Consider the following 57,671-nt stretch of genomic DNA (forward strand, 5'->3'; position numbering starts at 1 on the left):
CATTTCCATTCCATAAATCGCCATGCAACAAAGAAGGTTTCGGAGCATGGTTTGCTAGCCGCTGTTTTACGACGTCGATAAAGTCATCGATATCAACCAAGGTGACGCCTTTTTCTTTAAGGAGCTGTAATTGCCAACCTATGCGTTGCTCAGCAAAGAATACACACCATTTCTTGTGCCATTTGTTGGGCTGTAGAGTCGAACCAAGATAGTTGTCGGTATCAAAACCAAACTCTTTTTGCTCGCCCCACTGGTGTAGGTGAGCTAATTGCTGCCCAAATTTAAAGCTGTTGGGACCATCTTCTAATGGTTTCGTTGGAAGGTAGTTAAGAATTAGGAATGAGGCATTTTTGGTTTTACCAACCAATACCACCTCAGGTACAAATAGGGTGGATGTTTCACGCAAAAGATGCAGGCTTTCAGCTTCTACCTCAAATTTAGACAAAAACTCGCGATCGTTAATTTTCACAAAATAACGTTGCTCGCCATCATTGATCATGTAGCTTTCACTGATATCCCCACCAGACAGCCTTACTTTTTCCGTGATCTGGTAATCGAACAATAAAGTATCAGAAAGCTGTTGCGATATTGCTTGCCACATACAAAACCTCGCGAATCTATTTGACCACCAATAGTTTAGGATAAATAGCAGGGAGTTGGCGCTATGTTGAGCATACTTAGTAAAGAAACCTTCCTCTTAGTGTAGTCAATTTGTATAAATGTGAATCAAATCGCTTATAAGCCTCTGATTTGTTGGCTTAGCATATGGAGATGAACGTTTACAACAGGTATTATGATTTTTTTGACGTTAGTTCCATTGGTGGCATGAAAATACTGATATGTGATGACTCAGCTGTTGCAAGAAAGCTTATTGCGCGTTCTATCGTACAAGATACATCATTACATCTTATTGAAGCGCAAGATGGTTATGAGGCGCTTAATATTCTTGCTGAGCAAAATATCGATATTTTGTTTCTCGATTTAACGATGCCCATAATGGATGGTTTTGAGGTCCTCGAATCATTACCTGTTAGTCAGTACCCGACCAAAATCGTCATTATTTCTGGAGATGTTCAACAAGAGGCAAAACAGCGCTGTCTCGATCTTGGTGCTCAAGCTTTTATCGCTAAGCCTCTGACAGAAGAGCAGGTGCTACCACTATACGAACAATTAGGACTGCATTATGCGTTCAAACCTAGTCATTCGGTTGATTCTAAAAACCAGGGTTGCGAAGAGCTTTCCTTACTAGCCAAATTCCGTGAAATTGCGAACATTGCCCTTGGTAAAGGGGCTGCGATTATGGCCGACCATTTACATGAGTTCATCCAACTTCCTGTTCCTCATGTTGGACCTTTGTCCTACGGCGAGCTTCATATGACACTGGTTGATGTGGTTGGGCGTGACAGTTCCGTTGCGGTAGCGCAGAGGTTTGTCGGTGGTGGTATTCACGGGGAGGCACTGGTGTGCTTACGTGGTAGGGATATCAATCAGATTGGGGAAAAATTAGGTTACCTTCTTGAGTTTACGCCTCATAATGAAATCATCTTGAATATCTCTAACCTACTGGTTTCGTCATTTCTCACGTCGTTAGGCGATCAACTCGACAAGCAATTCTCACTTCGTCAGCCAGGCATTGTGGATACCTTAACACCTTATTGTGAAGAGCAAGGCGAGTTGGGCGAGCTCTTTACTATTGAATACACCTACATGGCAGAAGCGCTCGATTTCGAGTGCGAGGTACTGTTTTTAATTGATAAGCCATCCGTAGAAATAATCTATGAAATCATGGAGCTAATCTAATGTCCGATATCACGCTGGACATAGCAGACTTTCATTGGGTCACACAAATTCTCGATACGATGGATTCAGGGCTTATTGTTTTGGATCAAGAGTATAAAGTGTGTGTGTGGAACAGTTTTATGCAGTCATACAGTGGCGTTCTATCACAAGAAATTCTTGGTGAATGTTTATTTGAGCATTTTGAAGAGCTGCCAAGAACTTGGCTAGAAACCAAGATAAAAGCTGCCGCCGATCTGGAAACTCGTTCTTTTTCTAGCTGGGAAAACCGACCGTACCTTTTTAAGTTCAACAATTTTTCTCCGGTTTCAAACAGCAGTGATTTTATGTATCAAGATATCGTGATCACGCCGTTAATTGGGCTTTCAGGAGAGGTCAGCCACATAGCGATTCAAGTCAATGATGTTTCTGAAACTGCGAGAAATCGCATTCATTTGAAAGAAACAAATCAACATTTGTCGGAAATCAGTCGCAAAGATGGTTTAACAGGTTTATTTAATCGCGCTTATTGGGAGCAATCATTGAAAGATGAGTTTGCTCACTTAAAAGTTATCGACGGACCATGCTCATTAGTAATATTCGATATCGACCACTTTAAGAAGGTGAATGATACTTATGGTCACCCGACAGGGGACGAAGTCATTCGTCGAACCTCTGCCTTGTTGAGAAAAACAGCAAGAAGCAGTGACATCTGCGGTCGTTTTGGTGGTGAAGAGTTTACGGTACTACTTCCTCACACAAACCAGGAGCAAGCTTGCTATTTCGCAGAGCGTTTGCGCAAAAGAATTGAGCAAGAGATCGTGAAAGTGGAAGATTTTTTGATTAATTACACGATAAGTATTGGTGTTTGCGAGTATAAGCCTTATTTTGAAACTCACACTCAATGGTTAAAGAGTGCCGATGCTGCGCTGTATCGTGCAAAAGAAAATGGTCGTAACCAAACCTGTTTGCATGAAAATGACTGAAATATAAAAAGGTTTGAAGAAACCCTGTATCCGAATTCAGTGAAGCAAAGCTCAATTGTTTGAAAATCATCCAGTTGGTTCGTGAATGTTTGTTAATATGAAATAAGTTAATGAAATTTTCTCGGCATGTCTTACTATTGAAACTATTCTGCTTTCAGCTTCGAAGGCTTGCAATAAACGGAGAAAAACAGTGGTTTTAGAAACCGATGGATATCTCGCTCTTATCGAGCACTTGTCTCTAAATCTAGATATTTTTACGACCGAAATTGGCGACACTGGATCCGAAAGCATCGAAGATGTTGTCACCGATATGGTGGCTTCAAACATCATGGCGATTTTTGAGCAAAATCCAGAACTTCACTCGAGCGTACGCTTCAAATTGTTGAAAGAGGCTGATGCAGTTGTTGAAGATCTTGGTGAGATATTGGCTGGGGTATGGCATAAAAAAGCGACCAATGAACAGATCACGTTCCTTGATGAATACATCGCTCTGGTCAAAAATCTGTTCGATAATGCTGTTGCGACTTACGACTGATATTGTTTTAACTTACAGCAATGTCCGGTTAAAGAGTGAGAGGAGTTACATTGTAACTCTTCTTATTTGCCAAAACTTAGATGCCCAGTATGGGTTGTCGATTCTTGAAATAATCACACCTCTAGACGTCGATGCATGCATGAACTGCTTGTTACCCAAGTAAATTCCGACATGATAAGTTGTACGTCTTGTTTTAAAAAACACTAGATCCCCTTGCTTGGCATCCGTCCAACTTAACTCCACACCTTGCTTTGATTGCTGCTTCGTTGTCCTTGGTAACGAGAGCTGATAAGCCTCAATAAACGCTTTTTGTACAAATGCTGAGCAATCAATTCCAGATTTCTGTGTCCCGCCTAAGCGATAAGGCGTGCCGTGCCACTCTGTGTAAAAGTCGAACAAGTCAGGGTTGTCCGACAATAGCTGATTTGTAGGTGTTGTCACCTGTGCTTGCTCACTAGGCTCAGGCCCAGAAGAGCAGGCGCTTAGTAGCACACTGATTATCAAAGGAAAATATACTCGACGCAAATCACCACCTGTCATCTCTATGACTCACAACTGAAATATTAGTGTCATAACCAATCCATAGTATGGGCTGCAAATCACGGTTTTGTCTCACAAATGTGACGGAATCACTGCAGAACCGATTCAACCTTAAGAAAGAATAAAAATTGATTATGGCAAAGCGAAAACGCTCACGCACATCACTTTCACTGATTCAGGCTGTCAGTGCAACATTTTTAACTATCATTGCTCTTGTTATAGCCCTTTCTGTCTCAAGTTTCAAAGGAATGGAACAGGTAGGGGAACAATTTGAAGACTTGTCGCAAAAAGCATTACCAATCGCGATGGCAAACGCAAAGTTAACCAGGAATGTATTGGAGATGGTTAAGCTACTCAACCATGGTATGCAGATTACTGAGCCGAAAGAGTTGCCTCTCATAAAAGAGCAAATCGACTCTCTTGCAACTCAAAGCACAACTTTGGTTGTGAAAGCGTCTGGTGTAGCTCAGCAACTCTCGGAGGAGTTAGACACCAAACTAGCGCGTTTACATAACATCACGCAGTCCATTTTGTTGAAGCAATCTTCGGTGATACAAATTCAAATGGATATTGATGCCGCTGTTGGTGGGTTTCGCTATGGGCTTAGCTCTATCGGTCCGGAAATGAATCGAATCAGTTCGTTTCTTAGTGCTGATAATCCTGAGTCGAGCGATGCCGCTAACCGTTTCATTGCTTCTGCAAGCTCAATGGAAAGTACGTTCTTAGTCATGATGATGCACTCAGAATTAAACAAAGCCGAAAAAGAATACCGAGAAATGCGAAATCGCATAGCAGGTATTAAACTCGCCTATGAAGACTTCCAATCTTTCCATCCTGAAGTAAGTGAATATGCAAGCTTAACCGCACCATATGAGATGGTGAAACAAGGCTTTAGTGAAAAGGGCGTGCTGCGTTTGATCCTCGCCAAACTAGAACAAGGGGAATTGCAACGTTCAGAGTTTAAACAGGCTTCGATGCTTGCGGATGAAACCATGCGGTTACTTGATCAAATCTCCCAAACCGCTGGTCAGTTGATCGATGAAAAAGAGCGGGTGGTCAACGAGACCATTGAATCGGTGAGCGTTGTGCTCGTGTTTGCGGCGTGTGTGATTTCTTTTATTATTCTGGTTACTTGGTTTAGTCTCAAGTCATGGACAAACCGAGGGTTAAGGAATGTACTAACGCGTCTTTCAGCACTTACCGAACATGATTTTCGTGACAAGGCAGAAGAAGTCGGCCCCTATGAGCTGAAAGAAGTAGCACGAAAGTTGAATCAAGTAATCGATTCCACACATGACTCCATTCAAACGGTGACGCGCAATTGTGAAACGCTTTATCAGACGGCAGAAGTAAGTCACAGTGCAGCCGAACAAACAAGTGATGGGTTGGCAACACAAAATGAAGCGTTGTCGAGTATGATCACGACCATAACGCAGCTTGAAGCCTCTATTCGTGAAATAGCAATGGTGACAAATGCATCTTCACAGGACTCGCTCCTTGCAACCCAACACACTGAAAAAGGGGTTCAAGTCGTGGAACAAAACCGCGAACGTTTGGAGTCATTAGAAAGCTCTTTGGATGTAAATGAACAGTCAATGTTAGAGCTAGACCAGCGTGTTAAACAGATTCGTGAAATGGTGGATATGATCAGTGGGATCGCGGACAACACCAACTTACTTGCTCTCAACGCGGCAATAGAGGCTGCCCGTGCTGGTGAGCAAGGGCGTGGATTTGCGGTTGTCGCTGATGAAGTTCGCAAACTTGCAAGTGATACCTCTCAACAAACTACGAACATCCGAGAAATGATGAGCGAGCTTATTACTGCCGCAGAGCGCTCGCGCCAAGCAGTTAATGATTCAAGAGAAGAAATGACCCACGCGCTACAGTCCAGCAATGAAGTGAAATCGACATTCTCTGATATCAACCTCGCGGTTAAGCACATTCAAGAACGTGTTGAGCAAATCTCAGTTGCTACAGAAGAACAAGAACGAGCGACGGCAGATGTATCTCAATCCATCACACATATTTCTGATCTTGGCGAACGCACAAAGCTGCAGCTTGAGTCTATGGTTGAGAGTTCTGAGCAAGTGGCGGAAATTGCTGGGCACCAGCAAGCAATGCTGCACAAGTATGAGCTTCATCAGACCAAGTAAATGAGATGTTTCCACCGACTAAAAGCAGAACCTCGGTTCTGCTTTTTTGTTACGGCTACTCATTTAATGGCTCCTATTTGCATCGCAAAAGTGAGTTACATCTCATCTCGTTCATTTCTAAAGGGTTTAGTTATCACAACGTGATGTTAATGCTTTGTTCGAGGGACTCGTTGACTAGAATGTCGCCAGAATTCAAAGGAATGAATCATGCAGCTTCATGCGATTTTTTTATATCCAGAGAAAGCTAAAGCCATAAGAAGGAGTGGTTTTGTGGTCGATAAAGTTTGCCCCGTCGTTCTACGTAATCAAAATCAAGAGATCCTACTTTTTAAACATCCGTTGGCGGGTGTTCAGCTCGTCAAGGGCACTGTTGAAGTGTTTGATGAAAGTTACACCATAGCAGCCAAGCGGGAGCTCGCTGAGGAGTCTGGTATCACACATGTTCGTTCCGCACGATATTTATGCTCATGGGACAGTGGCTTTCAAAATCAAGTATGGCATTTTGTTTTGTGTGAGTGTGCTGACCTCGCTAATTCATGGCTGTTTCATACGCAAGACGATGGTGGACATGATTTCGCGTTCTTCTGGCACGATGTCGAGAGCGGCCTTCCCGCGAATGCACATACTGTGTTTCAGCGCGGGCTGGAAAAGGTACGAGAGTTGATAAACCAAGGCGTGATTTAAAGGAGGATTCTGTCGTTGCATTGGCGGATTTGGGACAATGACAAAGCAAACACTATGCTAAATAAAGAAGGTAGAGCAGCCGTTACTGTTCTCATCGTGTTGATAATGGCACTGTCGATCTCAAAAATGGCGATGGGATTACAAATGTTTAAGTGACTTCTATATGCTTTGCTCATTCATTCAGATAAGGAAACGGTAATGGATAAATTCGTCGTGTTTCTCTTATGCCTTTTTATGACAGTTGGCGGAGTGGTTCATCTTTATGACAACATTGTTGGTGGCTTTTTACCTTACGATTTTGCGCCACGCTGGTTGAATATGTATTGGAGCTCGTTGGGGCTGTTAGACTTATTAGCAGCGTATCTATTGGTCAAGCATCGCCGCTCTGGCCTAGTCGTTATGTTATTGATTCTTATAACCAATGTTATCTTTAGTTCCCACGCTCACTATACATTAGAAATATTAGATAACAACGTCGCCCTACAAATGAAGACACTGTTTTTAGGGTTCTCATTTGGGGTATCTATCTGGTTATGGAATGCGCGAAAACATAGTCAATCGCGCCAAATATTTCGTTAATTATTATTTTCACAACACTCGATTAAGGATTGTAAACAGGGACTAGTTATGAACGATTTTAAAGACTTGGCCAGTTTTGCTGGTTTCAGCGTACTGACAGGTTTGAGCTTTGCCACCACTTTCTTCAGCCTTGCTTTTCTATACAGCTCAATAGAGGCACAGCAAGTAATGAACACCAATGCTTTGGCATGTGCAGTGCTTGGTGTTGTTGGTTTATTTGTTGGTATTACTCAGTTAAACAAAAAGCGTCAGCTAGCAGAAAACTAATCTGTTCTTACACATCATGAGGATGAAGTAGTGTTTAACAGGGGTTTAGGCTTGGTCTATTCGTTTTGTTGACATACTTCATCCAACAATATTTTTTCAACCATTACTTCTTCTCTTTGTTGTAGCGAAAGGGCTGCGTTAACAGCTTATCTAATCTTTGCTCTTCTTCGTCTCTAATTTCCGGCACACCAATAACAACATCTTCATGACCCAACTTAGGCTGAGCTCGGTATGTCCCAAAAAAGCGGTCCCAAACTGAAAGGAAAAAACCAAAGTTTGAGTGGGTCTCTTTTACTATCACTGAATGGTGCACGCGATGCATGTCTGGTGTAACGATGACGTTTCGCAGTTTTTGGTCCATAGATAAAGCCAGTTTTGCATTACTGTGATTAAACATCGCGCTCGCATTAAGCACAATTTCAAATACCACAATTCCGATAGGTGAAACACCTAAGATAAACACGGCTGCAATTTTTACTCCCATTGAAATGATTATTTCGAAGGGATGAAAGCGTGCGCCTGTAGTGACGTCTATGTCGAGATCGGCGTGATGCATTCGGTGAATCTTCCACAGCGGCTTTACATGATGAAAGACAACATGCTGAGCGTAAATGACGAAATCAAGCAAAATGACGGTTAGAAAAATATTTAACCAAGCGGGGAGGGACAGAATATTGAGCAGCCCCCATTGTTGCTCCTGAGCTATGACCGCAGCTTGAAAGGCGGCGATAGGCATGATTAAAGCAATAACTAGGCTGTTAAAAGCGACCAATGACAAGTTATTGACCCAGCGAAACCTGCGCGAAGCGGTCAGTGTTTTTCTAGGCAATTTGTTTTCCCAAATGGCACAAAGCAATAATACGCCAAGGAAAAAGCCTAATCTGAGCCATGAGGGTTCTTGAAATGTCGTTTCTGTCACTGTCATTCCCTTATTTATTTCTTTATCTATGACCGAGATAAGAGTGAAATTATTTCAACACACTGCTGATGGGCTTATCTTGAGGCGAAGCCATAATATCAGTAGAATCGCGCTCTACTTTTTACTTGGCATTACTTACCATGAGAATTCACGCTTTCCACCGTTTATATCAGTACCGACAATCTATCTCAACCAAGCCTTTCAACGCGCGTGGGTGTAAAGTGGTTCGTTGCCAATATTGCCAGGTTTCTGAGCAACACTGTTTGTGCGACCTTCAGCCAAACATCAAGGCCAATATTGCATGTATGTTGATTGTTTCTGAAAACGAAGTGTTTAAGCCAAGTAATACCGGTCGTCTAATCGCTGATACGATTCAAGAGACTTACGTGTATCAATGGAACCGAACAGAACCGTCTGAAGAGATGCTAGCGCTACTACAGGATGACAGTTACCAACCGGTGATTGTATTTCCTGCAGACTATGTGGATGATCCCTCTCGTTTAATTGAAGATCTAGAGCCAGGGCGATTGGTAAAAGAAGATGTCGAGAACAAAAAATGGTTGCTGATCTTTATTGATGGTAGCTGGCGTGAGGCACGAAAGATATTCCGTCGTTCTGATTTTCTTAAATCTTTGCCTGTGCTTTCCATTGAGCCGGAATCTCTGTCTGAATACATCATGCGCCGCTCCGAGAATGAGCAGCATCTTTCAACCGCCGAAGTCGCGACATTAGTTTTAAAACAAGCTGGTGAGCCGAAAGCTGCGGAATGCCTTCAACTGTGGTTTGAAGCCTTCAGAGAAACTTACATGCTGAGCAAGACTCGAGTCAAAAACGACCCTAACCAGCCACACTTGAAACGTTTCAAAGAGTGGATGAAAACCGAGAGCTGACTCTAAGGAATGAGCTTTTGTTGATGGTATGTTGTTCAACTGGCTTCGGTGAGGGGATAAATCTGCATTCGGTCACGGTTTGCAGGCGTACAGATATGGATAATGCCATCAGTTTATACTTTTGACTCTAGCCATTTTGAGAGTCGTTTGAAGCATTTTTTAGGAGAGAAATACATGTATTACGGCTTTGATGTCGGTGGCACTAAAATTGAATTTGGTGCATTTAACGAGAAGCTTGAGCGTGTAGCGACGGAACGTGTACCTACACCAACAGACAACTACGAGCTGCTGGTTGATACCATTGCGGAATTGGTGAATAAATACGATACAGAGTTTGGCTGCGAAGGTACGATTGGTCTTGGCCTACCAGGTATGGAAGACGCCGATGATGCAACGGTACTAACAGTTAACGTTCCTGCGGCAAAAGGCAAACCACTTCGTGCTGATCTAGAAGCTAAAATCGGTCGCAGCGTAAAAATTGAAAACGATGCAAACTGTTTCGCGCTTTCTGAAGCCTGGGACGAAGATCTTCAAGATGAACCATCTGTACTAGGTTTGATCCTTGGAACTGGTTTTGGTGGTGGCTTTATCTACGAAGGCAAAGTATTCTCTGGCCGCAACCACGTAGCGGGTGAGGTGGGTCACACACGTCTTCCTATCGACGCATGGTTCCACCTAGGCGAAAACGCACCATTACTGGGTTGTGGCTGTGGCAACAAAGGCTGTTTAGATAGTTACCTATCTGGTCGTGGTTTCGAGCTTCTTTACGCGCATTACTACGGCGAAGAGAAGAAAGCGATCGACATTATTAAAGCGCACGCAGAGGGTGAAGAGAAAGCAGTAGAGCACGTCGAGCGCTTTATGGAGCTGCTAGCGATCTGCTTTGCAAACCTGTTTACTGCAACAGACCCACACACCGTTGTACTTGGTGGCGGCTTATCTAACTTCGAATTGATTTACGAAGAGATGCCAAAACGCATCCCTAAACACTTATTGTCTGTGGCTAAGTGTCCTAAGATCATCAAAGCAAAACACGGTGATTCAGGTGGTGTACGCGGCGCTGCGTTCTTAAACATCAAGTAGCGACTGAAACCTTACTCGATATAAAGTAAGAAGAAATTTAAAGCCCCGTTTAGACTTTCAAGGTTAAACGGGGCTTTTACTTATATACCGAAGTAACTTGTATACCCAAGTAACTCATATACCTAAGTAATTTCGGTATGCTCGGGTATGGATCATGAACAAAAGTAGCATGCATAAAAAACTCACGACGAATCGTGAGTTTTCTGTTTGCAGCTAAGCTTATTTGTTCTTTTTGCCTACGCCCAGGTTTTCTTTTTGAGCTAGGGTGATTTTGCTAAAGCCTAATTTTCTGAAGTAGTTGTCGCGGTAGTTTCGCACCGCTTTAGTGTCAGACACTGCTTCGATTTGTTGCTCCATCTTTAGGAACTCAGTGATATCGATACCTTCGGCTTCTGCAACTGCTTCTTGAATGTTGCGGTGTTGCTGGTATGAGAACGTCAGTTCTTTGTCTTGGTCTTTGTAAGTGTAAAGAATGGTGCGAGCCATAGCTGTCTCTCTGAAAAGGTTTCTGTATATTAAACAAAAAGGCCAGACTCGCTGACCTTTGAATTTCTAGTTTGAGCTAGATTCTGCCTTGAAGTGGGATAATTGTCACGCTTTCTCCCGCTTTTACTGTATCAATAGCTGGGGAGATTTCGATCAAACAGTTTGCCTCACTCATTGAGCGTAAAATACCAGAGCCTTGCTTGCCTGTTGTACGAACGGTTAAACGGCCAGTTGCATCCAGTTCATAGACGCCACGGCTAAACTCGGTACGACCTTGGCGAGAGCGAAGGTTTTCAGTCGCGATGGCATTCACTTTCAGAGGCTTCCAGCCTTGTTCGCCTTGCATCTTACGCAGTGCAGGCTCAACAAAGTTGATGAATGAAACCATCACGGCAACAGGGTTGCCCGGCAGACCAAAGAACGGCTTGTTGTTGATTTGACCAAACGCTAATGGACGTCCCGGACGCATGTTGATTCGCCAAAAATCGATTTGACCAAGTTTATCCAAGGCAAGTTTGATGTAATCCGCATCACCAACGGATACGCCACCAGAAGTCATAACCACGTCCGCTTGCGCCGATGCGTTTTCCAATGCTTCAATCATTAACTGTTCGTTGTCTTCCAGAATACCGAAGTCTAAGATCTCGCAGCCGAGCTTTTCAAGCATGCCCATGATGGTAAAACGGTTGGAATCGTAGATAGAATTCGCTTTTTGCTCCGTTCCCGGCGCTTGTACTTCGTCACCGGTGGAGAACACGGCAACTTTCAATTTTCGGAGTACATTCGCTTCACCAAAGCCAAGCGAAGCGATCATGCCCATTTCTGGAGAGGCGAGGCGAGTGCCTGCGGTAAAGACGTCACTGCCGATAGCGAGATCTTCACCTGCTTGACGAACGTTTTGGCCTGCTTTGATATTCGCACCGTTAAAAGTGACCTTGTCACCTTCTTGAATGGCTTGCTCACGCATGACCACTGTATCGCCGTTACGTGGTGTTGGTGCGCCAGTCATGATCTTAACTGCTTGACCAACTTCCAGAGGCTGATCGTAAGCATGGCCCGCCATCACTTCAGCAACCACTTGGTAGCTATCACGGTCAACATCATCACTGCGGATGGCATAACCGTCCATCGCGGAGTTGGTGTATTGCGGCACATTTACTGGTGAAACGATATGTTCCGCAAGAACGCGGCCATAGGCGTTTTCAATCTTGCATGCTTCTATTTCCGAAACCGTGTTCACCAAAGAAAGGATTTTCTCTTGGCCTTGAACCACAGAAAGGAAAGCAGGAGAAAGTGCGTCGCAACATGCGGCTTCTTTCTCTTTGTTTTTTGGCGCTTTCGCTTCTTGAACGTATTGAAGAACAAATTGAGCGATGGCATCCAAATCATTGATGTTCATTTGAGGGAGCTCAGAATCTAACTCCGCACTGTCGGAAGCGATAGCAATGATGTTTTCATCGTTTGGATAAAGCCAAGGTTTACCCACTTCTTCACGATGCAATTCAATTTTAGGAAACGCGATGTTTTTGCAGCCTTCGACCAAAACAACATCAAGCATGTCTTCATCAAAACGTGTTAATAGGTATTCAAACTCCGCTTCGGCTTCTGGCGTTTCTGTCATTAACGCAAAACGGTTGCGAGAAGCAATCAGCATTTGAGATGCGCCAGCTTTGCGTAAACGGTAGCTGTCTTTACCCGGCTTATCGACATCGAAGTTGTGGTGCGCATGTTTTAGCATGCCAATGCGTAAACCTGCTTCGGTCAGCTTTGGCAATAGGGCTTCAAGTAGCGTGGTTTTGCCTGTGCCTGAATAAGCTGCAAAACCAAGAATAGGAATGTTTAGCGTGTGTTTCATGATTCTAATTGTCCAAATTGCGCCAGTTCTTCCGGAGTGTTCAAGTTGACGAAACAGTTTGGTGAGTCGCTAAAGTCAACGTAACTGGTGTTGCACTCTTTGTAGAGCAGAATGATTTTGCGGTCGCCACGTTCTAAAAACGCGGTGAGTTTTGGCAGTACGCGCTTGTGGTAGAGCGTAAAAACAGGTTGCTGATGGTCACCATCATGCGCGACCAAAATATCGCTGTCTTCTTTGACGGCCTGGCAGAAACGCTCGACAAGGTCGGTGTTAATTTGTGGACTATCGCAAGGTACAAATCCGACCCAGTCGGTTTCAGAATGCATCAAACCCGCGTGAATACCGCCCATAGGCCCAGGGAAATCTTTGAATTGATCACTAAATACGAAACCAAATTTGCTGTACGCATCTTGGTTTCGGTTGGCATTAATTAAAATGCGTGGAGTTTGTGGAGATAAACGTTCAATAACGTGCTCGATGAGTGGCTTCTGATTTAACTCAATCAGACCTTTATCTTTTCCACCCATACGGCTGGCTTGGCCACCAGCCAAAATGACCCAACTAGTTTGTGTTGGTTGAAGCATATGCATTCTCTTGGGATGTTTCTTTTGGTATGACATACAACAGAGGAGACTCTATCAAAGTCTTGTCTTTAATCCACCACTGTTTTTTACATAAGTCGGTCAGTGCGTTGGCCTGATGGCTTGTCACCACGATACTGGAACCACGATCCAAAAGATCTTTCGCCATCACCACCAATCGTTCAATGGATTCTTGGTCTAAAGACGCACTTGGCTCATCCATCAACAAAATCGACGGTTTTAAGATCCAAGCCCTTGCCATGGCAACGCGCTGTTTTTCACCGCCGGACAACACGGAAATATGTTCGTCCGCTAAGGTTTCTAAACCTACCATGCGCAGCGCGTGAATAACTTGAGCTCGCTTATCTTTTTGCGTGTCTTGTTGATATTTCACTCCATAGACTACGTTTTCATATACAGTGCCGTCAAAAAGGTAAGGGGATTGGTGGAGATAAATCACATCGACACGACCATTGCGACGCGTCAGTCTTTTTAGCCACGTATCTTTTGGCGCAACAACATCACCAGTAGAGGGTTTGAGCAAGCCAGCAAGGATTTTGAGTAGGGTAGTTTTGCCCACACCATTGTCACCCTTGAGATAAATGGCATCATTTGGGCCGATGGCTAACTCAGGGATGTGGAAAAGCACACGCTCTTTAAAGCGCATGGATAACTGTTCGGCGGTGATTTTTATAGTCATAATTCGCCTCGACATGGGGTTAATGGTGAGTCGTTTGTTTGCTTCATGTTCTATGTTCTGAGGTAGCCTTTGCCTCTCATGCTTGATAAGAAGAAGTTTAGAGCCAACGCTAAAGATAGTAATACAATTCCTAATGCAACTCCTTGCGCAAAAGCACCTTTACTGCTTTCCATTGCGATAGCCGTGGGAATATTTCGCGTCACGCCCATAATGTTCCCACCAACCATCATTGAGCAGCCCACCTCGGTCACGATACGTGAAAACCCTGCAATGATAGCCGCAAGTAGAGGAAAGCGGGTTTCCCAAATCATCGTAGCTGCCAAGCGCGGAATGGAGACGCCCAGCGTGATGGCAGTTTCCACTGCACGACGGTCGCTAGATTGTAATGCACCATGCATCATCGATACCAAAACAGGGAAGCAGATCACCATTTGGCCGAAGATCATTGCCTTCTGAGTGAACAGCATTTGCCAGTCTCCCCAAGGGCCAGCACGCGACAGCAACATGTACAGCAACAGGCCAATCACCACGGTAGGGACCGCTTGCAGCGTATTTACGATCGACAACAAAAACCATTTACCGCGAAAGTCGGTATACGCCAGTACAAAGGACATCAAAATAGCCGGCAATACCACTAGGGATATTGCCGTAATAGAAACACTAAAGGAGACCGCAACGATCTCCCATAGGTCTGCATCAAAATTCACCAGTAAGCGAAGCGCTTCCAGTGTTGTATCAGCAAGATTCATATTGCGTTATTTGCTCTCAGCATTCGCAACAAACAGTTGTTTACCGTTTAGGCGGAAACCATTGATAAGTTCCTGTCCGCGAGGGTTTACCAACCAATCACTGAATGCCTTCGCACCTTGGTAGTTAATCGTTGGGTAACGCTCAGGGTTAACAAGAATAACTTGGTACGGGTTAAACAGTTTTTCATCGCCTTGGAACAGAATTTCTAGATCCAATTTGTTTTGGTAAGCCAGCCATGTGCCGCGATCCGTCATGGTGTAGCCTTGCATTTCAGACGCCATGTTTAGAGTTGGGCCCATACCTTGACCTACGCTACGGTAGCCACCAAAGTTCGGTTCGATTTTAGTTTGAGCCCAAAAGCCCATTTCTTTTTTGTGCGTACCAGAATCATCGCCGCGAGAGATGAACGTTGCGTTTTTGTTTGCGATCTCTTTGAATACATCTAACACGCCTTCGTCATTTTTGATTGTTGCTGGGTCAGCTTTCGGGCCTACAATCACAAAGTCGTTGTACATCAGCTTGCGAGGCAAGACGCCGTAGCCTTTCTCAACAAATGCGCCTTCAGCTTTTGGTGCATGTGTCATCACCAAATCTACGTCACCGTTTTCGCCCATTTTTAAGGCTTTACCAGTACCTGCAGCAATAACATCGACTTTGTAGCCCGTGTCTTTTTCAAATTGTGGAAGTAGGTAATCAAGTAAACCTGAATGGTAAGTACTGGTTGTGGTTGCAAGGCGAACGTGTTCTCCGTCTTGAGCAGAAAACGCAGAGTAACTTACAAGCGTGATTGACGTTGCAGCCAGAGTTAGCGCAATTTTTTTCATTTTTATGTGTTCCTTTCCAATGATTCTTTGGAATCTCTCCAGGTTTTAGGGAGAAGCCTTTTTGGACGAGAGCGATTAGCGTAATACGCAAGTTGTCTCAGGGTGTTGGAATAAGCAAACATCAACATCCTTAGATCACTTAAATGCGCTCCGTATCCACCTTATAGCAAACAAGATGCCAACCTTTTACAAGCTTAAAGTGCTTGGTTTATGCACTAAATCATGGGGTTATTTGCATAAAAGTTTGCGTTGGTACAAAATGTCGCACTTTTTGTAGGGTATCTCTGTTTAAACTTGGTACACTCTGTCCCATCGAAATCCATCTGGGGTAAATATGTCTACTCAATCCCATCTTAGTACAAACCAACAATATAGCGCCTTTTCCGTACTGGTCGTCGATGATGAATTAGGCATGCAAGCCATCTTGAAAAAGGCATTGGGTAAGCTTTTTTCACATGTCGATACAGCTGGTAGCATCGAAGAAGCAGAACAACTGCGTAATTCTCGACATTATGATCTGATCTTACTGGATATTAATCTGCCAGGGCGTTCTGGAATTGAGTGGGAAGAAGCGTTTGAAGATGATGACAAACGTGCCGATGTGATTTTTATGACGGGTTATGCGGATTTAGAAATTGCCATTCGAGCGCTACAGCTCGGTGCTTCCGACTTTATCCTCAAACCATTCAACCTTGAGCAGATGTTAAAAGCGGTCAGTCGCTGTATGGATCGCCGTTTGAACGAACGCATGCAGTACGCCATGACACGCGATTACCAACGTCACAATACCTCAGAGATCATCGGCGGCTCAGAAAAAACGCGTCTGCTTAAGCAACTTATTAACCAATTTGCACCATCACGTGCTTCTGTTTTGGTGGAAGGTGAGTCGGGTACGGGTAAAGAGCTAGTTGCACGAGGTATCCACCAGGCGAGTGGGCGAACGGGCCCGTTTGTGCCAATCAACTGCGGTGCGATTGCACCAGAGCTTTTAGAAAGTGAGTTATTTGGTCATACATCGGGCGCGTTTACCGGTGCAAAAAAATCGCGTGAAGGTTTGTTCCGTGTTGCGAACGGTGGCACCTTATTTCTTGACGAAATCGGGGAGATGCCACTTGCAATGCAGGCATCATTATTACGCGTGTTAGAGCAGCGTACGATTCGCCCTGTCGGTTCAGAAAGAGAGATCAGTATTGATGTCCGTATCGTAGCGGCAACCAACCGAAACCTGCAAGAAGAGGTCAATCAAGGTAATTTCCGCAGTGACCTCTATTACCGTTTAAACGTTCTGAAAATTGAAGTGTGTCCGCTGCGAGAGCGCAAAACCGACTTATTTGAGTTGGTGCCATTTTTCAGCAATATGCTGACGCGCGAGCTCGGTATGCCTGCGCCCAAATGGGCTCACGAGGATATGGAAGCCATGAGTGAGTACGATTGGCCGGGAAACATTCGTGAGCTGAAAAACTTGATTGAGCGTTGTATCTTGCTTGGCAAACCACCTGCACACTATTGGCGAGAGCTGAATGGCGGGCATTCACTGCCTAATGTATCGATTACTGTTTCTCACTCTGCTGAGTTACCAACCTTTAGAGAAGGCAAAGAATTTACTGGCGAAGGCTATCCAAACAGCTGGACGTTAAAAGAAGTCGAGAAAGCACATATTAAACAAGTCGTTAACTTGCATGAAGGCAATAAGTCTGCTGCTGCTCGTGACTTGGGCGTAGCTCGCAAGACCTTAGAACGTAAGTACAAAGAATGGGATTCTGAGGGTGAGGAATATGCCGACTAACGGCCCACAGCACAAAGGATTGTCAAAATGGACGCACCGTTTTAAAACCATGGTGCGTTATCGCTTGTTATTCTTAACCTCTGCGCCGATTTTCCTCACATTGTTAGCTCTGATCGGCATTACCATTTATTGGTCTATTCATTACACGTGGCAAAATGCGCTGCTTGATGTCTCGGAACGTCTTGGTGTTGCAAATAACAGTGTAACGTTGTTACAGCAAAAGCAAGCCAATTACGTGCGGGCGTTTGCCGATTCGTACGATTTCCGTATTCGCATTAATCAAGGAACGCCACAAGGTGACCTGCAAAAGTGGGTCACAGAGCAGAAGAAAAGATATGCTTTAGATTTTCTCTCTTTCCAACGCGTTAATTCCATGGAAAACAAATTCCGCTTTATGGATCTCACCAAGCGCGAATCGTTTTTTGATGTACTTAATAAAGAAGAACTCGAACGCCTCGATCCTGAACTCGCCAAACGAGCAGAAGTGCCTATTCTTGCTGATGGTGACAGGGAGGCGCGTGGGTTAGTCAGTCGAACCGTGATTCCGGTATACAGCCAAGCGAACGATTTGATCGGCTTTCTTGATGGTGGTTTGCTCCTTAACAACAGCACAGTGCTGGTGGATCAAATCCGCGATCTCATTTACTTAAGTGATAATGACCGCCTTCGCCCTGTGGGTACGTTGACGGTATTTCTCGATGATTTGCGTGTGAGCACCAACGTTCCTTTAGACAGCGATCATAGACTAGGGCGCGCCATAGGCACTCGCGTGAGCGCCGAAGTGTATAACCAAGTACTTTCTAAGGGTGAACAGTGGGTTGATCGCGCTTATGTGTATGACGCTTGGTATATTACGGCGTATCAACCAATCAAAGACCAATACGACAATGTTATTGGTATGCTTTATACCGGTTACCTCATGTGGCCATTCGTTAAAGCCTACATGACGAACATTGCCGAAATCAGCTTGATTACGGTTATGTTATTGCTGGTTTCCGGCGTGATGGTATATCGCGGTTCTTATGATCTGTTTCGACCGATCGAACGCATTCACAAAGTGGTGAAGCAGGTCCAACAAGGTAAAGAAAAACGGATTGGTCCGTTAGGATTAGATGCCGATCATGAACTTGCGCAGTTAGCCAGACAGTTTGATGATATGTTAGACGCGCTGGAAGAGCGCAAAATTGAACTGAAAAACTCCGCAGCTCAACTTGAATGCAAAGTTCAAGAGCGTACGGCAAGCCTGAGAGAAAAAACCCAAGATCTTGAACTGCATATTCAATTGCTCAACCAAACCCGCGACAAACTCGTTGTTCATGAAAAACTGGCAGCACTGGGAGAACTCACCGCGGGGATTGCTCACGAAATTAATAACCCAACCGCCGTGATTCTTGGCAACGTAGAATTGATCCATTTTGAATTGGGTGACGATGCAAGTCGAGTACAAGAAGAAATTGATGCGATTCACGCGCAAATTGATCGTATCCGCAATATCACACGCAGTTTATTGCAATACAGTCGCCAAGGCGGTGTTCAAGATGAAATCACTTGGCAACATGTCAATCCTATCATTGATGAAAGCATCACCTTGGTTAAAACTGGCACCAAGAAACGCGACGTTGAGTTTGTGACTGACCTACAAGCGCATACGTCCGTTGAGATAAACCGTCACCACTTGCTACAAATCTTAGTTAATTTGCAAATGAACGCCATTCACGCAATGAGCGGTAAAGGAACATTAACAGTAGTCAGTGAAGACTGGATTGAAGAGGGCGAAGTGAAAGGAGCCGCGATTCATGTTATCGATGAGGGCTGCGGTATTAAACCAGAAAACTTGAGTCGAATCTTCTCGCCATTTTACACAACTAAACGAGAAGGCACAGGGTTAGGGCTATCGGTCTCCCAAAGTATTCTCAGCCAAACGGGTGGTGAGTTAAAAGCAGAGTCTGAATGGGGAAAAGGCAGTAAATTCAGTATTTATTTACCTAAAAAAGCCGAACTGATCCTAGAGGTGACGAACATCGCTTAGTCACTTTTTTGAAGTATTAATGGAAAAAGAGCCACTGACGATAGTGGCTCTTTTTTGTATTTAATGACGCATTTATGTTTGCGCTTTTGCTTCTTAGAAACCTTACAATGATTTTACTTGGAGTGAATTAATAAAAACAACACTTGCAGTATGTAGCATGAACAAGTACCGTTGCCCGGTTTTTCTAAATACACCCCAATTGCTAAGGTAAAGGTTTTGATCTCCACAGCGAATATTACTCAACAATTCGGCGCTAAGCCGCTATTCGAAAACATTTCAGTTAAGTTCGGCGAAGGCAATCGCTATGGCTTAATTGGAGCTAACGGTTGTGGTAAATCAACCTTTATGAAGATCCTCAGCGGCGAGCTTGAGCAAACCAGTGGTAACGTAAGCTACGATCCAAACGAGCGCGTTGCAAAACTGAACCAGGACCAGTTCGCTTACGAAGAATTTACGGTAATCGATACCGTTATCATGGGTCATAAAGAGCTATGGGAAGTGAAGAAAGAGCGTGACCGTATCTACTCACTTGCTGAAATGAGTGAAGAAGACGGCATGAAAGTGGCTGACCTAGAAGTTCAGTTTGCGGAAATGGACGGCTACATGGCAGAAGCCAAAGCGGGCGAACTTCTTCTTGCGGTGGGTATTCCAATGGAGCAGCACTTCGGTCTAATGAGTGAAGTAGCACCAGGCTGGAAACTTCGTGTGCTTCTAGCGCAGGTTCTATTCGCAGACCCAGATGTGATGCTTCTTGACGAACCAACCAACAACTTGGATATGGACACTATCCGTTGGTTGGAAGACACGCTAAACGCACGTAACTGCACAATGATCATCATCTCGCACGACCGTCACTTCCTAAACTCAGTATGTACGCACATGGCTGATTTGGATTACGGTGAGCTACGTGTTTACCCAGGTAACTACGATGAGTACATGACTGCGGCTTCTCAAGCTCGCGAACGTCTACTAAACGACAACGCGAAGAAGAAAGCACAAATCGCTGAGCTACAAACGTTCGTTGCTCGTTTCTCTGCAAACGCATCGAAAGCAAAACAAGCGACATCTCGTGCTAAGCAAATCGACAAGATCAAACTGGATGAAGTTAAAGCGTCTAGCCGTCAAAACCCATTCATTCGTTTCGAACAGTCGAAAGAGCTGTTCCGTAACGCTCTGATTGTTGAAAACCTAAGCCAAGGATTCGAAGAGGACTTGTTCTCAGACTTCAATGCAATTTTTGAAGTGGGTGAGCGCGTTGCGATCATCGGTGAGAACGGTGTGGGTAAAACAACACTTCTAAACACGCTTGCTGGTGTGCTTGAACCGCGTGCGGGTGAGTACAAATGGTCTGAAAACTCAAACATCGGTTACTACGCGCAAGACCACGCGCATGACTTTGCAGAAGACATGAACCTAACGGATTGGATGGGTCAATGGCGTCAAGAAGGTGATGACGAGCAAGTCGTTCGTGGTTTCCTAGGTCGTATGCTGTTTGGCCAAGACGACATTAAGAAGTCAGTAAAAGTACTGTCTGGTGGTGAACAAGGTCGTATGCTGCTTGGCAAGCTGATGATGCAAAAGCCAAACATGTTGCTAATGGACGAACCAACCAACCACATGGATATGGAATCGATCGAATCTTTGAACACTGCGCTTGAGCAATACAAAGGCACGTTGTTCTTCGTATCTCACGACCGTGTATTCGTAGACTCACTAGCAACGCGTATTATCGAAATCCGCGATGGTAAAATCACAGACTTTAAAGGCACTTACTCTGAGTTCCTAAAATCTCGTGGTGTTGACGCGTAATTACTCGCAAAGCGTTTAAAAAGCAAAAGCCTCGCTATTTAGCGAGGCTTTTTTGATATTTGGCCTTAATCCTTAAACTGACCGGTTATATACGCATAGAGCCCGACCACGCCAAAGGTAATAATCATAGAAAGCATGATACCGCTGGGCGTAAGCAGAAAATTCCACAATTGGTCATTATTCATAGTCCACATCCTCTGTGAATCCGCATTATTGGTTTTAGTTTACACTGAAAAGGTGTTATTGGTTGCCTTTTACATCAAATTCAACCTTGTCGGCTCCTGTAAACACTTGGAAGCGCAAACCTTTCGCACGCGCAATGGTTGTAATACCAAATTGCTTCGCTAGATCTAACCCCATTTGAGTAACGCCAGAGCGAGAAAGCAGAACAGGAATGCCCATTTGAGCCACTTTAATCACCATCTCTGATGTAAGGCGACCAGTTGTGTAGAAAATTTTATCTTCACCTGTTTCTTCTTTGAGCCACATCTCACCTGCAAGTGTATCCACTGCGTTGTGACGGCCGACATCTTCCACAAATGACAACACTTCATTACCTTTGCAAACCGCACAGCCGTGTACTGCGCCCGCTTTTTTGTAGGTGTCGTTGTAATGAGTTAACGCTTCCAGCGCAGAATAAATTTCTGACTGCTTAAGAGGAACTTGAGGCACTTGATAATTTTCAAGCTGCTTCATCACGTTGCCATACATAGTGCCTTGGCCACAACCTGAGGTGACGGTTTTCTTTTTCAGGGCGCCTTCTAAGTGTTCAGTGTTTTCTTTAGTAATCACCGCTGCGGAATGCGTTTCCCAGTCAATAATAACGGATTCAATCGCGGCTGGGTCGGACAGGAAGCTTTGGTTTTTTAAATAACCCAGTACTAGTGCTTCTGGACGCGAACCTAGCGTCATGAGCGTGACCACTTCTTTCCAGTTCAGCATGACCGTAAGAGGACGCTCGCACGCGATTTGCTTTGTCAGTTTTTCGCCGTACTCGTCGTACACATCGACTTCAATGGTTTGCAGGGGATTTTCACTGGTTTTAATAATGTTTGGTTTCAGCACAGTCGTGTCCTAGTGATTAAGAGCGTTAGGTTGCTACGCATTTTAGCTTGTTAAGTGGCTAGCAAATCTCATTCCAAAATAGCGGTTCCCACAGAAATTGCGAGGTTTATGTCAACAATGCATTAAAACTGCGAGTTCGCAGTAATGACACATCAATACATTTGAGTTTCGTCTAGTTTGGTACTTATAGCCTGAGGGAGTATATAGACTAAGTTATATCAGCTTGGCGCGTTTATTGCTTCGAAGACAATAAAAATGGTCGAAAACGGGGGCAAAATGTCCTGTGTGTTTTCAGACCAAAAATAGAAAGACTGGGTGAGTTATGTCGGATAAGAAAGATTTCGAAAAAAATTACGAAAAGACTGAGGATACATGGCCAATCGGCGTAGAGCTTGTTGAGCATGAGATCAGTACAGGGATTTGGGTGACAACCCAATGGCAGTTGACAGGATTTGCGCTGAATCCGACGGAAGAGACTCCAGATGTTTGTCCGTTGCAATTACATAAAGATGAACGTACAGACTACCGCTTTAACTTAAGCTCTCTGCAACCTAAACTCTTTTTAGTGATGGATAACGTCGAGTCTGGTGAAAAACCAGCGATACAGTTACTGACGGCTTCACAATCTGTTGCGGCGCAATATATGGATGGTGATAACCTTGTACTATCTAACGATATGCCGTTAGCCGTTCAGGCTTGGATGGAAGCCTTTATCGGTCGCCACGGTGAGTTGTTAGAAGTAAGACGTAAGAAACGCAAAGGAGCGGGCAGAGCAAATGGCAACTAGTTTTTTAAGCCGTTGGTCGAAATGTAAGTTAGAAGAATCTTCCCAACATGATGAAGAGATCACGCCGATAGCAGAGACGGCGCAATCCGAAGATAATGTCACAGCGCTTTCAAACGCTGACGAAAGCTCAGATGCTTTGAACATCGATGAGGATAGTCAGGCTCCAGACATTACCGCGAGTGTAGAGACTGAAAAAACCGAAGAAATGTCTGTGGCGCAACTGCTGGTTTCTGAAGCTTCAGAAAGCGTTAAGAAAGCCGCGCTGCGCAAAATGTTCTTGTCCGAAGAATTTAACGTGCGTGACGGCCTAGATGATTACGATGATGATTACAGTAACTTAAAGTCACTTTCTCAAGACGTCGCTGAGACGCTGCGTGATTGGGTTAAAGACAAAGTGGAAGACGAACCAGACGCTGAAACTGCGCAAGGGTCTGAGCTTAATGTTAACGATATCGCATCTGAGGTAGTTGAAGACGCAGAGTCAAACACCGACAAAAATGCCCAAATTACTCAAGATGAAAATGAACTGTATATAAATACAGTGCTTGGCGAAAGTGATACTTTTGCTGAAGAATCACCGCCTAACGAGGTGAGACAAAATATACCACACAAAGAATAGGTACATTTTGACTAAACACTCAATGAGCCGGCTGAGACAAAATGTCTCAACCGGTTTTTTTATCCCTACTATTTGTCAGTAAAATTGATAACCTATTGATTTTTAGTTGATATTTTATTGGCATGACACTTGCTATCTGTTGCTCAATACCAATCTGGTTGAAGTTAGTACGGACGCACTGCGTAGTATTCATCGCCTATAGATGGCGGAATAAGAATGCTCATTGATAAGTTAATCAGCAGAATCTCCGGCGCTAACTACACTAAGAGATGGAAAAGACTATCCATGTTCATAAATGGAATTGAGCAATGCTGAAACAATTATTAGAACAAGCAACTTCCAATAACGGTAAAGCGAGGCTGTACGCTTTCGAAAATACCGTAGAGTTGACCAATCTTATTCCACCAACCGTAAGCTATGAAAGCGGCGGTAATACTTTGATTGTGGGCCCAACAGCAATCATCGAAAGTGCGGCAGCGCAATTGTCGCAAATGAACAGCCTAACGCTGCTTTCTACCGATGGCGAAAAGGGCACAAATTCCGAGCTTTATTACGCCAATTCGGTTCAGGTTTCAGGGTTCTTAGGTACGTTTGAAGTTCTGATTGAAAATCATGGTTCGACCAACAATCTTGCCAAGGTCGCGATCAATAGCGATTGTTTCGATATCGTACTCGATCTTTGCCTTAACAGCTGCATGTCGGAAGAAGTCCCAGTACCGGGCTACTACCCAGTAGGTCGTGGCTATCCGAAACTGGCTGAAGCGTTGGAAGAGATTCCAACCTTAATGGGGACGTTCGATAAACCGAAATTCTTCCGTTTAGATACCGATTTATGTGCACACAGCTCTCGTGGCGTAAAAGGTTGCGAACGGTGTGTGGATGCTTGTCCGGCAGGGGCACTATCGAGTGAAGGCAGCGACAAAACGGGCCATCGCATCGAGATCAACCCATACCTATGTCAAGGCGTGGGTACTTGTGCTACAGCGTGTCCGACAGAAGCGATTCATTACGCACTGCCAAACCCTGAAGATACGCAAAAGTTTATTGAACGTACGCTCGCCAACTATGAGCAAGCGGGTGGTTTAGATCCTATCGTATTGATTTGCAGTTCTCGCCACGAGAGCTACAACGTGATGGCACTAAAAGCACTGCCAGATAATGTGATTCCAATTGTGGTGGAAGAACTGCCTTCGGTTGGTATTGATACTTGGTTCGCCGCGCTTGTGAATGGTGCTACTCAGGTGCTGTTTGCGGCTTCACGTTTTATGCCTCAAACCATTATTCGTGTGCTTAATAGCGAAGTAGGTATTGCTCAAGAGCTGCTCGGTCAGCTTGGTATCGCCAAAGAAACCATCGACATTCTGTATCTAGAGTCACTACGTGAAGGTGCTCCGACACTTTGTACCGAGTCTTTTGATTTGGCATTAGGAGACTTGCAAGGCAACAAACGTCAGCGTCTATTTACGGCGTTGGATGCGTTGTCCGCATCACGTATTCCAGTTGAGAACATTGTTGAACTTCCAGCGAACGCACCTTACGGCACAGTCTCTTGTGAAAGTAAAGATTGTACGTTGTGTATGAGCTGTGTGGCGGTGTGTCCAACACGTGCATTGCATACGGACGGTCGATCTCCGTCACTTAAATTCGTCGAGCAAGACTGCATTCAATGTGGGCTGTGCGAGAAAGCGTGTCCAGAGAAAGTGCTGACGCTTACTCCTCGTATGAACTGGGTGAAAGAAGAGCGCCAAAAAGCGGTTGTGATTCACGAAGAGAAAGCAGCGGAATGTATTCGCTGTCATAAGCCATTCGCACCTCAGTCTATGATCGACATGCTACAAAACAAGTTACGCGGTCACTCTCATTTCTCTGATGAAGCGGCGATCAATCGTATCGCGATGTGTGAAGACTGCCGTGTGATCGACATGTTTGAGTCGATGGCAGAAGACCCAATGAAACAACTGAAATACTAGGAGCTCGCAGTGGACACACAACAAGAACAAACACTGAGAACAGACATTTATCTCGTACTATCTGCACTTTTTCGTAGTGCGCCTAGTGATGAAATGCTGGCGTTCCTGAAATCGCTAGAAATTGAACCGTCTGAGAGCGCGATGCAAAAAGCTTGGCTCGCACTGCAACAAGCCGCGAACGAAACGCAGCGAGAAGCGTTAGAAGAAGAATATCAAGATCTGTTTATTGGCATTGGACGTGGTGAAGTTGTGCCATTCGGATCTTGGCATCGCACTGGCTCGATGATGGAAAAACCGTTAGCGGAAATTCGTCGCGATTTGGATCTTTTAGGCATCGAACGAGAAGAGAACGTGAAAGAGCCTGAAGACCATATTTCTGCACTGTGCGAAGTGATGGCAATGCTGACAGGTGAAGAGGAAGAACTTCAGCAAGCGGTGTTTAACAAACACATCGCCCCTTGGTTCCAATCTTTTACGCGCCAACTAGAGAGCGCAGAAAGCGTGAACTTCTACAAGCCAGCTGCACAGCTTTGCGATGCGTTTTTAACGTTAGAGCAAGTGCGCTTTAGCGTGAACACCAAAAGCAGTAAGAACAAATTAAAAATTGATGTGAAAAACGTCACTGATTACGAGTAATCGAGCAGTACTTGGTCATATCGATAGAGAGGCATGAGTCTCCAAAGATCTACCGTAAGGTAAGGAAGCAATGATGAAAGATAATAAAGAAATAAACACAAGCCGTAGGGATCTCCTAAAAGGCTTCACAACCGCTGCCGTTGCCGGTGCTGTTGTTGCGGGAACCACGAAAGTGGCCGTTGCTTCAGAAACGGTTGAGCCTTCTGAAAACGACGTGAAGAAGAAAGGGTATCGTGAAACTCAACACATTCGCGATTACTACGACACACTTTAGGAGATAACGGATGAAACTTGTCAAACGCTCCGACAGTGTGAGCAAAGAAACGAATCAGCTTGGCGTATCTCGTCGTGCATTCATGAAAAACACTTCGCTTGCCGCTGGTGGCGCAGTGGTTGGTGCTAGTCTATTCGCACCGGGAATGATGAAAAAAGCGCAAGCAAAATCAGTCGATCCAGAAGCGAAAACAGAAATAAAACGTACTATCTGTTCTCACTGTTCAGTGGGTTGTGGTATTTACGCAGAAGTTCAAAATGGTGTTTGGACGGGTCAAGAGCCTGCATTCGACCACCCATTTAACGCCGGTGGACACTGTGCAAAAGGCGCCGCACTGCGTGAACATGGCCACGGTGAGCGCCGTCTTAAATACCCAATGAAGCTTGAAAACGGTAAGTGGAAAAAGCTTTCTTGGGATCAAGCGATCGAAGAAATCGGTAACAAGGTGATGGACATCCGCAAAGAGTCCGGTCCTGATTCGGTTTACTTCTTGGGGAGCGCAAAGCACAGCAACGAACAAGCGTACTTGTTCCGAAAAATGGCATCACTTTGGGGTACGAACAACGTTGACCACCAAGCGCGTATTTGTCACTCAACAACCGTGGCGGGTGTAGCAAACACTTGGGGTTACGGTGCGATGACCAACTCTTTCAATGACATGCACAACTGTAAGTCGATGCTGTTCATTGGTTCAAACCCAGCTGAAGCACACCCAGTGGCGATGCAGCACATTCTGATCGCGAAAGAGAAGAACAACTGTAAGATCGTCGTAGCGGATCCTCGTCGTACACGTACGGCAGCAAAATCGGATCACTATGTATCACTTCGTCCTGGTTCTGACGTAGCATTCATTTGGGGTGTGTTGTGGCACATCTTCGAAAACCAATGGGAAGATAAAGAGTTCATCCGTCAACGTGTATTCGGTATGGATGAAATCCGTGCTGAAGTAGCGAAATGGACGCCAGCAGAAGTTGAGCGCGTAACAGGCGTAAGCGAAGAAGACGTTTACCAAACAGCAAAACTGCTTTCTGAAAATCGCCCGGGCTGTATTGTTTGGTGTATGGGTGGTACTCAGCATACTACTGGTAACAACAACACACGCGCTTACTGTGTGCTTGAGCTAGCGCTTGGTAACATTGGTAAATCAGGCGGCGGTGCAAACATCTTCCGTGGTCACGATAACGTACAAGGCGCAACCGACCTTGGCGTACTTTCTGACACGCTGCCTGGCTACTACGGCCTTTCTGAAGGCGCTTGGCGTCATTGGTCAAAAGTGTGGGAAATCGATTACGAATGGATCAAAGGTCGTTTCGATGACAACGCTTACAGCGGTCAGAAACCAATGCACAGTGCAGGTATTCCTGTATCTCGTTGGGTTGATGGTGTACTGGAGAACAAAGACAACATTCGTCAGCGCGAAAACATCCGTGCAATGTTCTACTGGGGACACGCAGTGAACTCTCAAACACGTGGTGTTGAGATGAAAAAAGCGATGCAGAAGTTGGACATGATGGTGATTGTGGACCCTTACCCAACGGTTGCTGCGGTAATGAACGACCGTACCGACGGCGTTTACCTGCTTCCTGCAACAACACAGTTTGAAACACACGGCAGCGTTACCGCATCTAACCGTTCTCTACAATGGCGTGAGCAGGTGATTGAACCTTTGTTTGAATCAAAACCAGACCACGAAATCATGTACCTGCTTTCGAAGAAACTGGGCTATTCCGATCTTCTGTTCAAAAACATCCGTGTTGAAAACAACCAGCCGGTGATTGAAGACCTAACGCGTGAATTCAACAAAGGCATGTGGACGATTGGTTACACAGGCCAAAGCCCAGAGCGTTTGAAAGCGCACCAACAAAACTGGCATACGTTCCACAAAACCACATTGGAAGCGGAAGGTGGCCCTGTCAACGGTGAAACCTACGGTCTACCTTGGCCATGTTGGGGTACACCAGAAATGAAACACCCAGGCACGCACATTCTGTACGATACGTCTAAGACGGTTGCAGAAGGTGGCGGTAACTTCCGTACGCGCTTTGGTGTGGAATTTGAAGGCAAGAGCCTACTTGCTGAAGACAGCTATTCGAAGGGCTGTGAAATCAAAGACGGTTACCCAGAGTTCACTGACAAGTTGTTGAAACAACTTGGTTGGTGGGACGATCTAACTGCTGAAGAGAAAGTGGCAGCAGAGGGTAAAAACTGGAAGACTGACCTTTCTGGCGGTATTCAGCGTGTCGCGATCAAGCACGGTTGTATTCCATTTGGTAACGCGAAAGCGCGTGCGATTGTTTGGACGTTCCCAGACCGTGTGCCACTGCATCGTGAACCACTTTACACACCACGTCGTGACCTTGTAACGGATTACCCAACTTGGGAAGACAAAGATGCAATCTTCCGTGTTCCTACGTTGTATAAATCCATTCAAGAGCAAGACAAATCGGGCGAGTACCCAATCGTCCTGACTTCTGGCCGTCTGGTTGAATACGAAGGTGGTGGTGAAGAGACGCGTTCAAACCCTTGGCTTGCCGAGCTTCAACAAGAAATGTTTGTTGAAGTGAACCCGAAAGACGCAAACGATCTTGGCTTTAGAGATGGTGATGATGTTTGGGTTGAAGGTGCAGAGAAAGGACGAATCAAGGTGAAAGCGATGGTAACACGTCGTGTGAAACCTGGTTTGGCGTTCATTCCGTTCCACTTTGGCGGTAAGTTCGAAGGTGAAGACCTACGCCCTAAATACCCAGAAGGTACACAACCTTACGTTGTTGGCGAATCGGCTAACACGGCAACCACTTACGGTTACGACCCGGTTACCTTGATGCAGGAAACCAAAGTAACCCTATGTAACATTCGTAAAGCGTAAGGAGTCTGACAATGGCACGAATGAAATTTCTATGTGACACCAAACGCTGTATCGAGTGTAACGGCTGTGTTACTGCATGTAAGAACGAAAACGACGATGCGCTTGAATGGGGCATTCAACGTCGCCGCGTGGTAACACTAAACGACGGTGAAGCTGGTGAAAACTCTATCTCTGTTGCTTGTATGCACTGTACCGATGCGCCTTGTATGGCAGTTTGTCCAGCTGATTGTTTCGAACATACCGAAGACGGCATCGTTCTTCACAATAAAGATCTGTGTATCGGTTGTGGTTACTGTTTGTTTGCTTGTCCGTTTGGCGCACCTCAATTTCCTAAACAAGAAGCGTTTGGTGAACGTGGCAAAATGGATAAATGTACTTTCTGCGCGGGCGGCCCAGAAACAGAGCCTGGCTCTGAGGAAGAACGTCAAAAATACGGTGCGAACCGTATCGCAGAAGGCAAGTTACCGATGTGTGCATCGCTTTGTTCAACTAAAGCGCTGCTTGCGGGTGACGCAGAGAAAGTCTCTGACATTTTCCGTCAACGTGTGGTAGAACGCGGCGCGAAAAACGCAGGTTGGACAGACGGAAACGATCTTTCTTACGATGCGACGAAAAGCTAAGTAAGGAGAGGCACATGTTAAACACGCTTAAACGTGCATCTTTAGCAATGCTGTCAATGATGACAGCATTGCTGCTGACTTTCGCAATGCCTGCTTCAGCAGAGGAACAATCTTCTAAAGTTATTCAACAGGAGATCACGCAACTCGCCGGGGCAGACTATTGGCGCGAAGTCAGAGAGGGGCAAGAAGGCTACACCACGTCTCAATCGCCAGAACATGGCGTATTGATCAGTAAACCTGGTGAGACTTGGTACATTCTAAAAGAGAAATGGATGTCTCCAGCGGGTGCTGTCGCGATTTTCGGCAGTATTGCAATGGTAATCATGGCTTACGTATTCGTTGGTCCTTTGATGCTTAGCAAGCCGCGTACTGGTAAAAAAATGAAGCGTTGGTCTCGTTTAGACCGCGCGCTTCACTGGAGTATGGCGTTTACATTCTTAACGCTGGCATTCAGTGGTTTGATGCTGGTTTACGGTAAGCACTTCTTAAAACCGTACGTTCCTACTGAGTTCTGGGGCTTTATCGTCATGTTGGCGAAGCATTACCACAATTACATGGGACCATTGTTCTTCATTTTACTGATGCTCGTGCTCTTTAAATGGTGGCGCAAGTCGATTCCAAACATGACAGATGTTCGTTGGTTTATGAAAATGGGCGGCATGGTTGGTAAACACAAAGGCACACATCCGTCAGCTGGTTTCTCAAACGGTGGTGAGAAGGCAATCTATTGGTTGTTAATCTTCTTTGGTGCTATCGCGGCAGTGAGTGGCTTAGTTCTGGACTTTCCTATCTTTGGCCAAACTCGCCGTGACATGGAGCTTTCTAACTTAGTTCATGCGATTTCGGCGCTGATTCTAATCTGTGGTTTTATCTTCCACATCTATATTGGTCTATTCGGTATGGAAGGTGCGCTAGAAGGCATGGTGACAGGTGAAGTTGATGAAACATGGGCGAAAGAGCATCACGATCTTTGGTATGAGGAAGTGAAGTCCAAAGAAGCGATGGGTGAAACAGATACGGCACAAACGGAAGTAAAAGGAGCGAAAGCGAATGAACAAACCTCATAACGGGATTTGGGTTGCGTACATCCTGAGCTGTCTGACCCCGTTTACGTTTCTGATCTCAGGCGTTATCGCAATTATCTATGCGGGTTACCGATTAGATAAGGGAGAAGACAGCGACGTAGTGATTTCTCATTACTACGGTTTAATTCGCACCTTCTTTCTCTACCTGACGTTTTTTGTTGTGTTGATCGTCACCGTCGCGACTTCTAACGGTGTACTCGTTGGCGTGAGTGATTATTGGTTGCATAGTACTTTGCTTGAAACCATCGCTTACTTTATTCCTTGGGTAGGGATGGTGTTTGCTGCATTAGCCATCTTGGTGTGGTTTATGCGAATGTTTCAAGGGATGCAGCAACTGCTCAATAACCAACCACACAGACCATCGACAGGTCCAAACCTTTAATCAGTATTCTTTAAGCAAAACCGCCGTAATAGGCGGTTTTTTTGTTGCTGTTTTGTCTCAAATATGAAGCACTTAGTCGCAGTGGTGATACTTGATGCAACTTATTGAGTGAATTTACGTAACTGGGCAGAAAATCATAGTTAAGTAAGAAACATGTAAAAAAATCGCGTCACGATGAGACATTAGTCTCACTCACGCTATTGTTCATTTACTCAGGATTCATCGTCCCGTTAAAGTACGCTGCGCTCAGAAATTCAAAGAGTTGCATACGTGAAAATTGCCATCAATACATTCAGTCTACGCATACAGAGGAATCTCTATCGGAGGATGTTTGATTAAGGCATCTTGCTCTCACAAATAAAAAGAGCGAAACGAGCATTAAATGATGCGGCAAGGTAAGAAAAGGACAAACACGTTACGGCTATGATCCCTCAATTCGTCATTCCTATCACGAATCGCTTTGGCGAAAGTTATCACTTCTCTGGTCAGTTACTTACTAGCGGCGAACCTAAAACATTCGTGACCAAACAAGAGGCAATAGAGTTTCTTGAGAGCTTTGGTGAGCTTGACCTTCGCTCTGTCGAGGACTTGTTCTATGCGATTGGTCAATTCAAGCCAAACATACCTGACGGTGAGCTTACTTCCCAACACTATAATTCAACGTTTGCCAATGCTTTGGTGAACGGTGATTTGCATGTCGCTCGAATTGTACCTACCGGCGAAAACTACGCACTCTCGTCAGCGGTTACGCCTCCACCGACTCAAAATACCGTCAATGCAAAACCATCGAAGGGAAAGGGGAAGTCGAATAAAAAGAGTGGCAGAAGTGCCGCATCCGCCAAGCCTCAGCAACAAAGCAGCGAAAAACATGAGAAAGCCGGTGATCCTGTATCACTTGTGACGGGTGAAGAAATTCTCGAACTCTATGATATCGAGCTACAACAAGGTACTACTTGGCAGCGTACTTACCGCTCTTCGCAGTCGGATGTAAATCATGGAATGGGCTTTGGTTGGCGACATGCATTTCAGTTTGAATTACGCGAGAAGACGGACGAGAAAGACAACGTTATCGCTTGGGAGTTTGTTGACGATAAGGCAGATATCACAGAATTTGAGCCAGTAGATATTGGAGCAACAAGTTACCAGATATACGCTGGTGCGAGCTGTTATTTCCTGAGCTCAACAACTCGGATTGTAACGCTCGCTAGTGGGCATCAATATCGGTTTGAGCAAAAAGATGATCGTTGGCTAGCTAAACAAGTTAGAAATGGCACGTTTTCAACGTTTCAATTGCAGTATTCTCGAAACCATCGATTGATCGAGATCGCATATAACAAGCGTCCGGTTCTTGAATGTCAATATGATAAGCAAGGACGCCTTGTAGAACTGCTTAATGCAAAGTCCCAAAAAGTTCTGGCAACTTATACCTATGATGAGCACGATGATTTGGTCAGTGCAACTAATCATTTGGGCCTAAAGGAACAGTATCAATACCTCGGCCATTTAATTATTAAGCGTGTACGACCAACTGGCTTTACTCATTATTTTGAATGGGATGGCGAAGGTGCAAAAGCGAAGTGCATCAGAAACGTTGGGGACGCAGGAATTTATGACTATCGCTTCCATTATCAGGGAAATCATTCTTCTTATTCTGACTCGTTAGATCATCAATGGTCTTTCTTGCATGACGAGCAGGGTAACTTACTCGAGAAAATAAGCCCCACAGGTAGAACTTGGCGATGGCAATATGATGAATTGGGACGAAAAGCACAAGCTATCTATCCTGATCAGTCAACGGTCAATTATCAATATAATCAGCATGGTCAATTAGTTTCTAAGTTTCATTCCTCTGGCAAAGAAATTCAATATGGCTATGACGGCTTAGGTAAGTTAGTTAAAACGGTTTCACCTGACGGGGATATCGAGAAGGCTTACTACAATAGTCTCGGTCAAAGAGTTTGGGATACCGATCAGTTCGGCTGTGTCACGGAGTATGATTACGATAAACACGGTCAAGTCGTCAAAAAAGAGTCTGAAGATGGTAAGAAAAGTCAGTGGTGGTGGGATGAACAACAAAGACTTATCGCGAATGAAATAGACGGTACATTACTTCGTTACAGCTACAACGAAGAAGATCTAGTGAATGGCGTCGCTTATCCCGATGGGTGTATTGCTCAACTCGCTTATGATCAATTCGGCAGGCGTACATCAGTTCGTTATTTTAACGACGAAGACAAAGTCGGTTATAGCGAAGAATATTCTTACGATGAGCACAGTCGTGTTGCTCAGATTCGGACGCCAGCAGGCATTACCTCGTATCAATGGGGAGCACTCGCGCAACAAGAAGCAGTCATCTTTCCCGATGGCAGCCATATTTCTTACGAATACGATCAACAACGTAACCTGACTAAATTAGTTCGGAGTGACGGCTTAGAGTTCGAATTCCTGTATGACGATGAAGGCCAGCTATCAGGAACTATTGGGTTTGATAATCTACAAAGCCAATTTGATTATGATCATATGGGGCGGCTCCATCGTAAGCAAGTCGCCGATAGAACGGTGCTGTATCGCTATGACGCTGCGGGTTATCTCATGCACGTCAAAGCAGGAAATGGTAGCAGTATTGTAGAGAACCACTTCAATTATACGCTTGGTGGGCGACTTACTTTAGCATCCAATCGCCATCAAACATTGCAATACCAATACTCTTCATTTGGGCATTTAACAAAGCGCATTCAAGGCCAGTTTGAGATAGCGCAGGAGTTTAACAGAGTTGGCCAACGCGTATCTCAGGTACTGCCAGATAATACGGAACTGAACTTCTCTTACGATCGATATGGGCGTTTTTCAGCGATTCGGTTTGGAAACCTAGATTTACCTCAAATCAAATTTCATTACGATGAAATGGGACGAGTTTCCCAAATTGAAACGGCATATTTTAATGAGCGCATCATTTATGATGGTGTTGGTCGTTTGGTTGAACAGCATTGGCCAGATAGAGAGAAAAAGTACGTTTACAACGCACAAAACCGTATTTCATCAATCATTGATAATACGGCAGGAGCAACGCACTATCAGTACGATACCTTAGGGCAACTTAAACGAGTCAATGCTTCCGGAGATGTGACTAAATTTGAATACGATAGTTTTGGCAATCCTACTTTGCCAACTTCAGAGGTATTCGCTGATCGTATTGAAGTACACGATGATGTACGGTTCAAATATGACGCGCAAGGAAACCAGACAAAACGTGAGGGGCAAGGACACCTTCAGACTCGCGTATTTGATGCGTTAAATCAGCTCATTGAAGTTCACACCGACGATGGTATCAGTCAATATGAATATGATGCATTAGGGCGCAGAACGAAAAAAATTACACAAAAAGGCGTTAAGGAGTTCCTGTGGGAAGGTGAACGTTTAATTGGTGAACGCTCTTCAGGTGCTTTCCGTTGGTACCTATATCAACCCGAAACTTACACGCCAGTGGCACTGCTAGAAAATGACGTTATTTATTGGTACCAGTGCGATCAAGTTGGTAAACCAGAGCGACTAATCGATTGCGAAGGGAATGTTGTATGGAGTGCCAGCTACGATGCTAACGGCTTTGCTCATGTACATATTGAAAATGTAGCAAATCCACTGCGTTTTCAAGGACAGTACTTCGATCAAGAAACCAACTTACATTACAACCTCGCTCGGTATTACGATCCTAAGCTAGGACGCTTTATCCAACAAGATCCGATATCTATTGCTGGTGGTATTAATCATTACCAATATGCAGTCAACCCAATTCAATGGATTGACCCAACAGGTTTCCTATGTGAAGAAGGGCTAAAACGCTTGGGTCAAATGTTGGCAGAGTATCAGGCGCAAAGCGATGTCCCCCAAGAGGTTTGCGATCAGATTTTAGAGGCAGCAAAAGAGTCATCCGTCGGAGAAGATGGCGTTCGCTCGCAAGTCAAAATCCGAAAACCCAAAGGTAAAAATCATATTCGATATGAATACGATTTAGACCATATTGATTGCGAAAGAAACGAGATTACTTTTTATCGTCATATCAATCATTCAGATGGCAGCCGACACGAAGTGCAGTATGTTGTTGGGATTGAGGAGTTTGTCAATGCGCATGTTTTTGACTCAGAGAAAGTTGGCGGGGAAGAAGGTTGCACGATCTTTACTGAAGATCTTGTGCTAAATAAAGCAGAGTATAAAGAAAACTCTGAACTCAATACGAGTGATTATGAGCTAACAGAAAGAAACAAAGCAAAAATTGATGAATGCTTGAAAGAGCGTCAAGAGGCAATGGACGCTCGATCTGGCGAAGAGGGATATAACGCTCAAATTGGTAATATTAACCAACAGTCTGCAAAAATAGGTGAGTTGGCCGCGGATGACTTTGTCCGGAGTAAACGTCCTAATGCTAAGCTGCTTCATCCCAAAGATATTGGAGCCTCAATTTCGAAGCCGGGCGACTTTGATATGGTTTACGAGGTGGAAGAGCCACCACCAGGTGAAATTATCATTGTTGAGGCCAAAGGGGGGAGCAGTCCTTTGGGTAGTAGAAAAATTGGAAACGAAGCGTATCAGCAAGGGACTAGTAAATATGCTGAAGAAATCACTAAGCTAATGTCTGAAAACGAAGATGAAACGACAGAAAAAATAGCTGCGAAAAAAATCAGAGATGCATCTTCATTCGGTATTCCGATACGGTATATTCACACCAAGGCGAGTATTCCGGAAACAGGTGATGCATCAGATATAAAAGTAGGAATAGCTGAGTTTAAAATTGATTAAGAAGGGTTAGTTCAACAATGCAAGGTAAAAAGCCAATCAAAATTATAGAGCGTACAGCAAGGCCCAAGTTAGATGATAATAGCATTGCTTCTGAGAAAGATTATATCAATCGAATCTTAGATAAAAGAAAAGAAGGGCTCAAAATTAGGCGAGAGAACTTGATTAGCTTTGGAGATTATGCATTCGAGCAAGTGCGCTGGTTTACGTGGTATCAAGCTTCATCTGAAGACGAAAAAATTTGTACATTACGCCTTTACGAAACTTCGTTGATGAATGCTTGTTATCATAGCCTTGCAATACATCCCAGTGATGAATTAACCATAAAGATCCTCGGCTATCCTGAAGTAACATGGAAAGGCGAAGGTATTTTAAAAACAGGCTTCATTTGTCCTTCAATGTGGTTAGATGCCTATTTTACCTCTGTCATCGTCCGTGACAAAGCTAGCATGGATGTGTTGGCAAACTTTCCTATTTCTTTGATGAGACAGAGCTCTACCAAAGCGGGTGAGCTGTCTTATATGCTAGTAGACGTCATTCAGTCGTTCCACAATCGCACATCAGATTATCCTGATAAGCTGGTTTCAGCAATGGACGCGGCGGTAGCTCAAGGAGATAACTGGGCGTTGGAAATTGCGATGGGGATCCTAGAAACCTTCGCAGCGCTCACTACTAATATTGGTTATGATTTTGAGGAAGCGCTCGTTAAAAACCTACAGTTCCAAGAGAAATATCATCTTAGAGAATTAGGACCAGATAGGATAGGCATCAGAACTTTTATCAACTTCCCTCTGCTTGGCATGGCTTGCATGTGGTACGACAAAGGCAACCGTCTATCTGTTGAAACTGGTTGGCTTCCTCCCTATCTTGTCGAAGGACGTTGGTTAGAAGATGTAAAAGCAGGGAAGATCACTCGATAAACCCCTTTAGTTAGCAATTCCGTATATGAGCCACCTCTCATGGGGTGGCTTTTACGTTTATGGTAGAGAGTTTGCTGTTTGTTGAACCATATAGTGCGCATTGTGTTGGTGCACTAAAACCATATTGGTGCATTTATTAGCATGTTAAACACCATTTCAAGAATACGTAATTTTATTAAAGTTCATACAAAACAATAAATTAAAGCGTAAGTGTTAGAAATGTAAATTATGGAATGAGAATTGCTCTGTTAGACGCTCTATAAATTAAGTTCACCAAATTGGTGATGAGCCTAACTTTGATGCACAGGATAAGTGCGCTACAGATCAACGGAGACAATCATAATGAGTGTAACTGCCAATCAGGTACACGGCGCTGTACAAACTCTCACGCAAAGTTCCGACACACTTTTCTTACTACTTGGCGCAATCATGGTTTTTTTGATGCATGCTGGTTTTGCTTTTCTTGAAGTAGGAACCGTGCGCCAAAAGAACCAAGTTAATGCTTTAGTTAAAATCTTGGCCGATTTCGGTATATCCGCCATCGCGTATTTTTTCATTGGATACTGGGTCGCTTATGGCGGCACCTTCTTCGCTGATGCTGAGACATTATCTCAAGGCAATGGTTACGAGTTAGTGAAGTTCTTTTTCTTGCTGACCTTCGCTGCAGCGATTCCCGCTATTGTTTCAGGTGGTATCGCAGAGCGAGCTCGTTTTTATCCGATTCTAATCGCAACATTTTTCACTGTCGGTATTGTATACCCACTATTTGAAGGAATGATCTGGAACGGAAACTTTGGCGTTCAATCTTGGTTTGAAAATACCTTTGGTTATGGCTTCCACGATTTTGCAGGTTCAGTCGTTGTACATGGTGTTGGCGGCTGGATAGCGCTGGTTGCCGTTGTGTTTTTGGGCATGAGAAAAGGCAGAGTTCGAGCAGGAAAGCATACCAACTTTGCACCTTCGAATATTCCGTTTTTGGCTTTGGGAGCTTGGATCTTATGTGTGGGGTGGTTTGGCTTCAACGTCATGTCAGCTCAAACTGTGTCAGGCATAAGTGGCTTGGTGGCTATGAACTCATTGATGGCAATGGTCGGAGGCATTGTCGCGTCACTGTTGGCTGGTAAAAATGACCCTGGCTTTATTCATAACGGGCCACTAGCTGGCTTGGTTGCTGTATGTGCGGGCTCAGACTTAATGCATCCTATCGGTGCTTTAGTGACAGGTGCGATTGCTGGCGTGCTATTTGTTTATCTTTTTACCCACCTACAAAACAAAACCAGGATTGATGATGTGCTAGGTGTCTGGCCTTTACACGGTGTATGTGGCGCTTGGGGTGGTATTGCTGCGGGGATCTTTGGCCAAATCTCGTTGGGTGGGCTAGGGGGCGTGAGCATTATCGTTCAGCTTCTAGGAACGCTTTTGGGCATTTCCATCGCTGTGCTTGGGGCACTTGCAGTCTACGGCGCGATTAATACCAGTATGGGACTAAGGCTTTCAGAAGAAGACGAATTCAATGGCGCTGACCTAGCCATTCATAAAATATCTTCGACCAACGAGGATTGAGGCCAATATGGGAGCGGCATAAAGCCGCTCTTTTAGCAATTGTCTTTCTTGGCTTGGCCCGGAGGACAGAAATTACCATTACCTCGATGGTCATCATCATTGGTGCTGACTCTTACCTTTACATCATCGACTTCGCCTTCAACATTGGTAAGTTGACAGCCTGCCAAAGTCAGAAGCAATGTAAACGTTAGAGATACTTGTCTCATTGCTGTTCCTCTTAAATTGTAATTCTAATAGTGACCATTACGACTATGGTCTAATCCATATTACTACTGTTGCTATTCTTTCAGTGTTAAGCTAATGAAAAAACAGCAAGGATGAGTTATGAATTTCCCTTATAGAAATATTGTAGTACTTACTGGTGCAGGTATCTCGGCCGAATCTGGTATTCAAACATTTCGTGCGCAAGATGGCCTATGGGAGAATCACCGTATCGAAGATGTAGCAACGCCTGAAGGGTTTGCTCGCGATCCGGACCTTGTTCAAGACTTTTACAACCAACGCCGCAAGAAACTTCAAGATAATGCGATAAAGCCTAATGCAGCGCATGAAGCATTAGGTCGGCTAGAGGCTGAGTTAGAAGGTAAAGTGACGGTCATCACTCAAAATATAGACAACCTTCACGAAAGAGGTGGCAGTCAGAATGTGATTCACATGCATGGTGAGTTGCTCAAGGCGCGCTGTAGTGAATCTAACCAAGTAGTAGAGCACAATGAGGACATTAAGACAGGCGAACTTTGTCACTGTTGTCAGATCCCTTCACAAATGCGACCACATATTGTTTGGTTTGGTGAAATGCCACTGCGAATGGGTGATATCTACGCGTCATTAGAAGAAGCAGATTTGTTTATTTCTATTGGGACTTCTGGCGTTGTGTATCCCGCAGCAGGTTTTGTTCATGATGCAAAAATGCACGGCGCACATACCATTGAAATTAACCTAGAACCTAGTGCGGTAGAAAGTGAATTTGAGGAAAAACGCTACGGAAAAGCAAGCGTTGAGGTTCCAAAATTAGTTGACGAGATACTGGCTCTAGAAGGAAAAGAAAGAGCGTAATAACTTCAACAGGAAGATTTTTTGTCTTGTCATTAAGAACAAAAAAGCGGCTCATCAGCCGCTTTTTCATATCTTTAAAACTAACGAATTAGTTGTTCACTTTTAGCTTTTGGAAGTACTCATCGTACATTACGCTCGCTTCGCCAACTTCATCTTGCCAAGTACCGCTGTCCATCACTTCTTGTGGTGGGAAGATGCTTGGATCATTAGCAAATTCTTTCGGTAGCAGATCGTGTGCCGTTTTAACTGGCGTAGGATAACCAATCTCAAGTGCAATCTTAGCTGCGTTCTCAGGGCGCAGTAAGAAGTCAATCATCTTATGAGCCGCATCAACGTTCTTCGCACCAGCTGGAATTGCTAGGCTGTCCATCCAGAAGATAGTGCCTTTTTCTGGCCAGATGATGTCGATGTTCGCGCCTTCTTGACGAGCCATGTATGCAGAACCGTTCCAAAGCATGCCTAGTGAAACTTCACCCGCAAGGTAAGGGTTTGCAGGAAAATCTGAGTTAAATACTAATACGTTTGGCATTAGCTTTTTCAGTTCTTCGTAAGCGGCTTTGATTTCTTCTGGGTTAGTCGTGTTTGGTGAGTAACCAAGCTTAGTCAATGCAATGTGGAATACTTCGCGAGAATCATCCATCAGCATTAGTTGACCTTCCCACTTGCTATCCCAGAAATCATCCCATTTAGAAACCGATGACTTGTCTAGCATGTCAGCATTGATACCAATACCGGTCGCACCCCAAATGTATGGGATAGAGTAGTTGTTGTTCGGATCGAACGGTTTGTTTAGGAAGTTAGTATCAAGATCGGCAAAATGAGATAATTTCTCTTTGTCGATCTGTTGTAGCATGCCTTCTTTACGCATTTTAGAGACGAAATAGGTAGACGGTACTACCAAGTCGTAACCAGAACCTTGAGTTTTTAGTTTTGCGTACATACTCTCGTTAGATTCGTATGTAGAGTAAATAACTTTGATTCCGGTTTCTTTTGTAAAGTCTTCAAGAACTTCGTTTGGAATGTATTCCGACCAGTTGTAGAAATACAGTTCTTGATCAGCAGCCATTGCAGGGGTAGCGATGAGCGTCGCTGCACATAGAGCGCTTGCGTAGAATTTACTTTTCATTTGTTTTCCGTTTTGTTTCGCGATTGGACAAGTCAATACTAGCTGGAGTTATCGAGTTGAGCCAAATCGCAGTAAGCACAAATATGTTCATTTAGCTTGAATATCGTTGTCTCCTTGTTATGAGACGATAAATCTATGATACCAAGACAAATAAACCTAGCAACGCGCGATTATATCAGCCTAAGACAAAAATAGGCAGCGTATTGCTGCCTATTTTCCTATGGTTGATGACTTGTTACACAAGCTAGATTATTGTCCCGCTTTCAGCTTGAGGAAATAATCTTCGTACTTAACGGTTAGATCACCAACCGCATCTTGCCATTCAACACGGTCAAGGTCTTCTTGAGAAGGGAACAGTGGGGCAACGTCTTTAAACTTAGCATTCGATTCTTCCACCGCCGTTAGGTAGCCAGTATCACGAGAGATTTGCTCTGCGATTTCTGGGCGCAGTAGGAAGTCAATCATCTTGTGAGCGGCTTCTACGTTCTTCGCACCGGAAGAGATAGCGAAGTTATCAACCCAGCCGATACCGCCTTCTTTAGGAAAAACGAGTTTAAGGTTCAGGCCTTCACTTTGTGCCGCTGCGGCGCTACCGTTCCAAAGCATACCAACGCCCACTTCACCAGACATGTAAGGTGCGCCAGGGTTGTCAGAGTTGAAAACTAAAACGTTAGGCATCAACTTTTGTAGCTCAGCGTACGCTTCATCGATTTGCTTAGGGTCTTTTGAGTTACCTGAGTAGCCAAGTTTACGCAGAGCGATATGGAACACTTCACGAGTGTCGTCCATCAACATTACTTGACCTTCAAGCTCAGGCTTCCATAGGTCAGCCCAGCTTTGGAAGTCGTTTGGATCGTACATATCTGCGTTAACCGCTAGGCCTGTAATCGCAACAACGTGTGGGATAGAGTAGTCGTTACTTGGATCGTAAGGCTTGTCTAGGTAGTTTTTATCTAGGTTGCCGAAGTTTTTCAGCTTAGTCTTATCGATCTTTTGTAGCATGCCTTCGTCACGCATCTTCGCCACGAAGTACGTTGAAGGTACTACTAGGTCATAACCTTGGTTATGAGTTTTTAGCTTTGCATACAAAGTTTCGTTCGACTCGTAAGTCGAGTAGATCACTTTGATGCCAGTTTCTTTAGTAAATTGCTCTAGGATATTACTGTTGATGTAAGGACCCCAGTTCATAAATACTAGTTCTTTATCATCCGCTGTCGCTGTACCAGAGAACAGAGAAAGCGCACATGCACTACCAGCTAATAGAGTAGCCCATTTTTTCATTGACGTTAGCTCCAAACCAAACGTTGTCCAATTTTGGACGATAGATAGAAAAACAGAATGGCATGTAACCATTCTGTTTCGTGATGTTAACAGGTGCGGATTCTACTTCACTTTTTCTCTTGCTAGCAACTGAGAAATTACTACCAAGACCAAAGAAACAATCAACATCACCGTTGCTAGGGCGTTAACTTCCGGTGAAATGCCCACCTTAACCATTGAGTAAATCTTCAATGGCAAGATTTCGTATGTTGGACCCGTTACAAACGAGCTGATGATCACATCGTCCAAAGACAAGGTAAAGCTCAATAGCCAACCTGCGGCAACCGCTGGTTTAGCGAGAGGAAGGATGATCTGTTTCAAGATAACCCACTCGCTTGCACCAAGGTCTTTTGCTGCTTCCAACATTTTCACATCAAAGCCATTTAAGCGGCTGTATACAGTTACCACAACGAATGGTAGACAAAAGGTGATGTGAGCAATCAATAGTGTAAAGAAGCCAAGCTGTGCGCCTAATACTAGGAACAGAGCAAGTAATGAAATCGCCATTACAATATCGGGAGACATCATCACGACAAACAGCATGCCGTTTACCGCACCTTTACCTTTGAACGAGTAACGGAATAGGGCAACGGCCGTTAAGCTACCAATGATGGTTGCTGCTGTCGCTGAGAATACCGCTACGTTCAATGAATGCCATGCAGCTTGCATTAGGCTGTCGTTATTTACTAAGGTTTCGTACCATTTCGTGGTGAAACCACCCCATTTCATACCAAATTTGTTGGCATTAAATGAGTTAACAATTAAGACGATGATTGGCAGATACAAAAATGCATACACCAGCGCCATAAAGCTAAATCTAACTGTGCGTCCCATTAGTCTAGCTCCACTTTCTTATTCAATAGTTTGCCTGCTCTGTAGTAAGCGTAAAGCATCACAGCCATTGCGAAGGTGAGGGCGATACTGGTCGCAGCACCAAATGGCCAGTCACGAGCGTTCAATACTTGGCTCTTAATAACGTTACCAATCAGTAGGTTCTTCGCACCACCAAGAAGGTCAGAGATGTAGAACATACCTAGTGCTGGTAGCAGAACCAACAAACAACCACCGATAATGCCAGGCATTGTAAGAGGTAGAATCACTTTCGTAATGGTTTGGAACTTGTTCGCACCAAGATCTTTCGCCGCCTCGATATAAGTGTTGTCCAACTTCTCGATTGCCGAGTAAAGCGGCAGAATCATAAATGGAAGCAGGATGTACACAAGACCAATCATTACTGCTGTTTCGGTGTACATAATACGTAATGGCTTATCGATGATTTCCATCGCCATTAATGATTTGTTCAAAATACCTTGTGTACCCAGAACAATCTTCAGGCCGTAAGTACGGATAAGAGAGTTTGTCCAAAAAGGTACGATAACTAAGAACAACATGAATGGGCGCCATTTCTCTGGCATTTTCGCTATGATGTAAGCAAATGGGTAACCAATTACTAAACACAACAACGTCGCCACAATCGCCATGTAGAACGAGTGCATCAGCACTTTCGCATACAAGGTGTCGAGTAGACGTAAGTAGTTGTCGAAAGTAAATGTCATTTCGATTAAGTTTGCTTCATCACGCGTTAAGAAACTCGTACCGATAATCATCACATTTGGTACCAACACGAAAAGTGTTAGCCAACCGACGATTAAGGTAATGATCGCGTTTTGAAGATTAATCTTCTTGCTTATCATTGAGGACTACCTCCCAGCTCTCAACCCAAGTGATAGCGACTTTCTGGCCAAGTGAGTGGTCCACATCAGGATCATCTTCGTTAAAGAATTCGCTAACCATTACACGCATGCCCGAATCCAATTGGATAACTGAATCAAGCGTCATACCTTTATAGGTACGCTCTGTTACGTGACCTACGATGCCTTTTTCTTCAGACTCTTTGATCTCTTCGATACGTAAGTCTTCTGGGCGAAGTAGTACTTGCAGTTTTTCACCTGCTTGCGCTTCCTGATCGTAGTAAACAACAGACTCGACACCTTCGATTTCTGCACGGATACGTTTCTCGTCGATACGCTCTAGCATGGTTGCGTTGAATACGTTGATCTCACCGATAAAGCGAGCAACAAATAGGTTCTTCGGCTCTTCGTAAATCTCACGTGGAGAACCATCCTGCTCGATAACACCATCGCGCATTACAATAATGCGGTCAGACATCGATAGGGCTTCTTCCTGATCGTGCGTAACGAAGATAAAGGTAATACCAAGTTGACGCTGAAGCTGTTTAAGCTCGATTTGCATTTGCTTACGCAGTTTGTAATCAAGTGCCGATAGAGATTCATCTAGCAGCAGTACTTTTGGTTTGTTAACAACCGCACGCGCAATGGCGATACGTTGTTGCTGACCACCAGAAAGCTGATGAGGCTTACGCTGTGCCATTTTTTCTAGGCGCACCATGCGTAGCGCTTCCATTACTCGTGGTTCAATGTCCGCAGTAGGCGTTTTCTGCATACGAAGGCCAAAAGCGACATTCTCATATACGGTCATGTGTGGAAACAATGCGTAACTTTGAAATACCGTGTTGACGTGCCTTTGCTCTGCAGGAACCTGTGTTACATCCTGGTCATCCAAAATAATTTGACCGTTATCTGCCGTTTCAAAACCTGCAATCATGCGTAAAACTGTTGTCTTACCACAACCAGAAGGCCCGAGAATCGTCAGAAATTCACCATGATTAACATCCAGATTTAAATTACCGATGATTTCCTTACCATCGAAACTTTTACTAATACCAGATAAACGAATAACTGGCTTTCCTGCTTGCGGTTTTGCGTTCAACGTCTGTATTTCCCCCACGTTCAAGCCGGGATTATCCCAGCTGATGTGACACTAACCATTCACTTTTGAGGCGCGCATCATAATCACCAAAAGTGTGAAATTAAAGCATTTTCTTATCTTGAAACAGAAATAATTTTGCAGGAAAAAGCCATCATTCCTTACCATACTGTTTTTATGAGATTAATTGGCATCTAGACACAGTTTGATAGCACTAAACTTTGTTCAACAATTGTTTCAATTTCATGACCTTGAAAGTGGTTAATTATCAACCATACAGTTGAGATTGCAAGGATTGTAGGTGAGTTGTGATGTTAGATGTGGAAAGATTTCTTTATAATGACGATTACATTAATTGACTGGAATTCCAGCCAAAATTTTACAAGTTAGTCTTGGATAAACTATGAACGACGATTTTGAGAAAGATTTCAATCTTGGGGGGAGTGTAGAGCGAGCTTTGTCTGGCAACTACGAGCTTAAAGCTGGCGCGGTTTTTAACGAAGCTTGGCGAGCAACCATCCAGCACTTTTTATCATTTTCTCCTGCCATTATTGTATTGCTTTTTGTCCAGTTAGGTATTTTCTATATTGCATTAAAACTGCAGTTGGGCGATTTGAGCGTTATTCTTGATGCATTTGAGAACCCAGAGTCGTTCACAAACGATATTGTGTCTTCTATTTATGTCGCGAATTTCAGTTATGAGGTGATTAGCGCACCAATTTATGCGGGGATCAGCTTGATGGCTATGAGCCATATCGCTGGCCTAAAGACTAAGTTGCGCCATGTTGGAAAGGGGTTGCAGTTCACCATTCCTGTTATTCTAGCAACGCTCATGAGCTTAATGCTACAAGGTGTGGTTGGTATGATTTTTCCTTTACTGTCGCTGTATCTTTCCTTGGCATTTAGTCACTCTATTTTGTTGATTTGTGAGAAAAGGGTGCCACCAATGCAAGCGTTGCTGTTATCACTTCGCGCAATCAACAAGAAGATTTTTGTGGTCGCGGGGCTTTACTTAGGCGTGATGTTAATGTTTATTATTGCAGCAATGTTCTACGGTATTGGCTTGATTTTTGTGCTGCCATTCTTCTTCCATTTGAAAGGCATACTCTACCGCGAAATGTTTGGAATTAAGCTTAAGATCGTTACAACACAGAAAAACGATAATGATCACGATGGTAACTCACAGGTGTTTGATGCCTAATTCTTTGAAATCAATAAGTTTACGAGTGGCGGCAACCTGTATAGCCGCCACTTTTATTTCTACAGGCCCATATTTACACTACGAGAAACAGTTTAAATATGTGGAAAATCCTGACGTACTCTCTGGCAAGATTAAGCATGTCGATTTATCACACTTGCCATACATCGGTGATATCCCAGACTTCAATTCAATAAAAGATACGAAAGAGAAAAAAGCTGCTTTTTTTGATTTTTTAAGGCCTAAAATTGCTCTTGAGAATCAACGAATTCGTCATGAGCGGGCCTTTCTTACCTCTTTAAAGGTGGGACAAGTGACGCAAGAACAACAAGAGTATGCTCAGCGGTTATCATCTCTGTATTCGTTGCCCTTGAGTAACGATAAGATTGATCAAGCATGGCTAGACGAGATGCTTGTGCGAGTGAACGTCTTACCTGAAGCCTTGGTTCTAACTCAAGCGGCAAATGAATCTGCGTGGGGCACTTCTCGTTTTGCTACTCAAGCAAACAACTTGTTCGGCCAATGGTGTTATAAAAAGGGCTGTGGAATTGTTCCAGCGCAACGTGGCGCTAACAAAGTTCATGAAGTTGAAAAATTCGATTCTGTACAACAGTCTGTTCATGGCTACTTTATGAATGTTAATCGAAACCCAGCGTATGCAGACCTGCGTGAAATCAGAACATCTCTGGCTGAAAAGAACAAGGGCTTGTTAACGGTTGCAACCGCGTCAGAGTTAACGCATGGGTTGCTAGCCTATTCTGAACGTGGCATCGCCTATGTACACGATCTTCGCGCTATGATTCGTCATAACAACGCCTACTGGACGCAATAAAATAACGGATAAAATGAAAAAGTTAAGCCTAAGTCTATTGGGAAGTGCGGCGCTAATTCTTGTATCGCCGATAACCCAAGCTCAAGAGTACATGTTCACGTACTCAAAGTTATACACTCAACTAAAAAACAACAATAAAGAAGGGCATGACGATGTGAAAGTTGGTGTCTTTTTTGTGGACGCAAAAACTAAGCAAATTTGTACGATAGAAAAAGCTTGGATGGAAAAAGAAGAGCACTATGAAGAGTTTGTTATCCCTGCTTCACAAGAGTTGCCTTTACCAGTTGATAAAAACTTAAAGTCAGCAAATCCGTTGGTTTTTGTCGATACCCCAAAAGATACACGTTGCGATTACTCACTTGTCGTGATGACCAAAGAACCATTACAGGGTAACGTTTCTTACGACCAACTTAAGCCTCTTCTACCTCAAATGCAGACGATGCTGGAAGATTTAGGCGGTATGTTTGCGGGTTGGTTTACACCGGAGGTTCAAGGTGTGACGATGGAGTTTGCAAATCAACTGAATGATAAAGTGATTTTCTCAAACGGAACCGAAAAGCCAATTGTCAATGGCAAGATACAAGTCGCACTAAGTGAAATAGGGCAAGGTGGCACAATGTCACTACCAGAACCGACGATGCGAGTGTTACCTTATCTACCTAACGCAAAGAAATGAACACTGAACGTTTAGAAAGGGCTGCAATCGCAGCTCTTTTTTAATTTTGACCGTAACTAAAGTATCTTTCACACTCTTTTCTTAAAGACTCAATAAGACAAACATTTAATCCTGCGTAAAAAGCTCGTATAATCCACGCCCCAAAGAAACCCATGTTAGGAAGTCCTAGTCGATTTATCGGCGATGTGAGAGCCCGCAATGAACCAAATAGATACAAGAAAAGAAACCCTAGAATTCAACAAGCTTCAGAAACGCCTAAGAAGACATGTTGGAAATGCCATTACTGATTACAACATGATCGAAGAAGGCGATGTTGTAATGGCATGTATTAGCGGTGGTAAAGATTCATTCGCGATGCTTGATATCCTGCTGAATCTTCAAAAAGCCGCACCGATCAAATTTGAAGTGGTTGCGGTAAACCTAGACCAAAAACAACCGGGCTTCCCTGAGCACATTCTGCCAGAGTATTTCGAAACACTGAATATCCCTTACTATATCGTCGATAAGGACACGTATTCCGTCGTAAAAGAGAAGGTACCAGAAGGCAAAACCACTTGTGGTCTGTGTTCACGCCTGCGACGTGGTACGCTGTATTCATTTGCAGAGAAAATTGGTGCAACTAAGCTTGCGCTAGGTCATCACATGGATGACATCGTCGAAACAATGTTCTTGAACATGTTCCACGGCTCTCGCCTTAAAGCGATGCCACCAAAGCTACGCTCTGATGATGGCCGTAACGTGGTCATTCGTCCATTGACTTACTGTCGTGAAAAAGATTTGATCAAATACGCTGAGCACAAGGATTTCCCAATAATTCCGTGTAACCTTTGTGGCTCTCAAGAGAACCTTCAGCGTCAATCTATAAAAGCAATGTTGATTGAATGGGATAAGAAGACGCCAGGGCGTGTGGAAGCAATTTTTAAATCAATTCAAAACGTAAGCCCAAGCCAACTAGCAGACCGCGAATTGTTCGACTTTGTTAACTTACCGCTAGAACGTGAAGGTAACCGCGAAGAGTATGAATTTAATGAGGCTGTCGTTTCTTCGACGAATATTGATGAATCGATGTTCATCGATGTTACGAACATCTAACTCGTAAAAAAGGAGGTCAATTAGACCTCCTTTTTTGTACCCAACGCTTTAACTGTTCCCAAACAAAAATCCCCCTGTATTCGGGGGATTTATTAGCGCGCTCAATACATAGCAATACTAAGGAGAGATTAGGTTGCTGTATTTGGATCGAGAGGACTAATGTAACCTTTTGGTTTTAGAGCCAACACATCGCAATTTATTTTATCAATTACGTGCTCCGCTGTATTACCAATAAAGACAGCAGAAAGCCCAGTTCGCCCTGTAGTACCTAAAATAACCATTGCAGCATTTAAGCGCTCTGCAGCTGCCGGAATGACATCTTCAGGTAAACCTTGCTCAACTATCGTTTGTTCTTCATCAAGACCATGTTTTTGGCGTAGTGCTTTCATAGCCGTTAAATGATGACCTCGCACCGCATCGGTATAAGTCGTTGGGTCAAATTCAGGAAGTTCAATCGTAATGTTCGCCGGTGTAACGGGGTAGGCGTTAACAAGATATGGCTTGGCCTCAAGCCGAGTGGTGATTTCTTTTAATCGCTCGACCATCGTATCGTTGAGATCAATATGAGTCGGGTTTTCTGAGCCCACATGTACTGAGGCAAGGATACTTGCTTGTTCCGGCCAAGCAGCATTCTTAATAAGAAGCACTGGAATAGGGCATTTTCGCAACAAGTGCCAATCTGTCGGTGTGAAAATGACAGACTCTAAAACATCATGCTTACGTGTGCCTTTGATGACTAGGTCATGATTGCCTGCGTAGACTTCAGCAATAATCGCCTCATAAGGGCGGTTGTGCCAGACAACACAAACATCAAAGTCGAAGCCATCGTTTAGGTATGGTTGAGCAATTTTACGCATCCACTGCTCACGCTGATGAATGACACCTCGACGCATAGCATCTCTTTCATCCACTGACAGCATTGACGTCATGTCATACGAGAAATCGTAAATGGATAAAAAGAAAGTGATTCGGCTTCTAGATACACTTTTCTGAGCTAATTGAACAGCTCTTGCAAGTGCGGGCTGCTCATCATTATTGATGTCAGCTACAACAAGGATCTTACTGTATATACTCATAACTAAGCCCACTTCTATTGCAAAACCAGATACTGAATGTAAATTAAATCAGTATTTTGGAGTACTCACCGTACATTTTTACTGTAGCTTAGTTTGGAGAACTTTTTGAGGACTTTCGAAAGGAATTTATGAGAAATATGATGTAGCTCATTTTCGAGCTACATCAATAATTAGGGTGTATTATTCTTTAGTTACACCAGCAAGTTCCATCAATGCATCGTGGTCTAAGATAGTGATATATTTACCTTTTACGCTTAGGATCTCTGATTTCTGGAAACGACCTAACAAACGACTGATCGTTTCGACTGTAAGACCAAGGTAGTTGCCAATATCACCACGAGTCATAGTTAAACGAAACTCTCTAGGGCTGAAGCCACGCTGAGAAAAACGCGTTGATAGGTTGTAAAGGAAAGCAGCTAGTCGCTCTTCTGCATTCTTTTTAGAAAGAAGCAAAATCATTTCCTGATCACCTTTAATTTCGTTACTCATCAAACGCATGATTTGCTGGCGAAGCTTAGGCATCTTACCCGATAGATCGTCTAAAATTTCGTATGGGATTTCACATACCATCGACGTTTCGAGTGCTTGAGCAAAGCTAGGGTGGGAGTCACCAGTGATAGCATCGAAACCGACTAAGTCTCCAGCTAAGTGAAACGCTGTGATTTGCTCATCACCTTGCTCTGTGATCGTATAGCTCTTGATGGTACCAGAGCGGATAGCGTATAGCGATTTTAGCTCATCACCGGCCTTAAAAAGCTCTTGTCCTTTTTGAATAGGCTTCTTACGTTCGATGATTTGGTCAAGCTGATCAAGTTCTGCCTCATTTAGAGTGAACGGGATACACAGTTGACTAATGCTACAATCTTGGCAATGAATGGCGCAACCGCCTGATTGGATACGCTTTGTTGCAGGTTTTTCAGAAATCATAACAACCTTTCACTATTTGATATACATCAATATTTTAGCATCGCTTAATCCTAAAGGGTAGCAAAAATGTCACCTCAATAGAGTTTAACGTTATATGAAACCGAGTAACGCTAAGGCTCCTACAGCGGTATACGTACCATAGCCAATAAGGATTAATGCTGAAATATTTCTAAATATTAATGATTTTTGTAATTTCTGAAAATGATTGGCACCGTATCCAATAATAAGCATTGCAGGTAGCGTTCCGAGCCCAAACGCAAGCATAATTAGGCCGCCGTTCATCGCACTACCAGAAACCGCCGACCAAGTAAGCGCTGAATAAACTAAGCCACATGGTAACCAACCCCAAATAAAGCCAAATGGCAACGCGTGAAGAGGATGCTTTAGTGGCAACAGATTCTTCCCTGCCGGCGAGATAAAGCGCCAGATATACTGCCCTAGCTTTTCTATTAAAAGTAAGCCTTGCCACCATTTAGCAATATACAGCGCGACCAGGATCATGAATAACGCAGCAATCAGCCTTAACCAAGCAAGAGAGTGCGTTAACCCACTAAGCTCAGATAAACCTGATATAGCACCACCCACTAATGCACCTATTAAGGTATAACTGATCAATCGTCCGAGGTTGTAGAAGAGAGGGATAAGAGGGGTAGTTTTATTTTTAGCAGAAGAGCCCATGGTAAGTAGAGACGCGATACCACCACACATACCCATACAATGACCGGCTCCTACTAAGCCGATCATCAACGCACCGATAAAATCAGGAGTCATAAAAGTCGCTACTTTTTATCACTATTAGATTGGTCTTCTTCGTCGAGAAGAATGTTGTGCCCTTGCCGTTCAAGATCTTCAAACTGATCGCTTCTTACCGCCCAAAGAAAAACGGCGACAGCAACACAAACGAGAACGATAGCGATGGGAATCAATATATAAAGACTTTCCATGTTTGCTTTCTCTACTTATTTCTCTTTGAGCAGGCGCAAAGAGTTAGATACAACGATAATTGAGCTTGCAGACATGCCAACTACTGCAATGTAGGGAGCCACTAAACCTGCGACCGCCAAAGGCAAAATTAACAGGTTGTAACCCAAAGACCAAGCCAAGTTTTCTCGAATAATCTTTCTTGTACGCAGTGCAAGCAAACGTGCTTCTAGTAGCTTTTCGAGATTATCCCCAAGTAACGTCATATCTGCAGAAGCTTTAGCGACATCTGTACCACCGCCCATTGCGACAGAAAGGTGAGCTCCGGCGAGAGTCGGCGCGTCATTGATTCCATCACCAACCATCATAGTGATACTGTTTTCGTCCAAGCTCTTAAGGTATGCAAGCTTATCTTCTGGCTTTGCTGACGCGACGATGTGATCGATACCAATTTCATTCGCCACTGGTTGGGCGTTTGAGAGAGAATCACCAGTTAGCAGGGTTGTCTTAATTCCAGCGTCAGCAAAACGTTGAATAAAGGCTTTGCTTTCTTTTCGGATAGGGTCGCGGTAGTAAAAGCTAGCGACATGCTTGCCATCAACCGACAGATAGACCGCCTGGCTTTCACCACTTTCTTTGCCTTGAACAAAAGCAGCACTACCTATCTTAACGATTTTGCCATTCCACATACCCTCAATCCCTGAACCAATCACGTTTTGCACGTCAGACACGATAAAGTCATCATTGGTGTAAGTTGCAAAAGAACGAGCGATAGGGTGGTTTGCATGAGCCTCTAAAGCTGCAGCTAGTGATAGACAATCTTTCTGTGGGAGATCACTAAGTATCTTTGTTTCACAGATCTCAATATCACCTTTCGTTAGAGTGCCTGTTTTATCTACAACTAAGTGGTTGATCTTACATAGTGTCTCAAACACATGGCCTTTACGAAGTAAAATGCCAAAATTACCCATTCTAGAGGTAGCACAAGTGAGTGCGGTCGGTGTGGCCAGAGATAGCGCACATGGACACGTAGCGACTAGCACAGACAGCATGATCCAAAACGCATCATCTGGTTTTGTTTGATGCCAGTAAAACCAAGTACCAGCAGAGATAATAAGAATCACACCAACAAAGTAACGGGCGACAATGTCTGCAATTTCCGCAATTTTAGGTTTGGAGTGTTGAGCTTCATCTTGTAAACGCACGATGTTAGAAATCATTGAATCGGCCTTTGAGCTTACTACCTCAAGTTCAAATGATTCGTCTCCGTTTAGCGTTCCCGCATAAACAATATCGCCTTCTCGTTTCACAACATGCACTGACTCACCCGTTAGCATGGATTCATCAATATGAATACGGCCTGAAATAACTTTACCGTCAGCGGGGATATGTTCACCAGGTAGAACGCGAATACGAACGCCAACTTTTAGCGTCTTCACGGGTATCTGATCACCGTCCAGCGTTGTAGCAATTGCCGGAATCAACTTAAGAAGGTTACCACTCGCTGCAGCAGCTTTGCGACGAGCGCGCATCTCTAAGAATCGACCTACTAACAAAAAGAAGGTAAACATCGAGATAGATTCAAAGAAGACTTCGCCTTGTTCAGTTACTGTTGCAACTAAACTTGCAACATAGGCAAAGATCAACGCAATAGAAACCGGGACATCCATACCAAGGGTTCGGCCTTTGATACTGCGCCATGCGTTTAAGTAAAATGGAAGAGCGGAATAAAGCAAAACAGGAGTAGCAAAAATCAAACTTACCCAACGAAAGTAACTTTTAAACTCTGGCTCTAAATCACCAAAGACTTCGAGATACAGTGCAACGGCGAGCATCATGACCTGCATGGTTGCTAAACCTGCAATACCTAGCCGATATAGATATTGCTTCATCATTCGATGGTAAGAGGCTTCTTGCTTATCTGCTTCAAAAGGTGCAGCTTTGTAACCAAGTTTATGAATAACGGAAAGGAGCTCGCTTAACCGTACCTGAGTTTTATCCCAGGCTAGTAACGCTCGATTGGTGGTTGTATTAACACGGATAGATACCAACCCGGCCGTATTAGAAACTTGCTTTTCGATTAACCACGCACAAGCGGCACATGAAACGCCTTCCAAAGAAAGGGTTACTTCAGAAACATTTTCGCGATTTCGTACGAATTCAGATTGTACATCCGCATTGTCATAATGAATTAAAGCTTGGAGTTGCTCTGGTACTAGATCTGCCTTTTCTGCAGGCGCAGTGCGGTATTGGTAATATGAGACAAGACCACTATCGACAATAGTCTGCGCCACAGTTTCGCAGCCCGGACAACACATGTCGCGAATTTCACCCAATATTTCTACTTTGAAATCCGTGTTGGCTGATACATCTTCACCGCAGTGATAACAGGATTTACACATATGCTTACTTCATTAACGGTGTTGAAGAGGCAGGAAACTCAACTTTACCTTGGATCATCCATTGCTTGTCGTGTGGTTGTAGTTCAACAAACCATGGCCCTTGAATAGATTCCTCAGCTTTTAGTCGGTAATTACCAGATGCATCCGCTGTTACAAGCTTTGTGAAGTCACGATCAGGAAGAGTACGATGAGTGAAAGTGGCCGTTAGAGCAGGGTAATGAGGTAGCTTCCCTTTAGCGAAAACAATCACAACATTGTTATTTTCAGAGGAAATCTCAGCGTTAAGACCTAGGTCACGAGCGACATTCATTTTACTAATATCGATATTAATGCCTTTGCCTTTTTTATAGTAATCCTCGGCGACTAAAGAAACAGAGTTGTTCGAGAAAACGACCACAGTAATCACAGTCCAAACTACGACAGTAAGAGGAAGGATGATTAGGAACCACGGCCAAAATTGTTTATACCAAGGCTTTACCATAAAAAAGTTCTCAACAGCTAAATGAAAAAATGTAAGGCGTTAAATTTAAAGGAAAGACAGCCCCTATGAAAGGGGCTGTTATTGCTATGTTACGTAATATCTCAGTTACTTACTCTCTGAGTTACTTAAACTCCAGACATATGAGGCAACGAGCTGAACTTTATCTTCACCCAAAATGTCTTTCCACGCAGGCATTACGCCTGAGCGTCCGTTCATTACGGTTTCTGTTACAGCTGCACGAGAGTCACCAAATAACCAGTCTTGGTCTGTAAGGTCAGGCGCACCGACTGCAGGGTTACCCTTACCATCGGTACCATGACAAGCAGCACACACTACGAAGCGTGCTTTACCTGCCGCGGCTTCACGAGCATTTACTTTACGACCAGATAGACTAAGTGTGTAACTTACAACTTCTTGAACACCTTGCTCACCAAGGGCATCTTTCCATGCTGGCATTTGACCAATACGGCCGTGCATGATGGTTGTAACGATCGCTGCTGGCTCGCCACCATATAGCCATGCATCATCAGTCAGGTTAGGGAAGCCTTTCTGACCACGTGCATCAGAGCCATGGCATTGAGAACAGTTTTGCAAAAACAAACGCTGACCAACTTTTAATGCTTCAGGATCTTGCGCAATTTCAGGAATTGGGCGTAGACCACTGTCATTGTGCGCAAGTTTACGGAATGCTTCGCCGAAGTAAGCGTCGGCATCATCCAGTTCTTTTGCATATTGGTTTAGTTGCTTGTTCTCTTGTGCTGCAGCGATGGCTTCTTTTGACTCTTCTAGTGAGCGAACGGTTTGAGCCGAACTCTGCCAGTTTAAAAAGCCCTTGAAGCTACCTAGACCTGGGAATAGGGCAAGGTAAACTGCTGCGAACACAAATGTGCTTACAAACAGGTAAGTCCACCACTTTGGTAGAGGGTTGTTTAGCTCGCGAATACCATCGTACTCGTGGCCCATGTCTTCCCCTTCCTCGACGCCCATTTTATCTTTAGCGCACCAAGTCAGGAGAATCGCACAGCCTACTAGCGTACCGACAGTAATCACGATAATCCAGAGACTCCAGAATGTAGTCATTACTTCTTCACTCCTTGGTTATTAGGGGTCTTTTGTTCTTCGTCAGCAAACACCAAGTTGGCATCTTCTTCAAAGCGTGCTTTACGCTTTTTACTAAATGCCCACCATACGATGCCAATAAAACTAGCGAAGAGTACAACGGTATAAATACTATGAATTGTACCGAAATCCATATGATCCCCTTACTTCATTGCATGACCAAGAGACTGAAGGTAAGCGATGATTGCATCCATCTCTGTTTTACCTTCTACTTCTTTAGCCGAATTCGCGATCTCTTCATCAGTGTATGGAACGCCGAACTGATCACGAAATAGCTCAAGTTTCTTCTGAGTTAGCTTACCGTCTAAAACGTTTTCAGCTAGCCACGGGAAACCTGGCATGTTTGACTCAGGTACAAGCTCACGAGGATCTAACAGGTGAACACGGTGCCATTCGTCAGAATAACGACCACCAACACGAGCTAAATCCGGGCCTGTACGCTTAGAGCCCCAAAGGAATGGGTGTTCCCAAACACTCTCACCAGCAACAGAGTAGTGACCGTAACGTTCAGTCTCTGAGCGGAAAGGACGAACCATCTGGCTGTGACAAACGTTACAACCTTCACGGATGTAGATATCACGGCCTTCCATCTCCAAAGGAGTGTAAGCACGCAGATTTTCTACAGGTTCAGTCGTTTGCTTTTGGAAAATCAGAGGAGTGATCTCTACAAGAGCGCCCCAACTGATAGCAAACACGATAAAAATAGCCAACAAACCGACATTACGTTCTAAGATTTCATGGCGATTATTAGAATTATTACTCATTCTTAAATCTCCTTATGCCGGATGTGGGATAGCTTTTAGGCTTTCTTTTGGTGCACTTACCGTTTTGTACGTGTTATATGCCATTAGGAACATACCAGATAGGAAGATAAATCCGCCTAGGAAACGTACAAAGTAGAACGGATAAGACGCTTCTACAGACTCAACAAAGCTGTAAGTTAGCGTACCGTCAGAGTTAACCGCGCGCCACATAAGACCTTGCATTACACCAGAGATCCACATCGCAACGATGTAAAGAACGGTACCGATTGTTGCTAGCCAGAAATGCACATTAACTAGACCAACAGAGTACATACGCTCCTGGCCAAATAGGCGAGGTACCAAGTGATATACAGAGCCGATAGAAACCATCGCAACCCAACCTAACGCACCAGAGTGAACGTGACCAATGGTCCAGTCTGTGTAGTGAGAAAGTGCGTTAACCGTCTTAATCGACATCATCGGGCCTTCAAAGGTAGACATACCGTAGAACGACAGTGAAACGATTAGGAAACGTAGGATAGGGTCATAACGAAGCTTATGCCATGCACCAGATAACGTCATAATACCGTTGATCATACCACCCCAAGAAGGAGCAAATAGAACCAGCGACATAACCATACCTAGAGACTGAGTCCAGTCTGGTAGCGCTGTATAATGAAGGTGGTGAGGGCCAGCCCAAATATATAGAGAAATAAGTGCCCAGAAGTGAACGATAGATAGACGGTAAGAATAAACAGGACGTTCAGCTTGTTTAGGAACGAAGTAGTACATCATACCTAGGAAACCAGCGGTCAGTAGGAAACCTACCGCATTGTGTCCATACCACCACTGAACCATCGCATCCACTGCGCCCGAGTAAATCGAGTAAGATTTACCGAGTGACACAGGAATAGCCATGCTGTTCACGATGTGAAGTACTGCTACTGTGATAATAAAGGCACCGAAGAACCAGTTTGCCACATATATGTGTGACGTGTTTCGTTTCACCAGTGTGCCGAAGAACACCACCGCATATGATACCCATACTAGCGCAATTGCGATATCAATAGGCCATTCTAGCTCAGCATACTCTTTACCCGATGTT

Annotated in this window: 55 protein-coding genes (2 of these 55 cut by a window edge); 29 read left to right on the forward strand and 26 right to left on the reverse strand. The window is 44.2% G+C overall.

The window, feature by feature from the left end; genetic code table 11:
* On the reverse strand, window positions 1-601 hold the 5' portion of the coding sequence (locus R8O10_RS09025; RefSeq protein ID WP_042522943.1) for a fructosamine kinase family protein. Its footprint begins 266 nt before the window's first position; the window shows 601 of its 867 coding nt (coding positions 1-601); its start codon is at window positions 599-601; its stop codon lies beyond the left edge, outside the window.
* Window positions 602-825: 224 nt separating this feature from the next.
* Here R8O10_RS09025 and R8O10_RS09030 point away from each other — a divergent pair, with 224 nt between their 5' ends.
* The 3 genes from R8O10_RS09030 (at window position 826) to R8O10_RS09040 (ending at window position 3,297) form a co-directional block, all read left to right on the forward strand.
* A complete protein-coding gene (locus R8O10_RS09030; protein WP_021033872.1) occupies window positions 826-1,800 on the forward strand; it encodes a response regulator in 975 nt (324 codons plus the stop codon).
* Window positions 1,800-2,762, forward strand: a complete 963-nt coding sequence (locus tag R8O10_RS09035; protein ID WP_025766666.1) for a GGDEF domain-containing protein — start codon at window positions 1,800-1,802, stop codon at window positions 2,760-2,762. Before R8O10_RS09030 ends, R8O10_RS09035 begins: the two co-directional genes overlap by 1 nt.
* Before the next feature lie 190 nt (window positions 2,763-2,952).
* On the forward strand, window positions 2,953-3,297 hold the full coding sequence (locus R8O10_RS09040; RefSeq protein ID WP_005377620.1) for a DUF3802 family protein: 345 nt from the start codon (window positions 2,953-2,955) through the stop codon (window positions 3,295-3,297).
* A gap of 45 nt (window positions 3,298-3,342) precedes the next feature.
* Here the strand turns inward: R8O10_RS09040 and R8O10_RS09045 are convergent, their stop codons facing one another.
* Window positions 3,343-3,837 (reverse strand): NlpC/P60 family protein, encoded by a 495-nt coding sequence (locus R8O10_RS09045; protein ID WP_025998640.1) that lies wholly within the window; start codon window positions 3,835-3,837, stop codon window positions 3,343-3,345.
* Between the two features lie 134 nt (window positions 3,838-3,971).
* Between R8O10_RS09045 and R8O10_RS09050 the strand changes: the two genes are divergently transcribed.
* From R8O10_RS09050 to R8O10_RS09065, 4 genes are all read left to right on the forward strand, one after another.
* Window positions 3,972-5,990 carry a methyl-accepting chemotaxis protein gene (locus R8O10_RS09050; RefSeq protein WP_005377618.1) on the forward strand — a complete coding sequence of 673 codons (2,019 nt, stop codon included), beginning with the start codon at window positions 3,972-3,974 and terminating at the stop codon, window positions 5,988-5,990.
* Window positions 5,991-6,260: 270 nt separating this feature from the next.
* Window positions 6,261-6,674, forward strand: coding sequence for an NUDIX hydrolase (locus R8O10_RS09055; RefSeq protein ID WP_318191334.1), 414 nt, complete (start codon window positions 6,261-6,263; stop codon window positions 6,672-6,674).
* A gap of 198 nt (window positions 6,675-6,872) precedes the next feature.
* Window positions 6,873-7,253, forward strand: a complete 381-nt coding sequence (locus R8O10_RS09060) for a hypothetical protein (RefSeq protein ID WP_053307088.1) — start codon at window positions 6,873-6,875, stop codon at window positions 7,251-7,253.
* A 48-nt stretch (window positions 7,254-7,301) separates the two neighbouring features.
* Window positions 7,302-7,520, forward strand: coding sequence for a hypothetical protein (locus R8O10_RS09065; RefSeq protein WP_005389537.1), 219 nt, complete (start codon window positions 7,302-7,304; stop codon window positions 7,518-7,520).
* Window positions 7,521-7,623: 103 nt separating this feature from the next.
* Here R8O10_RS09065 and R8O10_RS09070 read toward each other — a convergent pair whose 3' ends face one another.
* Window positions 7,624-8,439, reverse strand: a complete 816-nt coding sequence (locus R8O10_RS09070; RefSeq protein WP_031777247.1) for a sterol desaturase family protein — start codon at window positions 8,437-8,439, stop codon at window positions 7,624-7,626.
* A 140-nt stretch (window positions 8,440-8,579) separates the two neighbouring features.
* On the opposite strand from R8O10_RS09070, the gene R8O10_RS09075 reads away from it, so the two are divergent.
* The gene (locus tag R8O10_RS09075; RefSeq protein ID WP_021033873.1) at window positions 8,580-9,329 is read left to right on the forward strand and encodes a tRNA-uridine aminocarboxypropyltransferase; all 750 of its coding nucleotides are present in this window, start codon (window positions 8,580-8,582) and stop codon (window positions 9,327-9,329) included.
* A gap of 174 nt (window positions 9,330-9,503) precedes the next feature.
* On the forward strand, window positions 9,504-10,412 hold the full coding sequence (nagK, locus tag R8O10_RS09080; RefSeq protein WP_005377586.1) for an N-acetylglucosamine kinase: 909 nt from the start codon (window positions 9,504-9,506) through the stop codon (window positions 10,410-10,412).
* A 219-nt stretch (window positions 10,413-10,631) separates the two neighbouring features.
* Here nagK and R8O10_RS09085 read toward each other — a convergent pair whose 3' ends face one another.
* The 6 genes from R8O10_RS09085 to R8O10_RS09110 form a co-directional block, all read right to left on the reverse strand.
* Window positions 10,632-10,898: a DUF2960 domain-containing protein gene (locus tag R8O10_RS09085; RefSeq protein ID WP_005377584.1), complete on the reverse strand. Its 267-nt coding sequence runs from the start codon at window positions 10,896-10,898 to the stop codon at window positions 10,632-10,634.
* 76 nt (window positions 10,899-10,974) lie between these two features.
* Window positions 10,975-12,753, reverse strand: coding sequence for a bifunctional molybdopterin-guanine dinucleotide biosynthesis adaptor protein MobB/molybdopterin molybdotransferase MoeA (locus R8O10_RS09090; RefSeq protein ID WP_318191317.1), 1,779 nt, complete (start codon window positions 12,751-12,753; stop codon window positions 10,975-10,977).
* Complete coding sequence (mobA, locus tag R8O10_RS09095) at window positions 12,750-13,337, reverse strand: molybdenum cofactor guanylyltransferase MobA (RefSeq protein ID WP_005389527.1); 588 nt, start codon at window positions 13,335-13,337, stop codon at window positions 12,750-12,752. The genes R8O10_RS09090 and mobA overlap by 4 nt, the downstream gene beginning before the upstream one ends.
* On the reverse strand, window positions 13,315-14,034 hold the full coding sequence (locus R8O10_RS09100) for an energy-coupling factor ABC transporter ATP-binding protein (RefSeq protein ID WP_025766658.1): 720 nt from the start codon (window positions 14,032-14,034) through the stop codon (window positions 13,315-13,317). Before R8O10_RS09100 ends, mobA begins: the two co-directional genes overlap by 23 nt.
* Before the next feature lie 50 nt (window positions 14,035-14,084).
* Entirely contained in the window at window positions 14,085-14,783 is a 699-nt protein-coding gene (locus R8O10_RS09105; RefSeq protein ID WP_005389524.1) for an ABC transporter permease, read from the reverse strand.
* A 6-nt stretch (window positions 14,784-14,789) separates the two neighbouring features.
* A complete protein-coding gene (locus R8O10_RS09110; protein ID WP_005389522.1) occupies window positions 14,790-15,608 on the reverse strand; it encodes a substrate-binding domain-containing protein in 819 nt (272 codons plus the stop codon).
* Window positions 15,609-15,942: 334 nt separating this feature from the next.
* Between R8O10_RS09110 and R8O10_RS09115 the strand changes: the two genes are divergently transcribed.
* The 3 genes from R8O10_RS09115 to R8O10_RS09125 all read left to right on the forward strand — a co-directional run bounded on the left by R8O10_RS09115 (window position 15,943) and on the right by R8O10_RS09125 (window position 21,232).
* Window positions 15,943-17,394 (forward strand): sigma-54-dependent transcriptional regulator, encoded by a 1,452-nt coding sequence (locus R8O10_RS09115; RefSeq protein ID WP_064353911.1) that lies wholly within the window; start codon window positions 15,943-15,945, stop codon window positions 17,392-17,394.
* Complete coding sequence (locus tag R8O10_RS09120; protein ID WP_005377562.1) at window positions 17,384-19,423, forward strand: cache domain-containing protein; 2,040 nt, start codon at window positions 17,384-17,386, stop codon at window positions 19,421-19,423. The genes R8O10_RS09115 and R8O10_RS09120 overlap by 11 nt, the downstream gene beginning before the upstream one ends.
* A gap of 216 nt (window positions 19,424-19,639) precedes the next feature.
* The gene (locus tag R8O10_RS09125; protein ID WP_318191318.1) at window positions 19,640-21,232 is read left to right on the forward strand and encodes an ABC-F family ATPase; all 1,593 of its coding nucleotides are present in this window, start codon (window positions 19,640-19,642) and stop codon (window positions 21,230-21,232) included.
* A 240-nt stretch (window positions 21,233-21,472) separates the two neighbouring features.
* Here the strand turns inward: R8O10_RS09125 and R8O10_RS09130 are convergent, their stop codons facing one another.
* Entirely contained in the window at window positions 21,473-22,297 is an 825-nt protein-coding gene (locus R8O10_RS09130) for a formate dehydrogenase accessory sulfurtransferase FdhD (protein ID WP_017820681.1), read from the reverse strand.
* A gap of 322 nt (window positions 22,298-22,619) precedes the next feature.
* On the opposite strand from R8O10_RS09130, the gene R8O10_RS09135 reads away from it, so the two are divergent.
* The 12 genes from R8O10_RS09135 (at window position 22,620) to R8O10_RS09190 (ending at window position 38,810) form a co-directional block, all read left to right on the forward strand.
* Window positions 22,620-23,084 (forward strand): DUF3305 domain-containing protein, encoded by a 465-nt coding sequence (locus R8O10_RS09135; RefSeq protein WP_017634910.1) that lies wholly within the window; start codon window positions 22,620-22,622, stop codon window positions 23,082-23,084.
* On the forward strand, window positions 23,074-23,703 hold the full coding sequence (locus R8O10_RS09140; protein ID WP_318191319.1) for a DUF3306 domain-containing protein: 630 nt from the start codon (window positions 23,074-23,076) through the stop codon (window positions 23,701-23,703). The genes R8O10_RS09135 and R8O10_RS09140 overlap by 11 nt, the downstream gene beginning before the upstream one ends.
* Before the next feature lie 308 nt (window positions 23,704-24,011).
* Entirely contained in the window at window positions 24,012-25,673 is a 1,662-nt protein-coding gene (locus R8O10_RS09145) for a 4Fe-4S dicluster domain-containing protein (RefSeq protein ID WP_318191320.1), read from the forward strand.
* A 9-nt stretch (window positions 25,674-25,682) separates the two neighbouring features.
* A complete protein-coding gene (locus tag R8O10_RS09150; RefSeq protein ID WP_005377544.1) occupies window positions 25,683-26,309 on the forward strand; it encodes a molecular chaperone in 627 nt (208 codons plus the stop codon).
* 73 nt (window positions 26,310-26,382) lie between these two features.
* Window positions 26,383-26,583, forward strand: coding sequence for a twin-arginine translocation signal domain-containing protein (locus R8O10_RS09155; RefSeq protein ID WP_005377542.1), 201 nt, complete (start codon window positions 26,383-26,385; stop codon window positions 26,581-26,583).
* Window positions 26,584-26,593: 10 nt separating this feature from the next.
* Window positions 26,594-29,449 carry a formate dehydrogenase subunit alpha gene (locus tag R8O10_RS09160; RefSeq protein ID WP_172563266.1) on the forward strand — a complete coding sequence of 952 codons (2,856 nt, stop codon included), beginning with the start codon at window positions 26,594-26,596 and terminating at the stop codon, window positions 29,447-29,449.
* An 11-nt stretch (window positions 29,450-29,460) separates the two neighbouring features.
* Complete coding sequence (fdh3B, locus tag R8O10_RS09165) at window positions 29,461-30,069, forward strand: formate dehydrogenase FDH3 subunit beta (protein WP_005377536.1); 609 nt, start codon at window positions 29,461-29,463, stop codon at window positions 30,067-30,069.
* Window positions 30,070-30,083: 14 nt separating this feature from the next.
* Window positions 30,084-31,136 carry a formate dehydrogenase subunit gamma gene (locus tag R8O10_RS09170; protein ID WP_182016360.1) on the forward strand — a complete coding sequence of 351 codons (1,053 nt, stop codon included), beginning with the start codon at window positions 30,084-30,086 and terminating at the stop codon, window positions 31,134-31,136.
* Window positions 31,120-31,536, forward strand: a complete 417-nt coding sequence (locus R8O10_RS09175; protein WP_005377532.1) for a membrane protein — start codon at window positions 31,120-31,122, stop codon at window positions 31,534-31,536. Before R8O10_RS09170 ends, R8O10_RS09175 begins: the two co-directional genes overlap by 17 nt.
* Window positions 31,537-31,959: 423 nt before the next feature.
* Complete coding sequence (locus tag R8O10_RS09180) at window positions 31,960-36,330, forward strand: RHS repeat-associated core domain-containing protein (protein WP_318191321.1); 4,371 nt, start codon at window positions 31,960-31,962, stop codon at window positions 36,328-36,330.
* A gap of 17 nt (window positions 36,331-36,347) precedes the next feature.
* Window positions 36,348-37,247, forward strand: coding sequence for an immunity 49 family protein (locus R8O10_RS09185; protein WP_047102285.1), 900 nt, complete (start codon window positions 36,348-36,350; stop codon window positions 37,245-37,247).
* Window positions 37,248-37,589: 342 nt separating this feature from the next.
* Window positions 37,590-38,810, forward strand: coding sequence for an ammonium transporter (locus R8O10_RS09190; protein WP_031781341.1), 1,221 nt, complete (start codon window positions 37,590-37,592; stop codon window positions 38,808-38,810).
* A gap of 32 nt (window positions 38,811-38,842) precedes the next feature.
* On the opposite strand, the gene R8O10_RS09195 is transcribed toward R8O10_RS09190, so the two are convergent.
* Window positions 38,843-39,016 carry a hypothetical protein gene (locus R8O10_RS09195; protein WP_005377524.1) on the reverse strand — a complete coding sequence of 58 codons (174 nt, stop codon included), beginning with the start codon at window positions 39,014-39,016 and terminating at the stop codon, window positions 38,843-38,845.
* 118 nt (window positions 39,017-39,134) lie between these two features.
* Between R8O10_RS09195 and cobB the strand changes: the two genes are divergently transcribed.
* The gene (gene cobB, locus R8O10_RS09200; RefSeq protein ID WP_005377522.1) at window positions 39,135-39,866 is read left to right on the forward strand and encodes a Sir2 family NAD+-dependent deacetylase; all 732 of its coding nucleotides are present in this window, start codon (window positions 39,135-39,137) and stop codon (window positions 39,864-39,866) included.
* Window positions 39,867-39,954: 88 nt separating this feature from the next.
* Here the strand turns inward: cobB and R8O10_RS09205 are convergent, their stop codons facing one another.
* The 5 genes from R8O10_RS09205 to potA all read right to left on the reverse strand — a co-directional run bounded on the left by R8O10_RS09205 (window position 39,955) and on the right by potA (window position 45,102).
* Window positions 39,955-40,992 carry an extracellular solute-binding protein gene (locus R8O10_RS09205; protein ID WP_005377521.1) on the reverse strand — a complete coding sequence of 346 codons (1,038 nt, stop codon included), beginning with the start codon at window positions 40,990-40,992 and terminating at the stop codon, window positions 39,955-39,957.
* A gap of 249 nt (window positions 40,993-41,241) precedes the next feature.
* Window positions 41,242-42,273: an extracellular solute-binding protein gene (locus tag R8O10_RS09210; protein ID WP_017634902.1), complete on the reverse strand. Its 1,032-nt coding sequence runs from the start codon at window positions 42,271-42,273 to the stop codon at window positions 41,242-41,244.
* A 102-nt stretch (window positions 42,274-42,375) separates the two neighbouring features.
* The gene (gene potC / locus R8O10_RS09215; protein WP_005389180.1) at window positions 42,376-43,146 is read right to left on the reverse strand and encodes a spermidine/putrescine ABC transporter permease PotC; all 771 of its coding nucleotides are present in this window, start codon (window positions 43,144-43,146) and stop codon (window positions 42,376-42,378) included.
* On the reverse strand, window positions 43,146-44,006 hold the full coding sequence (potB, locus tag R8O10_RS09220) for a spermidine/putrescine ABC transporter permease PotB (RefSeq protein ID WP_318191322.1): 861 nt from the start codon (window positions 44,004-44,006) through the stop codon (window positions 43,146-43,148). Before potB ends, potC begins: the two co-directional genes overlap by 1 nt.
* Window positions 43,987-45,102, reverse strand: a complete 1,116-nt coding sequence (gene potA, locus R8O10_RS09225) for a spermidine/putrescine ABC transporter ATP-binding protein PotA (RefSeq protein ID WP_017634901.1) — start codon at window positions 45,100-45,102, stop codon at window positions 43,987-43,989. The genes potB and potA overlap by 20 nt, the downstream gene beginning before the upstream one ends.
* A 400-nt stretch (window positions 45,103-45,502) precedes the next feature.
* Between potA and R8O10_RS09230 the strand changes: the two genes are divergently transcribed.
* The 4 genes from R8O10_RS09230 (at window position 45,503) to ttcA (ending at window position 48,897) form a co-directional block, all read left to right on the forward strand.
* Complete coding sequence (locus R8O10_RS09230) at window positions 45,503-46,300, forward strand: hypothetical protein (protein ID WP_318191323.1); 798 nt, start codon at window positions 45,503-45,505, stop codon at window positions 46,298-46,300.
* Window positions 46,293-47,129 (forward strand): glucosaminidase domain-containing protein, encoded by an 837-nt coding sequence (locus R8O10_RS09235; RefSeq protein ID WP_318191335.1) that lies wholly within the window; start codon window positions 46,293-46,295, stop codon window positions 47,127-47,129. Before R8O10_RS09230 ends, R8O10_RS09235 begins: the two co-directional genes overlap by 8 nt.
* A 13-nt stretch (window positions 47,130-47,142) precedes the next feature.
* Window positions 47,143-47,805, forward strand: coding sequence for a DUF2987 domain-containing protein (locus R8O10_RS09240; protein ID WP_318191324.1), 663 nt, complete (start codon window positions 47,143-47,145; stop codon window positions 47,803-47,805).
* Between the two features lie 198 nt (window positions 47,806-48,003).
* Complete coding sequence (gene ttcA / locus R8O10_RS09245) at window positions 48,004-48,897, forward strand: tRNA 2-thiocytidine(32) synthetase TtcA (RefSeq protein ID WP_206957988.1); 894 nt, start codon at window positions 48,004-48,006, stop codon at window positions 48,895-48,897.
* Window positions 48,898-49,025: 128 nt separating this feature from the next.
* On the opposite strand, the gene uspE is transcribed toward ttcA, so the two are convergent.
* The 10 genes from uspE to ccoN all read right to left on the reverse strand — a co-directional run.
* A complete protein-coding gene (uspE, locus tag R8O10_RS09250; RefSeq protein WP_005377500.1) occupies window positions 49,026-49,973 on the reverse strand; it encodes a universal stress protein UspE in 948 nt (315 codons plus the stop codon).
* Between the two features lie 180 nt (window positions 49,974-50,153).
* A complete protein-coding gene (locus R8O10_RS09255) occupies window positions 50,154-50,900 on the reverse strand; it encodes an FNR family transcription factor (RefSeq protein WP_005377497.1) in 747 nt (248 codons plus the stop codon).
* Window positions 50,901-50,990: 90 nt separating this feature from the next.
* Window positions 50,991-51,671, reverse strand: a complete 681-nt coding sequence (locus R8O10_RS09260) for a sulfite exporter TauE/SafE family protein (protein WP_017634899.1) — start codon at window positions 51,669-51,671, stop codon at window positions 50,991-50,993.
* Between the two features lie 8 nt (window positions 51,672-51,679).
* Window positions 51,680-51,844 carry a cbb3-type cytochrome oxidase assembly protein CcoS gene (gene ccoS / locus R8O10_RS09265; RefSeq protein ID WP_005377493.1) on the reverse strand — a complete coding sequence of 55 codons (165 nt, stop codon included), beginning with the start codon at window positions 51,842-51,844 and terminating at the stop codon, window positions 51,680-51,682.
* Between the two features lie 15 nt (window positions 51,845-51,859).
* The gene (locus R8O10_RS09270; protein ID WP_318191325.1) at window positions 51,860-54,223 is read right to left on the reverse strand and encodes a heavy metal translocating P-type ATPase; all 2,364 of its coding nucleotides are present in this window, start codon (window positions 54,221-54,223) and stop codon (window positions 51,860-51,862) included.
* A 4-nt stretch (window positions 54,224-54,227) separates the two neighbouring features.
* A complete protein-coding gene (locus R8O10_RS09275; protein ID WP_005377489.1) occupies window positions 54,228-54,704 on the reverse strand; it encodes a FixH family protein in 477 nt (158 codons plus the stop codon).
* A gap of 105 nt (window positions 54,705-54,809) precedes the next feature.
* Window positions 54,810-55,784: a cytochrome-c oxidase, cbb3-type subunit III gene (gene ccoP / locus R8O10_RS09280; RefSeq protein ID WP_005377487.1), complete on the reverse strand. Its 975-nt coding sequence runs from the start codon at window positions 55,782-55,784 to the stop codon at window positions 54,810-54,812.
* Window positions 55,784-55,957, reverse strand: coding sequence for a cbb3-type cytochrome oxidase subunit 3 (locus R8O10_RS09285; RefSeq protein WP_005377485.1), 174 nt, complete (start codon window positions 55,955-55,957; stop codon window positions 55,784-55,786). Before R8O10_RS09285 ends, ccoP begins: the two co-directional genes overlap by 1 nt.
* A gap of 9 nt (window positions 55,958-55,966) precedes the next feature.
* Window positions 55,967-56,587, reverse strand: coding sequence for a cytochrome-c oxidase, cbb3-type subunit II (gene ccoO / locus R8O10_RS09290; RefSeq protein ID WP_005377475.1), 621 nt, complete (start codon window positions 56,585-56,587; stop codon window positions 55,967-55,969).
* Window positions 56,588-56,599: 12 nt separating this feature from the next.
* On the reverse strand, window positions 56,600-57,671 hold the 3' portion of the coding sequence (gene ccoN, locus R8O10_RS09295) for a cytochrome-c oxidase, cbb3-type subunit I (RefSeq protein WP_005396488.1). 356 nt of this gene lie beyond the right edge of the window; 1,072 of the gene's 1,428 nt are visible here — the last part of the coding sequence; the start codon falls outside the window, past its right edge — the gene reads right to left on this strand; the stop codon is at window positions 56,600-56,602.

The sequence above is a fragment of the Vibrio sp. 1727 genome (assembly GCF_033344415.1).
Taxonomy (GTDB): Bacteria; Pseudomonadota; Gammaproteobacteria; order Enterobacterales; family Vibrionaceae; genus Vibrio; species Vibrio alginolyticus.

What these genes read in the sequence shown, in the direction of transcription:
- R8O10_RS09030 (WP_021033872.1), top strand. Translation starts at nt 826, where the DNA reads ATGAAAATACTGATATGTGATGACTCAGCTGTTGCAAGAAAGCTTATT.
- R8O10_RS09035 (WP_025766666.1), top strand. Translation starts at nt 1,800, where the DNA reads ATGTCCGATATCACGCTGGACATAGCAGACTTTCATTGGGTCACACAA.
- R8O10_RS09045 (WP_025998640.1), bottom strand. Translation starts at nt 3,837, where the DNA reads ATGACAGGTGGTGATTTGCGTCGAGTATATTTTCCTTTGATAATCAGT.
- R8O10_RS09050 (WP_005377618.1), top strand. Translation starts at nt 3,972, where the DNA reads ATGGCAAAGCGAAAACGCTCACGCACATCACTTTCACTGATTCAGGCT.
- R8O10_RS09060 (WP_053307088.1), top strand. Translation starts at nt 6,873, where the DNA reads ATGGATAAATTCGTCGTGTTTCTCTTATGCCTTTTTATGACAGTTGGC.
- R8O10_RS09065 (WP_005389537.1), top strand. Translation starts at nt 7,302, where the DNA reads ATGAACGATTTTAAAGACTTGGCCAGTTTTGCTGGTTTCAGCGTACTG.
- R8O10_RS09075 (WP_021033873.1), top strand. Translation starts at nt 8,580, where the DNA reads ATGAGAATTCACGCTTTCCACCGTTTATATCAGTACCGACAATCTATC.
- nagK (WP_005377586.1), top strand. Translation starts at nt 9,504, where the DNA reads ATGTATTACGGCTTTGATGTCGGTGGCACTAAAATTGAATTTGGTGCA.
- R8O10_RS09085 (WP_005377584.1), bottom strand. Translation starts at nt 10,898, where the DNA reads ATGGCTCGCACCATTCTTTACACTTACAAAGACCAAGACAAAGAACTG.
- R8O10_RS09090 (WP_318191317.1), bottom strand. Translation starts at nt 12,753, where the DNA reads ATGAAACACACGCTAAACATTCCTATTCTTGGTTTTGCAGCTTATTCA.
- mobA (WP_005389527.1), bottom strand. Translation starts at nt 13,337, where the DNA reads ATGCTTCAACCAACACAAACTAGTTGGGTCATTTTGGCTGGTGGCCAA.
- R8O10_RS09100 (WP_025766658.1), bottom strand. Translation starts at nt 14,034, where the DNA reads ATGACTATAAAAATCACCGCCGAACAGTTATCCATGCGCTTTAAAGAG.
- R8O10_RS09105 (WP_005389524.1), bottom strand. Translation starts at nt 14,783, where the DNA reads ATGAATCTTGCTGATACAACACTGGAAGCGCTTCGCTTACTGGTGAAT.
- R8O10_RS09110 (WP_005389522.1), bottom strand. Translation starts at nt 15,608, where the DNA reads ATGAAAAAAATTGCGCTAACTCTGGCTGCAACGTCAATCACGCTTGTA.
- R8O10_RS09115 (WP_064353911.1), top strand. Translation starts at nt 15,943, where the DNA reads ATGTCTACTCAATCCCATCTTAGTACAAACCAACAATATAGCGCCTTT.
- R8O10_RS09120 (WP_005377562.1), top strand. Translation starts at nt 17,384, where the DNA reads ATGCCGACTAACGGCCCACAGCACAAAGGATTGTCAAAATGGACGCAC.
- R8O10_RS09135 (WP_017634910.1), top strand. Translation starts at nt 22,620, where the DNA reads ATGTCGGATAAGAAAGATTTCGAAAAAAATTACGAAAAGACTGAGGAT.
- R8O10_RS09140 (WP_318191319.1), top strand. Translation starts at nt 23,074, where the DNA reads ATGGCAACTAGTTTTTTAAGCCGTTGGTCGAAATGTAAGTTAGAAGAA.
- R8O10_RS09145 (WP_318191320.1), top strand. Translation starts at nt 24,012, where the DNA reads ATGCTGAAACAATTATTAGAACAAGCAACTTCCAATAACGGTAAAGCG.
- R8O10_RS09155 (WP_005377542.1), top strand. Translation starts at nt 26,383, where the DNA reads ATGAAAGATAATAAAGAAATAAACACAAGCCGTAGGGATCTCCTAAAA.
- R8O10_RS09160 (WP_172563266.1), top strand. Translation starts at nt 26,594, where the DNA reads ATGAAACTTGTCAAACGCTCCGACAGTGTGAGCAAAGAAACGAATCAG.
- fdh3B (WP_005377536.1), top strand. Translation starts at nt 29,461, where the DNA reads ATGGCACGAATGAAATTTCTATGTGACACCAAACGCTGTATCGAGTGT.
- R8O10_RS09170 (WP_182016360.1), top strand. Translation starts at nt 30,084, where the DNA reads ATGTTAAACACGCTTAAACGTGCATCTTTAGCAATGCTGTCAATGATG.
- R8O10_RS09175 (WP_005377532.1), top strand. Translation starts at nt 31,120, where the DNA reads ATGAACAAACCTCATAACGGGATTTGGGTTGCGTACATCCTGAGCTGT.
- R8O10_RS09180 (WP_318191321.1), top strand. Translation starts at nt 31,960, where the DNA reads ATGATCCCTCAATTCGTCATTCCTATCACGAATCGCTTTGGCGAAAGT.
- R8O10_RS09185 (WP_047102285.1), top strand. Translation starts at nt 36,348, where the DNA reads ATGCAAGGTAAAAAGCCAATCAAAATTATAGAGCGTACAGCAAGGCCC.
- R8O10_RS09190 (WP_031781341.1), top strand. Translation starts at nt 37,590, where the DNA reads ATGAGTGTAACTGCCAATCAGGTACACGGCGCTGTACAAACTCTCACG.
- R8O10_RS09195 (WP_005377524.1), bottom strand. Translation starts at nt 39,016, where the DNA reads ATGAGACAAGTATCTCTAACGTTTACATTGCTTCTGACTTTGGCAGGC.
- cobB (WP_005377522.1), top strand. Translation starts at nt 39,135, where the DNA reads ATGAATTTCCCTTATAGAAATATTGTAGTACTTACTGGTGCAGGTATC.
- R8O10_RS09205 (WP_005377521.1), bottom strand. Translation starts at nt 40,992, where the DNA reads ATGAAAAGTAAATTCTACGCAAGCGCTCTATGTGCAGCGACGCTCATC.
- R8O10_RS09210 (WP_017634902.1), bottom strand. Translation starts at nt 42,273, where the DNA reads ATGAAAAAATGGGCTACTCTATTAGCTGGTAGTGCATGTGCGCTTTCT.
- potC (WP_005389180.1), bottom strand. Translation starts at nt 43,146, where the DNA reads ATGGGACGCACAGTTAGATTTAGCTTTATGGCGCTGGTGTATGCATTT.
- potB (WP_318191322.1), bottom strand. Translation starts at nt 44,006, where the DNA reads ATGATAAGCAAGAAGATTAATCTTCAAAACGCGATCATTACCTTAATC.
- R8O10_RS09230 (WP_318191323.1), top strand. Translation starts at nt 45,503, where the DNA reads ATGAACGACGATTTTGAGAAAGATTTCAATCTTGGGGGGAGTGTAGAG.
- R8O10_RS09235 (WP_318191335.1), top strand. Translation starts at nt 46,293, where the DNA reads ATGCCTAATTCTTTGAAATCAATAAGTTTACGAGTGGCGGCAACCTGT.
- R8O10_RS09240 (WP_318191324.1), top strand. Translation starts at nt 47,143, where the DNA reads ATGAAAAAGTTAAGCCTAAGTCTATTGGGAAGTGCGGCGCTAATTCTT.
- ttcA (WP_206957988.1), top strand. Translation starts at nt 48,004, where the DNA reads ATGAACCAAATAGATACAAGAAAAGAAACCCTAGAATTCAACAAGCTT.
- uspE (WP_005377500.1), bottom strand. Translation starts at nt 49,973, where the DNA reads ATGAGTATATACAGTAAGATCCTTGTTGTAGCTGACATCAATAATGAT.
- R8O10_RS09255 (WP_005377497.1), bottom strand. Translation starts at nt 50,900, where the DNA reads ATGATTTCTGAAAAACCTGCAACAAAGCGTATCCAATCAGGCGGTTGC.
- R8O10_RS09260 (WP_017634899.1), bottom strand. Translation starts at nt 51,671, where the DNA reads ATGACTCCTGATTTTATCGGTGCGTTGATGATCGGCTTAGTAGGAGCC.
- ccoS (WP_005377493.1), bottom strand. Translation starts at nt 51,844, where the DNA reads ATGGAAAGTCTTTATATATTGATTCCCATCGCTATCGTTCTCGTTTGT.
- R8O10_RS09270 (WP_318191325.1), bottom strand. Translation starts at nt 54,223, where the DNA reads ATGTGTAAATCCTGTTATCACTGCGGTGAAGATGTATCAGCCAACACG.
- R8O10_RS09275 (WP_005377489.1), bottom strand. Translation starts at nt 54,704, where the DNA reads ATGGTAAAGCCTTGGTATAAACAATTTTGGCCGTGGTTCCTAATCATC.
- ccoP (WP_005377487.1), bottom strand. Translation starts at nt 55,784, where the DNA reads ATGACTACATTCTGGAGTCTCTGGATTATCGTGATTACTGTCGGTACG.
- R8O10_RS09285 (WP_005377485.1), bottom strand. Translation starts at nt 55,957, where the DNA reads ATGGATTTCGGTACAATTCATAGTATTTATACCGTTGTACTCTTCGCT.
- ccoO (WP_005377475.1), bottom strand. Translation starts at nt 56,587, where the DNA reads ATGAGTAATAATTCTAATAATCGCCATGAAATCTTAGAACGTAATGTC.